The following is a 44,296-nucleotide window of genomic DNA, read 5'->3' as shown; positions in this document are numbered from 1 at the left end:
AAATCATTAATGGTCTTTTCGAGTTCTATTTCATCACACAGTTTGGATAAAAGCTGAGACGGACCCACATGTAAAGTTAAAATTTGATCTGACATGAATATTCCCTCGTTTTCTCCATAGTTTAGATAATCATTCAATTCTACAAAGAAGAGGAAAATTCCTTTAAAAAAATCAAAAATACAAAAAATTTACGTGCGGAATATGCGTTTAAAGTCAACAATATTAGAAATATGAAATTTTGCAGGTTTTTCGAATATGAAAATTCTCTGCTTTTGCGGTAGGAGTTGTTAAAAACGGGGTACATATAGCTGTCTATAAAAAGGAGAGAGAACTTGATCATAAGAACTAGCTGAAAAAGCGGACAACAAATGTATCGTCCGCTATTTTCCGGGTTAACTAAAAAGATCTTCTAAATATTTTCTTGCAGAAGCTTCATCTTGCAATGCCGAGGCTTCTCGTTGTTCATCCTTCTTTAACTTGGCTAAAGCTTTTTCTAAAACTTTCTCGGCATCTGCTTGAGGGATTACAACGACACCATCTGCATCACCGACAATAATGTCACCGGGGGTAATGGATACGCCGCCACAGGAAATCGGAACATTTATTTCCCCAGCGCCATTCTTAAAACTTGCCGCTACAGTTGTCCCTTTAGAAAACACGGGAAAGTTAAGGGAACGGACACCGATTAAATCCCGAATAACACCGTCAACGATAATACCGGCAATGCCAAGTTTTTGCGCCAAACTCACAACAAAATCTCCGGCAACTGCCCGATAAGATTCCCCTTTTGCATCTACAACGAGGACATCTCCGGGTGAAGCTTCCTTGATTGCTTTCAAAACCATTGTGTTGTCCCCGGCCGGAATCTTTACAGTAAATGCCCGGCCAGCAACTTTATATGAATCTTGCAATGGTTTAATGGATGGATCCAAATTATTCATGCCATTTAATGCATCAGAAATACAGGTGGTCGGTAGATCATAAAATTGTTTCATCCATTTTTCCAATTTTGGTAACCTCCTAATTATTTAATCCTATATTACTATTATAAATTTACATGAAAAATAATGAAAATTAAAATAGAAAAAAATTATAAAAGAAGATAAGCAAAAGAAATGGTTTTGAATATGATGTATCCAAAAAATTTTTGCCTTTTAGGTACATACCTAGCCATAAAAAAAACCTTTGCATACCTTGTAATTGAATAGCTTAGGTTGATTCATTATTTTAATAATGAATGGCCTATAAAATAAGAGGAGGATGCGTATATGCATAATGAAATAAATTCCCCTTATATAAATGGGGGAGAAGAAAGAATTTACGGCAGACCATTTGGTTACGGCAGACCATTTTGGTCGGGTAGACCGTTTTGGTATGGCAGACCTTTCGGATATGGCTTTGGCGGTCCGTTTCTTGGCGGTGTTTTAGGTGGCCTTCTGGGTAGTACACTGGTAGCACCATTTACTTTTGGTTCCCCTTATCCCTTTGGATACGGTGGGTATCCATTTTATCCGTATTGGTAATTTCAAAACTCGGATATATAAATGAACGACGGAAATGGCAGAGTGGGCTTGTCCAAAAAGGCATATACATGCATGTTGGCGGCCCTTTTTTATTGAAAAAAAAGCATCATACTTAACCAATCATTTTGCTTTTATCGAAAATATCATTTACTTATCAGCACATTTATATTACAAAACATTAACAAAGTCCTACAAATCTACCAAATTTCTACAATTATATGTATAATGATAATAGGATCTAAAGACTAATGAGAAATGGCCGATATAAAGAAAAAGGGGGGTATCCATTGAGTAATAAAAAAGTAATCATGTCAGTAACAGCAAGTGCAGCAATTGCCTCTGCTCTACTTGGTGCTAATGAAACAGAAGCAGCAACTTATAAAGTCCAACGCGGGGATTCTTTATGGGCAATTGCACAAAAGTATAATGTTAGTGTGACTCAGTTGAAAAGTTTGAATCAATTAACATCTGATGTCATCTATCCAAACCAAGTTTTGGAAACAGGGAGTAGCGAAACTAGTCAAACTACTCCATCAAGTTCTACGAATCAACCGGTTTCAACAGCAGCAAGTACATACACGGTCAAGAGTGGCGACACCTTGAGTAAAATTGCTTTACAACATAACATTTCGTTAAAAGACTTAATGGCATGGAACAATTTAACTTCTTCATTAATTTATCCTGGGAATGTACTTGTCGTGAGCGGTCAGGGACATTCGTCAAGTTCCAGTGATCAGAATCAGAATTCCGCACCGCCATCCAATCAAAATTCAGGTACACAAGGTGGCTCCACAATCACTTATACGATTAAAAGCGGCGATACCTTAAGCGGCATTGCTTTTAAATATAAAGTTTCCGTCCAAGATTTAATGGCATGGAATAATTTAACGACCACCTTAATTTTCCCGGGTAATACTTTAACTGTCAAAAATGCTCAAACATCAACGGATACAAGTTCAAATTCAACTTCTAATTCGAATCAAAATGGCTCGGCTTCTTCGGATTATACCGTTCAAGCAGGGGACTCTTTATGGAAAATTGCAAGTAAATTTGGCGTTAGTGTCGCTAATTTAAAGAGCTGGAATAATTTGAGCTCTGATGTGATTTATGTAGGTCAAAAATTAACCATTCAAGGTTCAGCGGGATCTGGTGTTTCCAATAATTCCGGAAGTAATACATCTACTAATACCAATGGCAGTTATAATGTTAATACGCTAGTCAGCGTAGCAAAAAGTTTACTCGGTATCCCTTATGTATGGGGTGGCACTACGCCAAGCGGTTTTGATTGCAGTGGCTTTATTTATTATGTTTATAAACAAGCCGGTAAAGATATTAAGCGTTATTCGAGTGAAGGATATTTTGATCGTTCGTATTATGTAAACAATCCGGAAGTTGGCGATCTTGTATTCTTTAAAAATACATATAAAGCCGGCATTTCTCACTTGGGCATATATTTGGGGAACAATCAATTTATTAATGCAGGTTCCGACGGCGTGGAAATTGCTAGTCTAGACAATCCTTATTGGAAACGCCACTTTGACAGTTTTAAGAGATTTTATTAATATCTTTCCTTTCAAAATAATAAAATCAGTAAAGAGACCTCATTTCTTTTTAAAATGAGGTCTTTCGCTGTAGCGGGAATTTAAATGAGGGTAGTTAGTCACATCCGTGTTTGAAGGAAAATGAGGTGGAGGCTAAACTTAACTGGAGTGTTTTATGATGTTATCCCCACATTTTCATTAAGTCATTTGTTACTAAAATTTCAATTTCTCCGCTACCTGAATAAATCGATTTCACTTTAGCCAAAATCCGTTTACTCAAGGCGATTTTTGGTCTTAATTCCTCAACAATTTGTTCCGGTAACCAGCCAACGATATTTCCATTACGATTATAGACAGCAATGCCATTAAAACTTTTTTCGCTATCTTCTATTATTTCATCGATAATATAGAGCTGCTCATTTATTTTTAAATTAGTGATTGGATCATCAGCATTATTCGAGGGTTTTAATAATTTGAAGGTCGTATTTATATATGGCTCGGTAAGATTCCAACCGCAATGATTACAAATCTTAATTAAGTTGTTTTTATTAACGTAACTATACTTCTTACAACGTGGACAAGTCATAAACGTAAAATTTTCCTTATTATTCGTTTGATAATGTTTATGCGTGGAAGAATTGGGTTGGCTGGTTGACGGTCCATGTCGACTTTTCTTTTGATCGTACAATAGTATGCTAACAAAAATGATTAACATAGTTATAATAGTAGTAATCCACATCATGGTTCTCACCTCCTTATATGCAATTTATAAAAAATTATTTCCCTAAAAATGTGAACTTGTAGGGGGGAAGCGCTTCCATTTCTATTATTATTATATCATATATTAACGTAAATTTGTATCGGTTAACCTAAAAATAAAGGGGACTTACCAAGCATTTAATTAGGTAAAAATTACATAACACTTATTAATTAAATTCACAAATTATCCAAAAATCAAGATTGCCGCGAAAAACTTTTACTGATATACTAAGAGCAAGAAATGTTTGTGAAATATTTCACAATTAGTGTTTTCTAGAATTACAGCCCAATTTTATGATGAGGTGATGATCATGCAAATTACAATGTCTGAAAAAGTTTTCAATTGGTACAAAGAAGAGTTATCCTTAAATCAGGGAGATTTTGTACGTTTTTATATTCGTTACGGCGGTTTTAATTCTTTTATTAGCGGCTTTTCACTGGGAATGGATAAAGATATACCTGAACGTTCCAATATTCAACTGGAAAAGGACGGTGTTATTTTCTTTATTGAGGATGAGGATATTTGGTATTTTGATGATAAAGATTTAGTTATTGAATTTAACGAAAAATTAGGAGAGCCGGAATTTCGACAAGCAGTGTAAAATATATGGATTAGATCAAACCGGCGCAACATAAGAAAATCTATAAATCCAATCGTATTCCTCTGGATTTTCATTTCTCCAGCTTTTCCTAATGAAAGCATTCCTCCAAAGGTTAGTATATCTGACCAATCCACCTTTCACACAGGTGGTTTTTTTAGCTAATAGGAAAGTAAAAATTTTTCAATTTCTACTTTCCTAACGCATAAGTGCACAAGGAAAGCTTCGCGGGAATACATCGCAGCCGAAAAAATTTTATATTTTTTCGGTGACTAGAGAAGCTTCGGTAGCATTACCTCGCAAGCGAAAAAATTTTTTTTGCTGACTACGAATTTGCCCTCACCTAAAGGATCGGACGCCCAAGTTTTCCTTATACACCTGAAAATAATTATGTACTTACTTCTATTATGTAAATAGTCATAGTATGATAAAACTAATGAATCTAGCCCATAGTTAAACATAAACGCCAATTCTATCGTATAATCTAACGTAATGTGGAAATAAAAGGAGAATTCATTATGCAAGGGGTAACCAAACAGAATATTATTGTCACGTCCTTAACTATTGCTACTTTCTTAACAGCCATTGAAGGGACAATTGTTAGTACTGCTATGCCGAAAATTGTTGAGGATTTAGGCGGGAGCAGCTTATATACTTGGGTCATCTCTGTTTATTTATTGGCCACGGTCATCAGTACACCTATTTTTGGAAAATTAGCCGATCTATATGGTCGGAAAATTATGTTTCAAATTGGCGTTGTCATTTTTTTACTTGGATCTACTTCATCCGGTCTGTCACAAACTATGGAACAACTTGTTATTTTTAGGTTGATCCAAGGAATTGGTGCAGGTGCGCTGGCCACTATTCCAATGACGATTATTGGGGATGTTTTTTCATTTGAACAACGGGCAAAAATTCAAGGATGGATCAGTAGTGTATGGGGCATTTCAGGGGTCATTGGTCCAATTGTCGGCGGTTTTATCGTGGATGCAATTTCTTGGCATTGGATTTTCTTCATGAACTTACCGTTTGGAATCATTTCTTTAATTCTTTTACAACAAGCGCTCCATGAACAATTATCAAAGAAAAAACAAATAATTGATTATGCTGGAATTATTACTTTTACAATCAGTATGACGGCTTTTTTGTTGGCCCTTAACATCGTAAAAGTAGAAAAACAAATGACAACGAATTTATTTTTTTGGTTGCTCATTTCGCTCGTTTTCATGTGTCTATTTCTTTTTATTGAGGCAAAAGGAAAAGAACCGATGCTGCCACTTTCTTTATTTAAAAACAGATTTATCACAGTTTCCAATATTGCCTCATTTTTTATTGGCTTTATTTTAGTAACGGTCACCTTTTATATTCCTTTATGGGTGCAAGGGGTAAGCGGGTTAAACGCCACTTTATCCGGAATCGCTATGTTGCCAATGTCCATCACATGGATGATTGGTGCGATGATAACCGGCAAACTTTTTGAAAAAATAACGGTAGCTTCTATAGCGATTATTGGGAGCACCATGATTATTTTTGCTTGTATCGGTCTTGTATTCTTTCAAGCAAATACAATAATTCCTTGGATGATGGTGACAACAGGAATTTTAGGCATTGGTTTCGGCCTGTCCAGTACGCTTTATACAGTTGTCGTTCAATCAGCAGTAGAGTGGAATTTTCGTGGTGCAGCGATGGGTACCATTAATTTAATGCGGAATCTTGGTCAAACGATTGGAATTGCCGTATCCGGTTTATGGTTAGGTGAAGAATTACATGGTAGTCAATTAGCGGAAAGTTTACATCATGTCTTTTTCTTTTTAGTTATACTCGCAATATTGACATTCTTATTTGCAATGATGTTAATTGGTAGAAAACTAAAACAAACAACACATTAATCACCGACATGCTTAAAACGATTGGAGACTTTTTTACATTTATAGACGAGTGAAGGAGTTAAACATAAACATGCTTGAAGAGATTGATTTTAACATCCGGGACATAAAGGCGAATAAATGAAATTTGTTTGAAGAGATTGCAAAAAATGGCGTTCGGGGAAGGAGTAATTTAACTTTTTACGGCAAGTCAGGAACTCCTGTTTTCGGGCCAGCTAAAAAACACTGCCCCATTCATACCGGATGGGGCAGGTAGAATTAATTATTTCACCCGTTTATAGTTTTTATGATTGACAACCGTTTTAACTGGCTCGCCTGTTTTTGGATTTATTCCAAGCTGGATAATGACAGAGTTCTCTTTAACAATCAGAACTTCTCCTTTTTTTCCTTTATAACGTCCTCTCTTAACTTCAACCATGTCTCCTTCCTTTGCCTTTTTCCGTTTTCCTTCAAGATTCCCCTTTGTTACCGTTTCTTTTTCCATTTTATTCCCTCACTTTTGCAGATTCTAAGGCTAGTGGCTATTTATTAATATGACCAAACATTGGATAGTTCATGATAAGTTCATTGGATTAAAAAAGCACTAACATGAAAATTTTCCATGATAACATGAAATAGGGTGTAAGTATTTCAATGGTTCTGCCGGTGGTAAGGATGTCAAGGCGGAGATGAGTATAGAACGTGGAACTACTATTTCAACTCAAAATAAAAATTTAAGAAAAAGTAAATTAGGTATTGAATTAGAACTAATGTTTGGTATATAATAAGAACAAAGGTTCGTTGTGGGGTGATAGGTTGAAAACTTTACTTTTGAATGCTGCAAAAAGCGGAGAAAGACTTGAAATGATTTACCTTTCCGAAAAAAATATCATAACACATAGAATTATTACAGTTAGAAGAATTGGAGAAGAACATTTCCAAGCTTATTGCTATACAAAAAGACAAATTCGTACTTTTAAAATAAAAAACGTGCTATCAATTGTTCCATTAAGAAGTCGAAAACGGGCAAATTAGTTGGAAATTAAGGACTTAAGATCCAGACGCACAAGCATGTTGGGAAGAACAGGGAATGTTTCGAGAACTCAATCTGCTATATCCAGTGGCTGTCCAATTATGTTAACGGTACAATTAAGTTGTAGCTTTTTTAATAAAATTGGATTAGAAAAAGAGACTTAATAGTTTTGAATGGAAACTGTATTAAATTTTATCAATTTGGTCATCCAAAAGATGTGTTAAGAGTTGAGTCTAAAAAGATTGAACCACCTAGAGAAAAAGAAGTACTTGTTCGAATGTTGGCTCGCCCTATCAATCCTTCTGATCTAATACCAATTAGAGGGGCATATTCACATCGGATTTCTTTACCGAATATTCCCGGTTATGAAGGTGTTGGTATTGTAGAAGAAGTAGGTCCTTTTGTTTCTAAAAGTCTTATTGGAAAACGTGTTTTGCCTTTACGTGGGGAAGGGACTTGGCAAGAGCTTGTTAAGACAACAGCAGAGTTTGCAGTACCCGTACCGGATTCCATTGATGATTTCACGGCAGCACAATTGTATATTAATCCAATTACAGCATGGGTGATTTGTACGGAAGTTTTGAAATTGAGGCCCAATGATGTTTTACTCGTAAATGCTTGTGGATCTTCAATTGGTCATATTTTTGTACAATTATCAAAACTTTTAGGCTTTCAAATAATTGCAGTCACTCGAAATAAAAAATATACAGAAGACTTGCTTCATTTTGGCGCGTCATATGTTATAGACACTTCTGCTTTTCCACTCTATGAAACCGTTATGGAATTAACAAATGGAATGGGTGCGGATGCTGCGATTGATTCCGTGGGAGGTTCATCCGGAGACGAATTGGCATTTAGTGTTCGCCCAAATGGGAACTTTATTACTATTGGTCTTTTATCAGGGAAACAAGTAAACTGGGCGGATATTGTAAATAAAGCAAAAGTGAATGCGAATATTTTTCATTTGCGGAATTGGAATCAAAACGTCTCGGTTGAGAAATGGCAGGAATCTTTTTATCACCTAATAGGCCTCGTCGCTGATAAAAAGTTATCATTGAAATGGGTAGATTCAAAGTATGATCTGTTGAAAGTAAAAAAGCGATTGATGTTGTTGAATCTTCTAAAATAACGAAAGGAAAAGTATTTTTAACTTTTTCCGACAGAAGTCTCCCATCCTCAAGGAATGTGAAGGGTGATAGCCCAATGAGTAGGTGGGAGATGAATGTCGGTTGGCGATAGCCAAAACTTATGGTACAATAAATGAAAAGGGAACTAGTGTTCGTGATTAAAGTTAGGTGATTTGATATGACCAAGCAAAACAAAGCCTTCAAGTTCCGCTTATATCCAAATAAAGAACAGGAAGAGTTATTGTCAAAAACTTTTGGTTGTGTTCGCTTTGTCTATAATAAGATGTTAGCTGAACGCAAAGAAACGTATGAAAAATTCAAAGATGATAAGGAAACTCTTAAAAAGCAAAAGTTTCCGACACCAGCAAAGTACAAAGATGAATTTCCATTCTTAAAAGAAGTGGATTCTTTAGCTTTAGCAAACGCACAGATCCATTTACAAAATGCTTATAAGAACTTTTTTGAAGGTCGTGCGGAGTTCCCTAAATTCAAAAGTAAAAAACACAAGCAATCCTATACAACCAATATGGTCAATGGAAATATTAAGATTGAAGATGGTCATATCAAATTACCAAAGTTCAAAAAGCCGCTGAAAATGAAGCAACATAGAGAAATCCCCGCTGAGTATAAAATCAAATCTTGTACTATTTCTAAAACAAAGACAGGCAAATACTATATTTCAATTTTGACAGAATATGAGAAAGATATCCGTCCAGTAAAAATTCAGAAAGTAGTTGGTTTAGATTTTGCTATGGATGGTCTATATGTCGAAAGCGAGCAGGGTGAGAAAGCCAATTACCCACGTTACTATCGGCAAGCTTTAGTCAAATTAGCAAAAGCACAACAAATTCTTTCTCGAAGAAAGAAAGGTTCTACACGATGGGAAAAGCAACGTCTGAAAGTAGCTAAGCTGCATGAAAAGATAGCTAATCAGCGCAGAAACTTTCTTCATCACAAGTCAAAAGAATTAGCAGCAAACTATGACGCTGTGATTATTGAGGACTTAGACATGAAAGGCATGTCTCAAGCCCTCAACTTTGGAAAAAGCGTTCATGATAATGGCTGGGGTATGTTCACCACTTTCTTGGAATACAAACTAAAAGAACAAGGAAAACAGCTTGTAAAAATAGATAAATGGTTTCCTTCGACAAAAAAATGTTCCCGTTGTGGGAACGAAAAAGAAATGTCATTGTCTGAACGTGTATATAAATGTACTTGTGGCTTAGTATTAGACCGTGATTATAATTCAGCAATCAATATCAAAAAAGAAGGATTACGCTTGTTAGAATTAGCATGAAAATACAAACTCCCGGAACAGGAGGGTTAGCTCGGTCAATTTCCGGTCATGAGACAGGATTACCCGAGAAGCCCCCACTTCAAGAAACCCGCAAGGGTGGTAAGTGGAGGGTAGTTCACTTAATGCAGGTATAGAACCTCTTTCCTCTGATAAAGAAATAATAGCTCTCGAAAATATGGCAACAAATGTTGGCAGTAAAAGAATACCTAATATCGTACCAAATGTTGCTGAGCCAATGATAATCCGGTATTGGGTTCCAACAAATTCTAATGTATTTTCTGTTGGTGCGGTATCAATCAGACTGCCTGTTAAAGGTTGTTGCATCATATTTGCCATGCGGGAAATAATGACCATCGAGTTAAATAAAGATAAACCAGAGGCTAGGAGCTTTACTCTTGCACCTGAAAGTCTGACAGCATATGCAAGGGTTTCTATAGAATGAATTATCAAAATAAACAATGCGATCAGTATTAATTTATCGGTTATAAGTTCCAATGGTCAGTCCCACCCTAAAAATGTAAATAATTTTCAAATGATGATTTGCTAAGTTTCATTATGATTTTCCCCAATATGAAGAATTCAATTACTTTTATATATTTTACAACAAAAGGTCAAAAAAAGGTGTATCATCCGTTTTCATCTTAATAATTTCACCCTAACTTTACAAAAAGGGTATAGAAATGGAGGGAAGAAGATAAAGAAAAAAACAATAAACCCTTATGAATATGCCTTTTAAAGTAGTGATCTCGACTCGGTTCGAACCAGCGACCCCCACCCTGTCAAAGAAAGCTCTTAAGTTGGATGTATTCCAATATATTTTGAAGAACCCTTATTTGTCGGTTATTCTAATCAACTATTTCCGATGTAGAACGGGGTATTTCAGGTTTTCCGAGACATTTTCACCCGCATTTCACCCTAACTTTAGAAAAATGCATAAGAAAGGCGGGAAGGAAGATAAACAAAAAAGACATAAACCCTAATGGAATATGCCTTTTGCTTTAGTGATCCCGACTGGGTTCGAACCAGCGACCCCCACCCTGTCAAGGTGGTGCTCTCCCAGCTGAGCTACGGAATCATAATTTTTCTGTCAATCACATTAAATAATATAATGGAAACAAATAAAAAAGTCAAGGATGTTTTGTTAACTTTTTTTAGTGGAAACATTTTTATCTTGGGGAGAATGGCAGTTTTGAAAGTCTTATTCGTATGAATTTTCCATTTTCCTATATGGTTGGAAAAATGCCTTTGATGAAGAGAAGGGGAGGGACCTTTGATGAAAACAATCTATTCAACAAAAGGAGAAAGTTTGAGAGGCAGGTGTCCGAGTAGTCATTTTATTCGGACACCACCAAGAAAATTATGTTTGAAATGAAAAAATATTATCTTTACCCTTCCTTCATGGTTTTACTCATATTCTTTTCCTTTTTACGATTCTTCAAAAAGGCAATTACCAGCAAAATGACGGGTATTCCTATTTGAAATGGAATGTGTAAGTGAGGAGGAACAAATTTAAGTCCCTCATTAATATGTTCTTGGTAATTACTTGCGATGGTTTGTGACAAAAACAACACGATTAAACCAAATGGATAGACAATTTTTTTATGATCTTTCAAATGAAATAGATCGGTAGTCGCTATAACAGCTACATAAAAAAAAATAACGATCTTAAAAAACGCTCCAATAAAGGCAGCAAAGATGAAAAAGATATCGAGACGCTCGATAAAGTTTCCAATACTAATATATTGAATCGTTGATAAAAGCGGAAATTGAGTGTTTTCAAATAAAGGAACTGAAAGGACAGCTACGTTAATTGCCGCCGTTATACTCAAATTTATACCGCTAAGTAAAATTGCAAAGGAACCTAAAAAGCGACCGTTTTTTGAATAATTCAAATAAGGGAAAAGGTATGTGAAAGCAATCATTTCACCAAATGGAACAAATGCAGTTTCTAAGATGACCACTCTCAATATTGTCCCCCAGTTATTCCTAAGAACAGGTTTTAAATTTTCCAATTCAATTAAACCTGAAACAAGAATTAGGATCAATCCGGTGATTGCAAATAAATACATTAGGGCAAAATTAATTTCCGCAGTTCGAGCAATCACCTCAATCCCTTTTTTTACGGCGAAAACACAAAGGATAATCATAATCGCATTAACGATAAAAAGTGGTGTCTGCGTATAGGCTACTGCAACTAATAGTTCTCCAAAATCACGAGTGACTCTGGCACATATATAAGTAAAATAAATAATGTAAAAATAGCCGAGGATGCTTCCAAGAAATTTACCGACAATTTTTTTGGAATAAGAAGAAGGAAGTTCATTCGGATAATAGGTGTAAATTTTGTAATTCACATGGTAGAAAAGAATACCGATCAATGATCCGAGTAAAATGGAAAACCATGTATTTTGTTTTGCATCACTACCCAATGAGATGACAAGAGACGTCCCCATTTCAAAAAGTAAAATCATAACAAAAAATTGATAGCTGCTCAGTTTTGCGTTTTCCATGTTTAGTCATTCCCTTTATGCTCATATAAAAATGGTTTTGAAATTAAATACGTTCTCCTTATGAAGGCATTGACTTCTACCTTTACCTCTAAATTTGGGAAAATCTCCTCATTCCAGACATCTTCAACTTTTTTCCAATAATCCTCATCAACGTGGCTTATTTTTTCTCCAAATCCGAATACATCGGCTTTATGTTTTTGAGCAAATTGGATAGAGTTTTCTATTTCTTTCTTAATTTCTTTTCTCAATGCATTTTGTACTTTAATCAGTTCTTCGGCTTTTGAAAGGTCTAGAAATGTGTCAGCTTCTGTAATACCTCCTTCCGCATCAATATGGACGGTAATATGAGGTTTGTTGTTCTTCACTTCTGCTAAAACTTTAGTTTTGGTAAGATTAATGGTTACGCCAAAAGCATCCTTTTTATTTTTCCAGTCAACAGCCATAACTGTTGATTGAATATTGTTTAGTATCCAATTAATCCCTCTGGCAGTTTTTCCCTCCGCCCATGTGATTAATTTGTCTCCTTTAAAAATGCCTATTCCATCAGCATTTAGCGGGGCTAATGGTCGGGAAGATTGAATATTTGCATCTTGCTTTCCCTTTTCTTTGTCTCCTTTAAGGACAAATCCGCTAACCACTGCTTGCTTACTTTTTGAATAAATGGTTGGAACAAGTTCGCCAACAGTAAGATGGATATCTTCTCCCCATCGACTTTCAGAAAATTGGAGCGTCTTATCAATTGTATTTGCCGGAATTTGTTGATCAAGTGGTGTCAATGTTTTTAAAATTTGTTCTGCTGTTGAATCTTTGGCTATTACTATAGTAGCTGTAGAACGAAAATCCGGGTTCCTAATGGAAATGTCGAGTATGTCAGTTAAGCCATCTCTTGCAACTTCCTCACCAATCATTAACACATCGGTATGGGCAAAATATAACTGTCTGGAAACATGCTGGGAGGCCGCTCTGGCAGCTTCTAACAAATTATCTCCTTCGCTTTCATAAATCGTAATGGCAGGACCTGATAATCCGCTTGTTTGTTGGTTGCCGGCTATGTTTTTTGGATTGACAAATTGGAACGTCATATTATAGCGTTTATCTTGCCCGTAATCAATTCCGACTGCAGTGATAATTCCGATATCTGTTAACTCACGGTGATTCCAACAGCCGGCCAGCAATATAGTTATGCATATAAAAGCAAATAAGTTTAAACGTTTTGTCATTCTCTCACCTACGATCCATTATCTTCTGGTGGACGGGGTTGTTGGTTATCTCCTTGGCGAATAATATTTTTTTGACTAATTAGTTTTGGACGGGATTTCATTTTCCAAAGCGGGATACGAATGATTGTATCGCCCATATTTTTAATCATAAGAGGTGCTAATGGTTCCATATAAGGGACGCCAAAAGAACGTAAACTACATAAATGCAATGTCATCATCATGAGTCCCGTGATAATCCCGTAAAATCCCATTACCGCTGCTAAAGTCATTAATCCAAAGCGAATAACACGGGCTGATATTGCCATTGAAAATGAAGGTGTTGCAAAATTGGCGATGGCTGTTATGGATACCACAATAACCATCGCAGGAGAAACAATTCCTGCCTGAATTGCCGCCTGACCGATAACGAGAGCGCCGACAATGGAAACAGCTTGACCGACCGCTTTTGGTAATCGTACTCCTGCTTCTCGTAAAATTTCAAAAGTTGTTTCCATTAACAAAGCTTCAACATAGGCTGGGAAGGGAACCGCTTCGCGCTGAGCGGCAATAGTTATAATTAGTAAGGTTGGAATCATTTCCTGATGATATGTTGTAACTGCCACATATGTTGCGGGTCCGACAATGGATATAAAAAAATTTAACACACGTAAAAAGCGGATCGCTGTACTTATATCAAAGCGGGCATAATAATCATCGGCTGCTTGAAAAAATTCAATAAACAATGCCGGTACAGTCAGTACGAATGGTGAACCGTTTACGATAATCGCTATTTTCCCTTCCATTAAATTCGCTGCAACGATATCCGGTCTTTCCGTATGATAGACTGTCGGAAATATTGTATAAGTTTTTTCCTCAATCAGTTGCTCTATAAAGCCGGAATCCGGTACTTGGTCGATATCAATTCGTTTTAGTCGTTTCCTTACCTCTTTCACAATCTTTTCGTTGGCAATGCCTTTCATATACATTACGTTGATATCTGTTTTCGTTACTTTACCAATTTGAAAGGACTCAATCCATAAATTGGGATTTTTAATCCGTGAACGTATCAGTGAAGTATTTGTCCGCATGGATTCCGTAAATGCTTCTTTCGGGCCGCGGATGGATACTTCATTTTGCGACTCAGTAACTGCTCTTTTTTCTCCACCTCTTGTACTGGTTGAAAGTGCTTTTTCTATACCATCAATAAGGATAATGGTTTCTCCTGATAATAATTTTCCAAATAAATCGTTCCAGTCATATACGGAAGTGACATTCGTAATAGGAAGTAATTTTTTTTCAAGATAATCGAAGCTTTTTTCGATAGAAACAGCTTCTTGTAACGAATAATCATTCAGTAACGTATGGATAATCGATTCATTTGCGGTTTTGTCATCAATCAATCCGTCAACCATAACCAAGGCAGCTTTAATAGGTGGTTCATCCGCTAAATCAATTTGCCTAATAATAATATCTGCACTATTTCCGGTTGTATTAAGGATAGTTTGTAAGTTTTTACTTAAATTGTTATTTAAAAAGCGGCTTGAAATATCGCTTGCTTGTCCACTTGTATCTTTTGTGGCCGGTTGATTTTTTTTCTTCTTTTTAATCGGTTTTCGAAATAATTTTGAGACGAGACCCATCACAAGTTACCTCCTAGATGACAGGACGTTTTATGATTGCGTTTATCCAGTAACAGCCCCACCATAGACTGGGTTTACAAAGAAGATGATTGCTCAATTGCTACAACTAACCATCAGTGGGGATGAAGAAATTTGCCACTTCTCGAAGTTTCACTTTATCCCGCACAAACGGTCACTAATCTTCCTGCTAAGCTTAATAAATCAAGGATGTAAAGGAGGAGGATAAGTGTCCGTAAGTGCCCGATTGGTTCAACTAACCAGCAGTGGGGATGAAGAACCCCCACAGCTGGAAGTTTCACTTTATTATTTGTAAAAATTGGATGATTATGCAAAAAATATTTTAATATTGGTGGTTTGTTGCCAGCGGGTGTGGGATAAATTGCGAAAAGAGAGGAATGATAAATCATAAATGCATTCTTAATCGGTTGGTGATGAAATGAAAGAATTAGGTATCGTTTTATTTATTTTTATTTCACTTATTATTTTATCGCTAGGTATAGATTTTTTTTTAACGAAGGGTGATTTGCATGAAATAATCATAACTGCTGTAAATCCTTTTCGCGTTATGGATATTCCCGAAATGGTTATTATGATTTTGTTTATTCTACGATATTTTCTTGAAAAAGCAGTAGAGTTGTGGAAAAAGATTAAAAAATATGGGGTAGACGTCGGTTAAGTGAATCGGGAAGGGAACTAGTTGCCTTCTCGATTTTGGCTTCAAGTACAATGACTTATTTTCATCTCGTTACAGCCACAACCAATAAGTAGTGGGGATAAAGCCAAACTGCTGGAAGTTTCACTTTATCCCGCACAAATGGGCACTAATCTTCCTTTTAAGGCTTAAAAAAAACAAAGATAAAGAGGAAGATAAGTGCCCATAAGTGCCCGATTGGTTCAACTAAATCAGTGGGGATGAAGAAAATCCCCACATCCGGAAGTTTCACTTTATCTTTGTGATTTTCGGTAACCTGCGTTCACAGCTTCTTGTTCCGTACAAAACAATTCCTCGGCTTTTGTTATGTCATAATATTGGCCGCCGGGTACATGATAGATTTTTTCACCTTTTGAGTTAATATTTCCTTTGATTGGATTTTGACAATCTATATTTGTATTAGTTGAAGATTGATTTTCCCCGGTTTCCTCTTGAACAATATACCCATTATCAGTGACATAATCTTCAATCGACCAGATGCCAAGTTTTGCTTCTTGTGCTTTTTTCTGAATCGCATAAAATTCATCAACATAGCGAGTATTTGGCGGAAATACAGCCACTCTTGCCAAGCCTTTTTCTAATAATAATTCATTAAACATTTTACCATCGATATAGACATAGGCTAAAATTCGACCGTACTGATCCCGTTCTTGGACATCCAGTTCCACTTGTACATTTTTTCCTGCTAGCATTTCTTTTGTAAATGCTGAAGCTTCAGGTCCAAATGGTTGGACCGGTTTTGTCGGATGTTTTGTTTCGGGTGTGTCGACAAGAACGAGACGAACCCGTTCTTCCTTTCCGTTTTCAAATTGAATATCCATTGTATCGCCATCGACAACATTCATTACCTTCCCGTTTAATCCATTTACTTGGCTATTATCTACCGAGTCATTTTCAGCACTTTCTGGAGCTTCTTGACTCGGATTTTGTTGATCTTCCTCAATTGCCGTTGTTCTAATATCTGAATTTTGATCAGGTTTTGTAGTCGAGTCTCGGCTGGTGTTCTCCTCTGCACATCCGGCTATTAAGAAGAAGGTGAGGAAGACAAGAATAATTTTTTTCATGTTAAAAAACTCCTTCATATTCTTTCCTTAACATATAATAACATAAAAATCCCCATTGCATTCTTGTGCTTTCAACGGTAATATTTTTTTAGTATGAAAATTTTTGTTACGTGAAGAAAAAGTTTTTAGATAGGAAGGAATTATACAGATGGAAAATTTTATAGATGAAGTGAAATCGCGGCGGACGTTTGCTATTATTTCCCACCCGGACGCCGGAAAAACAACGTTGACGGAAAAACTACTTTTATTCGGTGGTGCCATACGGGCGGCAGGGACAGTAAAAGGAAAGAAGACAGGTAAGTATGCAACAAGTGACTGGATGGAAATTGAAAAACAACGGGGAATTTCCGTTACATCCAGTGTTATGCAATTTGATTATCATGGTTTTCGCGTTAATATTTTGGATACCCCCGGGCATGAAGATTTCAGTGAAGATACGTATCGAACCTTGACCGCTGTCGATAGTGCTGTTATGGTTATCGATTCTGCGAAAGGGATTGAGCCGCAAACCATTAAGCTTTTTAAAGTATGTAAAATGCGGGGAATTCCGATTTTTACTTTTATTAACAAATTAGACAGGGTCGGAAAAATGCCGCTGGAATTGATTGCTGAGCTGGAAGAAGTTCTCGAAATTGATGCATATCCAATGAATTGGCCGATCGGAATGGGAAAAGAATTTCTCGGGATTTATGATCGCTTTTATAACCGGATTGAGCAATTTCGGGTTGAAGAAAATGATCGCTTTTTGCCGTTAAATGAAGATGGTGAATTGGCTGTCGAACATCAATTACAACAATCAGGTTTATACGAACAAGTATTGGAAGAAATTGAGTTGCTGAATGAAGCAGGAAATGAATTTTCAGAGGAAAAAATATTAAATGGAACTTTAACACCGGTATTTTTCGGCAGTGCGCTGACAACTTTTGGTGTACAAACCTTTTTAGAAACTTATTTGAAATTTGCTCCCGAACCGCAGGCAAGACCTTCTGATATCGGCCCTATTGATCCTTTAAAAGAAAGTTTTTCGGGATTTGTTTTTAAAATTCAAGCGAATATGAATCCGGCACACCGCGATCGCATTGCCTTTGTCCGGGTTTGTTCCGGAAAATTTGAACGTGGTATGACCGTAACACTGGCACGAACAGGAAAAACATTGAAATTATCCCAATCTACGCAATTTTTGGCTGATGACCGTAGTACGGTAGATGAAGCGGTAAGCGGCGATATTATCGGTTTGTATGATACAGGGATATTTCAAATTGGCGATACGATTTTGGAAGGAAAACCAATTTTTCATTTCAATCCGTTACCGCAATTTACACCGGAATTATTTGTTCGGGTTACAGCCAAAAATGTCATGAAGCAAAAGCAATTTCATAAAGGGATTCATCAACTAGTTCAAGAGGGAGCCATCCAATTATTTAAAACAAAATATGAAGAATATATTCTTGGCGCAGTAGGGCAATTACAATTTGAAGTGTTCGAACATCGAATGAAAAATGAATACCATGTCGATGTGAACATGGAACATATTGGTTCGAAAGTTGTTCGTTGGATTGAAGGCGATACGGTTGATGAAAGACTGAACAGTTCTCGAAGTATGCTGGTGAAGGATCGTTATGATCGAAATGTGTTTTTATTTGAAAATGATTTCGCTCTTCGCTGGTTCCAAGATAAGAACCCGGACGTGAAGTTATATAACCCGATGGATGATGAAAAATAAGGGTTCGGTAGACGACAAAAAGCAGCAGTTATTTTTCGTTTATAACTATTTACAATATGTTGGACGTAGTATGGTAATAGTGAATTTTTATTTAAATGAAAAAAATTGTTGCTATCTAACAAAAATCAATTTATAATAAAAACATAAATATCCTTATTCACATTGTAATTAAGAGTGAAAAACATATATACTCTTTCTTGTAAAGGGGAGTAGCGTAAAGGGGAAATCCTGAAACAAAGTCGTCATTTCGTAGCGTAAATGCTTCCGGCTTTGTTGGCATATAAAGTGCTACGCAAGACCTTTGCTGACTTTTACTTATAAGTTTAAGTTGGCAAAGGTATTTTTATGTTTCCAAATCTTTTTTTACAAAAAAAAACGATGAAGGTACAAAATATGGATGGAGGGGATTCAATGGATATTTCAATTTTATTAGAATATGGTTGGGTTTTATTGGTATTGATTGGCTTAGAAGGAATTTTGGCAGCAGATAATGCAGTGGTTATGGCTGTTATGGTGAAACATTTACCCGATAAACAACAGAAACGGGCCTTGTTTTACGGTTTGCTGGGTGCTTTTGTTTTTCGCTTTGCCACATTGTTTTTAATCTCTTTTCTCGTTGACGTATGGCAAGTTCAAGCCATCGGTGCGCTTTACCTGCTTTACATTATGATTCATCACTTTATCAAAAAGCGAAAAGAAACCGATAAAGTGAAAGTAACTGCGGGAAGTAAACAAAGCGGATTCTGGGCAACCGTCGCAAAAGTAGAATTGGCAGATATTGCCTTTGCGATCGACTCCATGCTTGCTGCCGTTGCATTGGCGGTAACATTGCGGCCGGTTGGTGACTTTACTATCGGCGGGATCAATGGCGGTCAATTTATGGTTATGTTCATGGGCGGACTGATTGGTCTCATCATTATTCGATTTGCTGCAACATGGTTTGTTAAATTACTCAATCAGTACCCGACTCTTGAGGATGCCGCATTCCTCATCGTTGGTTGGGTAGGTGTGAAATTGGCTGTCCATACATTAGCGCATCCGGGTGTAGCGATAATAGACGAACATTTTCCGGAATCAGGCCTATGGAAAACGATCTTCTGGGTTGTCTTGCTTGGGATAGCTGTCGGCGGTTATTTCATTTCTAAGAAAAAAGGATCTGTGGCACAAGAAGTGGAGAAACGTAAAACAGAAAAACCTCAACCGAAAGCCGAATAATTGCGTACTTTTTTGAAAACAAAAGAATCAGCTTTTGTTACCATGAATAGGTAAACAGTAGTTACTGATAACATATGAACAAATTGAAAGGCCCATCCGTTTATTGAATGGGCCTTTCTTTTTTTCCAAGTTTTATTCATTTTTGTTAGAAAGTTGTGATTGTGCTTGCTGGACGAGACGTTTCGTTATTTCACCGCCAACAGATCCGTTTGCACGTGATACAGTATTTGCGCCAAGTTGAACTCCAAACTCTTCAGCAATTTCATATTTTACCTGGTCGAGAAATTGTTGAACACCAGGTACTAATAATTTATTTGAGGAACGAGCCACGTTTTTCACCACCTTTTGTCCGATTTATTTTTAGTATGGATCGGTTAAGTGGGAACATTTATGGCAAGTTTTGACTACCATTCTTAAATTAGATAAAATAAGGTGATACATACTGTTTTAAACTGTATAGTTTCCATTATGAACAATAGTTTTTACTTGAAAGGGACTTTTAAATGCGGGAAAAATTTCAAACTTTAATGAACAACTTACGACCTGCCCAAATGATTGTCGGCTATTATATCATCGTCGTTATCATTTCCACACTGTTATTGTGTTTACCGGTGGCTATTAAGAACCATGCACACTGGACGTTTATGGATGCCCTTTTTACGGCTGTCAGTGCTGTAAGTGTAACCGGATTGACTACGGTAAATTTTGCCGAGACGTTTACAACCACCGGACTTTTTATCCTTATTTTTATTTTACAAATTGGCGGTGTCGGTATCATGGCTTTAGGCACCTTTTTCTGGATGGTATTAGGGAAAAAAATCGGGCTAAGGGAACGGCGATTAATCATGACCGACCAGAACCAAATGAATCTATCCGGACTCGTCCGCTTGTTGAAGCAACTGCTTGTCGTCTTTATTATGATTGAATTAATGGGTGCACTTATATTAGGAACATACTATTTGAATTATTACCCAACTTGGCAGGAAGCATACTTGCATGGATTATTTTCTTCGGTCACGGCTACAACGAATGCTGGATTTGATATTACCGGATCTTCATTAATTCCTTTTGCCAACGATTATTTTGTTCAATTTATCCATATGGTTTTAATTACTTTAGGTGCCATTGGATTTCCGGTTTTAATCGAAGTTGTGAATTACGTTAAAAAGAGGAAAGAGACCTTTCATTTTACTTTGTATACAAAAATCACAACACTTATGTATTTAATCTTGGTTCTATTCGGGGGTCTCGGCTTTTTATTGTTTGAGTGGAATCATTTTTTACATGATAAAATCTGGCATGAATCATTGTTTTATGCGTTTTTTCAATCGGTATCAACAAGAAGCGGTGGGCTTGTAACACTTGACCTTACGCATTTGTCGGATGCCACTTTAATGTTATTGAGTTGTTTAATGTTTATTGGTGCTTCTCCCAGTTCGGTTGGTGGCGGTATTCGTACAACGACGTTTGCCATCATTATTTTATTTCTTTATCATTATTCCCGAGGAAATCAAGCAATAAAAATATTTAAAAGGGAAATTCATGAAGGGGATGTTGTAAAAGCTTTTGTTGTATCCATTTTTGCTGTAATGGTTTGCTTTGGTTCAGTTGTCTTATTATGCTTTACTGAGGATGTTCCGGTAATCACCCTAATATTTGAAGTTTGTTCGGCTTTTGGAACTTCCGGTATGTCGCTAGGGATTACCGCTGAGTTATCGAACATTGGAAAAATTATCATTATGTTGCTTATGTTTATTGGTCGCGTTGGTATTTTGACATTTTTATTAATGATTGGTGGGAAGGAGAAAAAAGAAAATTTCCATTATCCGAAAGAACGGGTGATTATTGGCTGATTTAATCGTGTGACTGATAAATACCGGTTCCATTAGACCATGAAATTTATGGCTGGATTTAGACGTGTGACCGAGTATATGAAAATAGATAGGCGCTTGGAGGATATCATGCTACTTCTATTATTATTAATTTTACTGTTCGTTTGTCAATTTTTTTTAAGGACAAAAAAAGAAATACTCTTGGGATTTAGTCTTCTCCTCGTAGTCTTTTCGCTTTTTCTAATAAATTTTGTCAAGGATGGAAAATTTGAGTATATTGCTAATGCAATTGGAATCAACAATAGTCAAAATCAAAGAGAAGAGGAAGTATTGAATGAGTTTTCCATTGTAAAAATAAAGGGATCAGTCATTATTGATGCACCTTTGATTAAGCAATACCCGGAACTTCCAAGAGGATGTGAAGTAACAAGTTTGGCTATGTTGCTTCAATTTGCCGGTGAAAATGTTGATAAAATGACGCTGGCGAATGAGGTGAAAAAGGATCCGACCCCTTATTCCGTCTCAGGAGGAAAGGTGTATTTCGGAAATCCGCATGATGGTTTTGTTGGCGATATGTATAACTTACAAAATCCGGGTCTCGGTGTTTTTCATGAGCCGATCCGAGAGTTGGCGGAACAGTATTTACCGGGGAGAATTATCGATATGACCGGTTCCGACTTTGAAAAATTAAAGATTCCGTTATCCGCAGAACAACCGGTTTGGGTCATTATAAATACCGCTTATCAAAAAATTTCCGAGGATCTGTTTCAAACATGGGAAACGCCATCAGGTACGGTAAAGGTGACGAGTAAAGAGCATTCCGTATTAGTCACAGGATATGATGATCAATTTATTTATTTTAATGATCCATTGACAGGGATTAAAAATAAAACAGCACCCATCCAAGATTTCAAAGAGGCATGGGTGCAAATGGGAAGTCAAGCAATAACCATATTACCGTTTGAATAAGTATTTGAAAAAAGAACATGTGAATTAACTTTCCTATGCTTTATCTATCCAAAAAGGCAGTAACAAGATGGATGATTCCTGTTACTGCCTTGTCTTTTTTCTTGGACATTAATTCGCTTTTACCGGACTTTTTTCACGGAAGACTTCCTGTTCAAAGGAATATTTTTTTTCCATATAAATTTGGTGCCAAAGCATAAACATTAAAACGGTCCAGATTTTCCGGCTGTAATCGCCTTTTCCCGCACAATGGGCATCCAGTAAATCGAGCACATACTTTTTGTTAATTAAATGATCTGTATCACTTTCCTTAATTAAATTTTTTGCCCAATCGTTCATTTCATTTTTTAACCAATGGCGGATTGGAACAGGAAAGCCAAGTTTTTTTCGATCTAAGACATGGTCAGGAACAATCCCTTCAACTGCCTTCCGTAAAATATATTTTGTTGTTCCGTTGGCTGTTTTTAAGCTTGATGGGATTCTTGAAGCGACCTCAAAAACAGCTTTATCCATAAATGGGACGCGTAATTCCAATGAATGGGCCATCGTCGTTTTATCCGCTTTTAATAAAATATCGCCGCGAAGCCATGTATGGATATCAATATGTTGCATTCGTTCTACCGGGTCGTTACCTTTATTTTCTTCATATAAAGGGCGTGTAATATCAAGATAATTAATATTTGAATTGTATACATTGAGCAGAGTCCGCTTTTCTTCTTCAGTAAACATTTTTGCATTACCGATATACCGATCTTCCATCGGTGTTACACCGCGTTCAATAAAGCTTTTCCCACGCATCCCCTCAGGCATGATTTGCGCAATTAATTTTAAAAATGATTTTAAAACTCCGGGCATGCGGTTAAACATCCTTAGTGATTGTGGCTCATGGTATATATTATATCCGCCGAACAGTTCATCAGCACCTTCACCTGAAAGGACAACAGTCACATATTTACTTGCTTCCCTGGCGACAAAATAAAGCGGTACACAAGCCGGGTCTGCTAACGGGTCATCCATATGCCACATAATTTTCGGTAACTCTTTCATATATTCTTCCGGTGTAATAACGTAGCTAATATTTTCAACACCGATTTTTTCCGCCGTTTCTTTTGCTACATCGATTTCACTGTACCCTTCCCGTTCAAAGCCAACCGAGAATGTTTGAATGGATGGATGAAATTCCTTTGCAATGGAAGCGATTATTGACGAATCAATCCCGCCGGACAGGAAGGATCCGACCGGAACATCGCTTCTCATGTGTAAACGGACCGAATCATATAATACTTCACGTATTTCTTTGCTCCATTCTTCCTCCGATTTATGTACCGGATGGAATGAAGCACGCCAGTATTGTTTGATATCGATTGGTTCGCCAATTTTTTTTGTAAAATAATGGCCGGGTTCCAGTTTTTTTATCCCGTCATGCATGGAGAGGGGTTCCGGTACGAATTGATAAGTGAAATAATGTTGCAATGCTTCAAAATCTAATACATCATTTTCAAGTGCCATAAGGATACTTTTCTTTTCAGAGCCAAAAAACATCCGGTCACCATCCAAACAATAGAAAAACGGTTTAATTCCAAACGGATCTCTTGCACCAAATAATGTTTTTTCTTGTTTATCCCATATGACAAATGAAAACATGCCGCGAAGTTTTTTTACGGCCTTTTCTTTCTCCAGACTGTATAGAGCAATCACCACTTCAGTATCTGTTTCTGTTTCAAAAGAGAGTCCTTGTTTAATTAAATCATCTCTAATTTCAATATAGTTGTAAACTTCGCCGTTAAAAATAATCCAGTATCGCTCATTTTCATAGGAGAGCGGCTGGTGCCCATTATCGAGATCTATGATACTTAATCGCCGAAACCCGAATTGAACATGTTCATCATAAAAGAAACCTTCATCATTGGGACCGCGATGGGTAATGATATCGTTCATTTTTTTAAACTGATTGATTTGTTCGTTGCTGTAACTCTGTGCCTCTTCATGGACACAGCCAATAAAACCACACATAACAAATTTCACCTGCTTCAAAAAGATTTACATCATTGATTAGATGGATTAACCAAAGTTCACTAAAAAATCCACTCCCTTATACTAGCATAAATCTTTTTTGCTTGCTAGGTATGATTACCACTATTACTCGTGTGTCAAACACTCACTTGAAGATTTTAGTCAATGAGAAAGCAGCATAGAAGAATAAGCTGCATGTATTCCTTATAAATCAACTATGAAAATAATCTTCTGTTAAATTGTTTAAACAAGGAAAACCAATTTGCTAATTTAAATTCAATAATCGGTTGGGTCAGAACACGCACGAATTTACTCGACAACAGTAAAGTCAAACTGAGAGCGAAAACTGCTAAAATCCAAACGGAATGATTTTTAGCAATCCACTTTTCCCAATCTGAACCACGAAAATATTTAATAATAAAACCGTGTAATAAATAGATATACAACGTGTATTTTCCAATTTTTGTGAAGAAATAATGCTGTCTTGGAACGAATGCCCAAAAGCTAAATAAGGTAATTAAACTGACTCCATAAATGAACAGTCTTTGCAACCATGCGAAAGTCATATCTGTCTCAAAATGATTGTATGGCTTAGAACCGAATAACCATTCAAAATCCATTAAAGGAAACAGATAGAAAAGGACAAACACCGAAGTTATAATAATAGTAGCGGAACTTATAGCGACTTTCGATTTTAACCAATAAAAATGTTCCCGTTTTAAGTAATAACCGAGCAGAAAGAACGGGAAGAAGACAAAAGTTCTGGAAAGGCTCAAATACTCATCAATAAAATCAATATATCCAATCAAAATTCCAATGATTATAGAAAGGATAAACCCAAAAGGCTGATTCATTTTTGTAAATAATAGCAATAACAAATGCCAGCAAAATAAACTAACTAAAAACCATAAAGACCATTCAGGATTAAATATATTGATGGATAAGCTTTTCTCACTAAGTAAGAAATAATAGTATACCGAATAGATAATTTGAAAAATCAAGTATGGTACGAGCAGCTTTTTGACTAATTTCGTGAAATATCCTTTTTCAAAATATCCTTTGGCAAAATAGCCGGATACCAATATAAAAGCCGGCATGTGAAAGGAATAGATTGTTTTATACAGGGCATATAAAATTTCATTATCTTCAATAAAGGAACGAATTAAATGGCCAAACACAACAAAGAAAATTAACAGGAACTTTCCATTATCAAAATAATAATCACGCTGTTTACTCAATGGAAAAACCTCCTATTTTTATTTAAATAACTGTTCTTGAGGCGGTTTAAGAAATAACTAATAATATATTATACATTCATTTTCTGCCGATATAAATTATAAGTAGGTTACTATTTCTATAAAATTCAATCCTGCTTGTAAAAGGAATTTAACATTCTATATTGTCTGGAAATATAGTGACACTAAATTAATGGGGATGTAATCTCAATAAATAAGGTGAAAAGGGAATATTTTGTCTATTTTTGCCGATTCTCTTTACATTATGTAATAATTTTGGTTAAATGTCATAGGAACAAAATTTTATTGGATGAGAGGATAAAGTAGGAGGATTACAAAAGTGGGTGAAGAAATGACCAAAAGAGAAATGGAAGAACAAATTAAGAAAAAACGTGAACAAATGATTGAAATAGCTAAACAATATGGCTTTACCAATGAAAAGACGTTAAAGTCTAGCCAAGAACTAGACAATTTACTAAATAAATATCAACGTTTTTTTCGAATTCCTAAGATCAGGGAGTACCCCACCGCTAGTTTTAGTATAAATGCCCACCCTGATCTTTCTTCCCTACCAGCATAGGAAGAACGGAAATTAATTCATAACAACTCCATTCTCTCGACTAGCGGGTGTTTTCATAAATACCCTATATTCTGGGACATTAGCATGATTGACAAAAAAAGGGGATTCTTCATAAAAAAGGTATGGAATCAATAACGATTCCATACCTTTTTTTTACTCAGCATTTATAACGATTTCGCCATTTTCAAGTATTGCCTTCAAATGGTGTACGTCCGGTTCATCGAGAATGAAATCGGCAATTTTATCTTCCAATTGCTCTTGAATGGTCCGACGTAATGGCCGTGCACCGAAAGAAGGATTGTAGCCAAGGTCAACCAGTTTTTCTTTCACTTCCTGACTAACAGTAATTGTTTTATTATCTTCTTTTAATTGATTTACAACTTCAGCTAACATTAAATCGACAATTTGTAACAAATCTTCTTTTGATAATGAATGGAATTGAACAATGGAATCAAACCGATTTAGAAATTCCGGTTTGAAGTAATCACGTAATTGTTCAACTACTGATGATTCATCCGTTTGATCAGATATACCGAAACCGACGCGAATATCCTTTATATGTTGACCTGCATTACTTGTCATAATAATAACCGTGTTTTTAAAGCTTACGGTTCTACCTTGGCTGTCTGTTAAACGCCCGTCATCCAAAATTTGCAGGAACATTTGTAAAACATCCGGATGTGCTTTTTCGATTTCATCCAATAATATTAAGCTATACGGATTTCTCCGGACTTTTTCCGTTAATTGACCTGCTTCTTCATGACCAACATAGCCAGGCGGTGAACCGATTAATTTAGAGACGCTGTGTTTTTCCATATATTCACTCATGTCCAAGCGAATCATTGCGTCTTTTGTACCAAATAATTCTTCGGCAAGGGTTTTGGCCAATTCAGTTTTCCCAACACCGGTAGGACCGATAAAGAGGAACGAACCGATTGGACGGTTTTTTGCTTTTAATCCGGCCCGACTGCGGCGAATGGCTTTAGCTACTTGACGAACCGCATCGGCCTGACCAATTACTTTTGCAGCTAAGTTTTCTTCAATATGTTTTAATTTTTGTTGTTCATCGGCTTGGATTTTGCCAACCGGGATACCGGTTTTTTCCTCAACAATTTGTTGAATCAAATCAACATTGATAATTGGTGTAGCTGCATCTTTTGCTTGGCTGCGCTGATTTTCCAGTGTTTGTTCTTCATCACGTAATTTTGCAGCTAGTTCATAGTTTTCAGCTTGTAGGGCTTGTTGTTTTTCTACGGCAATTTGTTTTAAGCGTTCTTCAATATAAGCCGGTGTTAATGTTTTTGATTCGAGATTCATTTTAGAACCGGCTTCGTCAAGTAAGTCAATCGCTTTGTCCGGTAAGTAGCGGTCTTGAATATAGCGATGAGACAAGTTGACACAAGCACGAACGGCTTCGTCAGAGTATTTTACTTGATGATATTCTTCATACTTCGGTTTCAATCCCATCAATATTGTAATTGTTTCATCGACTGAAGGTTCATGAACTTGAACCGGTTGAAAACGCCGTTCCAAAGCTGCATCTTTTTCAATTTGACGATACTCTTTCAAGGTTGTTGCACCAATTAATTGCAGTTCACCCCTGGAAAGAGCTGGTTTTAAAATATTTCCTGCATCCATGGAACCTTCCGCAGAACCGGCACCGACAATCAAATGAATTTCGTCGATAAACAGAATCACTTCCGGTCGATTTTGTACTTCGGCAATTAATTGTTTCATTCGTTCTTCAAATTGTCCGCGAATACCGGTGTTGGCAACGAGGGATGCGACATCGAGCAGGTAAACTTGTTTTCCCCGAAGTTTCATCGGAACATCGCCTGCAACAATTTTCAAGGCTAAACCTTCTACAACTGCTGTTTTACCAACGCCAGGTTCTCCGATTAACACTGGGTTATTTTTGTTACGACGGTTCAAAATTTCAATTACTTTTTTAATTTCTTCATCCCGACCAATAACCGGGTCAATTTTGCCATTTTCTGCCTCAAGATTTAAGTTTTTTCCATATTGATCAAGGAAGCCACCACGACCGCCGGATGTTTGCCGAGTTAGCGTTTTTACCCCATTTTGACCATCAATTGGGCTGCCAAACGGAACAAAACCTCCAAACATTTGTGAAAACGGGTTTGCATTTCCCATGAAATTTTTCAAAGAAGAATTTGATTTTTCTTGTTCCTCTTGATAGCATTTTTGACATAAAGCATACTCAGTTTGTTTTCCATTTACGTAAAATTGTAAATGAATGTTTGCCTCATTTTTATGACATTTTTGACATAACATCGTACAAACCTCCTTACTAAAAGAATTATCTATTTTTATTTAGCTAATAGGAAAGTATAAATTTTTCAATTTCTACTTTCCTAACTCATAAGTGCACAAGGAAAGCTTCGCGGGAATACATCGCAGCCGAAAAAATTTTATATTTTTTCGGTGACTAGAAAGACTTCGGTAGCATTACCTCGCAAGCGAAAATGTTTTTTCGCTGAACTACGGCTCTGCTCTCACCTAAAGGCTCGGCAGTCGCCAGTTTTCTTTATGAAGTATATAACCTGTCAATTGTTTGACTTTGACTATCCTTGACCTTCTGACTATATTATACTTTGACCATCTTTGACTTTCAAGTATTTTGCTATAAAAATTTTTAATAAACAGTGAAAAATTTGTATCGTTCTTTCTTGTCAGATACAAGTACTTCGATGGATGAAATACCTATTTGTGAAATATTTAGTACCGTTCTTTCCTTGTACTCCTTGGCATAAGATGAAGGGAGGGGGGAGTTTGGTGAGTTGGAAAAAGTCTTTTCAATTGGCCTTTATCTATGTAGGAACGATTGTTGGGGCAGGATTTGCAACCGGTAAAGAAATTGTTGAGTTCTTCTCCCAATATGGTTTTATGGGTTTAATTGGTATCTGTATTTCCGGCCTTTGTTTTATCGGTTTTGGTGTAAAAATCATGATATTGGCGATCGAATTACAGGCGAGGAGTTTTCAACAATTAAATGTACATATTTTTGGACCATATTTCGCACCGGTGATCAATCTTATCATGTTTGTCATGTTAGTAGGGGTAACATCTGTCATGTTAAGCGGGGCGGGAAGTGTGTTTCAGGAACAATTGCATTTACCTAAAATGGCTGGAATCCTTATAACCATCATTTTTACGTTAATTGTACTTTTGATTGGGACAAGGGGGCTGGTTTGGGTTAATACGCTTGTCGTTCCTGTTTTAATATTATTTAGTTTTCTGTTAGCGTATCTTGCTTTCCATTTACCTGACTTTATGGGAAATGTTGCAAAAGGATTTCATTTTACATGGGGGGCAATCATTGATAGTTTTGCTTATACTGCATTTAATATTTCCTTGGCAACAGCTGTACTTGTACCGGCTGCCACCGAAATCGGTGATAAGAAGACTGTGAAAAGGGGGGGAGTGATCGGTGGACTAGCCTTGACATTGATTTTGATCTCAAGTCACGTCACCCTGGTTCAGCTTCCATCTTTAACCGAATTTCAAATACCAATGGCTGTCATGGTGAACACTCTGGCCACATCATTCCATTTCCTATTTATCATTGTCATTTACGGGGAGATATTTACATCGGTTGTCGGCAATTTATATGGTTTAGAGCGGTTTGTGAAAAGGAAAATACCGGGGAATACATTAACAATTGGAATGGCCATTCTTTCCGTTGCATTTGCCATCAGCATGGTGGACTACGGAACTTTGCTGTCTTTTTTATATCCTTTATTTGGTTATATCAGTCTAGTTTTTCTTTTATTATTAATTATACGATAATACAAAAAAGGTGTCCCGGTTAAAGGACAGGGTAACCGGGGCACCTTCTTTATACGATAAGGAAGTATAAATTACTGGCAAGGAAGCAAATTCGACGTAGCGGAAAACTTTAAGTTCTAAGTATAAATGCACAAGGAACGCTACAGGAATACATCAAAGCCGAAAAAATCTTATATTTTTATTATCGTAATGGAAAAAAGACAAATAATAGTAAATCAAAAGTTAAGTGTGAGATGACAATAAGCGGCAGGCTGCGTTTCCAAGCATAAAGAGCTCCCCATACGATTCCTGCTATGAAAGCGGCTAAAAAAAGTACAATTGATCCTGAATATAATTGTGCTAAACCGTAAAGGAAGGAAGATACAATGACAGCCGGCCAAATTTGGTTGTCTTTAAGCAAACGCTTGAGAATAAATCCTCTCCAGAAAAATTCTTCACCGGGTATTAAAATCAGTACTAAAACAATAAAATGCCAAATCACTTTAGGTGAATATAAATGATATAAACTTGTAATTTGATTTTTAAAATAAGTAAAGTTGATTAAGCGGACAATGGTATCGCCAAGCCAAAAAATAGCATAGAGCATAAAGCCGGACAGTATTCCGTAAAGTAAATAGCGTCCGAGTGATAATTGATCATCAATATCTTCATTTAAAATCGAGTAAGCAATTAACAAAAGCATAGCGCCTGTTAAGATATACCAAAAAACTTTTGCTTGATCAAAGGCGAAAAATATTAGTAAATGGGCTATGGCAAGTCCAAACAGGAATCTCCAATCAGTGAATGTCTTTGTCATATTTGCGAGGCTCCTTTCAAAACATAAATATATTTTAGCATAATTTATGAAGGAGAAAAATGAAAAAAGTAGTGAATATAAAGTAGGAGTGAGGAGAAAAAGTACTCTGCATGAACGTTCTCTAAATCTTCCCTCATAAATCAAAGAAGCAAGGGTGGGAAATGCGTACCCATAAATCCCTTATTGGCTCAACTAACAATCAGTGAGGTAGATTCCCCACTGATTGAAGTTTTCACTGTATATTTTACGAGGAGGTCGTTATGGATAGTTGTTTTGAAGCAGTGTGAAAAAGGAAAATTTTTTTCAGTAAAAGTGTACAAATACCGGTGAACGTCCTACATTTTTGTTATTCATCAACAATTATGTAGTTTTTGTGATTAACAACTGTTTTTTCATCCAAATCCATTTCTCGAAAATTTTGCATATAGGTTAAATTCACTATGACAGAGTTTTCATTGACCTTCTCGACAACTCCACGAAGACCATTTTTGAATTCGATTACATTCCCAACTGCAGCTTTTCTCATTTTACTTCTCTCCCTTGGTTAATTATAATTATAAATTAGTTTGCACTAGATCTTTTTAAAAGTAAAGTACATATGACAAATTTAGTTAAAAATCCGAGAAACTTTTAACGGGATAGACAAAATCCCGGCAAAATTTGTCAACGAGGAAGACAGTTGAGAAAAGGGGTTGCCCGCCTACGTCCGATTAGACTGGGGGCGTGATATTGTTCACACAAGCGTTGTCACAAGATGTAGGCTATTTATTGTGTTCTTTGATATTGCGCCTATACTGACTGATGTTTTACATTTCAATATTTCTTCCACTATTCATTATAAAAAGATTCATAGGAGGGATAACATATGGATGAAGAAACAGCACGCGAACTTCTTGATAAACTAGCTTCAGGCAAAATAAATGAATGTTTAATTGAAAAAAGCGATTTTTTGACTTTCCGTAAATATTTGGTTGAGCGCCCGGACTTTAAACATTTCCGCGGTGTTGCCCAGCACAGTGGAAATGTAATTTATTATTATATGGAAGAACCAAGAAGTTGATTATTTTCCTATCCGGTGCACCTCCGTTTGGCAAATAACGGTAAATTAGCCATTCCTCTACTAATGAATTCTACTAGATTCCTTGTTAACCTAGGATATGTACAATTGATAGGAGGTGCTCTTGAAGCATGGGAAAAAGAGTAATAAAAACGATGATCACAATGCTGGCGATGTTTGCGATAATCGGTTTCGGTACAAACCAAACAGAAGCTGCATCAGTTTACACAGTGAAAAGTGGCGATTCACTTTATAAAATTGGACAAACTAATGGAGTTCCTGTTCAAATCCTCCAGTCTATGAATCACTTAAACTCTGATAAGATTTATCCGGGTCAAAAACTTTCATTGCCTGACAGTTTATCAAGCAGTGACAAAGATTTGCTTGCCCGACTTGTTACTGCAGAAGCAAAAGGTGAGCCATATGCAGGGAAAGTTGCAGTTGCAACCGTTGTCTTGAATCGCGTTGACAACCCGAATTTTCCAAACAGTGTCAGAGACGTAATCTATCAAATTGATAACGGGTACTATGCATTCTCACCGGTGGCTAACGGTGAAATTAATAAGCCGGCTGATGCTGAATCGAAAAGAGCAGTACAGGAAGCTTTAGCATTTAGAGGGCAAGGAAATGGCTCATTGTATTTCTATAACCCTAAAACTAGTACAAGCAAATGGATTTTTTCAAAACAAGTTACAGTCAAAATCGGTAACCACGTTTTTGCGAAATAAATGATTAGCATCACACAGGGGTTGTATATTATACAGCCCTTTTTTTAGCTATTTACTTTGTTTTTTTCCAATGTAGATGAAAAACTCTTGATTTATACATATAATAAGAGTGAAGTTGACTAACAAGGCGTAAAGTATATAGTTAACAACGAAAAGTTTCTTTGACTATTTAAATCAACAGAAAGGAATGGGTCGATGTTTCAAAATAAAACGGTTATCGTTACAGGTGGTGCTAATGGGATTGGGAGGAGCATTGTCCAAACTTTTGCAAACGCATCCGCTAATGTTGTTGTAGCGGATGTAGATGTTGATGCGGGAAAAACATTGGAAAAACAATTATTGGCATCTGGAAAGCAAGTTTTCTTTGTTGAAACAGATATGAGAAAAGAAGAAGAAATTCGCAGACTTGTCGAATTCACTATCCAAAAATATGGAGGGATTGATGTATTAATTAATAATGCCGGTATTTCAAAATTCATTCCATTATTTGAAATGTCTGTTGCAGAATGGGATGATATTCTTAATACAAACTTACGAAGTGCATTTATTTGTTCAAAAGAAGCTGCCAGATTTATGAAAGAAACTGGCGGTTCCATTATTAATATTGCTTCTACAAGGGCATTTATGTCAGAACCTAATACAGAAGGGTATGCTGCATCCAAAGGAGGAATCATTGCCCTTACCCATGCTTTAGCTGCAAGTTTGAGTCCCTATCATATTCGCGTAAACTCGGTCAGCCCCGGTTGGATTCATACCGGAGATAAATCGGAATTATCTGAGCGCGACCATAAACAACATTGGTCAGGTCGGGTTGGCGAACCAGCTGATATTGCTCGTGCTTGCTTATTTTTAGCAAATCCGGAAAATGATTTTATCAGTGGAGAAAATATTACCATAGACGGAGGGATGACGAAAAAAATGATTTATGAAGAATAATTATAGGAAATGGGGTTAAATTATCATCGATTCAATAAATTTAATTTATTAAGCTCCAATAGTGAACAATTTATCAAATGATATGATATAATAAATCATGCCAAGTTTTTTACATACTTTAAAATTAATTGAATTGAGGAGTGACTTATATGATTGAAAAAAAATTTAAAGTAATCGCAGAAACAGGTATTCATGCCCGTCCTGCAACATTATTAGTACAAGCAGCAGGTAAATTTGAGTCGGAAATTTCATTACAATATAAAGAAAAAAAAGTTAATTTAAAATCAATCATGGGTGTTATGTCTTTAGGTATCGGAAAAGATGCAGATATTACGATCATCGTTGACGGAAACGATGAAGAATTGGCAATGAATGAATTAACAGAAGTAATAACAAAAGAAGGATTAGCAAAATAATAAATAATATATTGTTAAGGGCGGGCTGTTTATATAGTCCGCCCTTTTAATTATGTAATATGATAAAATGAGATTATAAGCGATTTTAAAAAAATGAGGTGGTAAGGACAATGGATAATAAGCAAAGACCGGTTGTTGGCTTCATTGGATTAGGCGTTATGGGTAAAAGCATGGCCGGTCATATTTTAAATGGTGGTTACCCGTTATATGTTTATACAAGAACAAAAGAAAAAGCAGCTGAATTACTAGACAAAGGTGCGATTTGGGCTGCGACACCGAAAGAAATTGCTCACCAGGCAAAATATGTGTTTACTATAATCGGAACACCTAATGATGTGGAAGAAGTTTATTTAGGGGAAAACGGCTTAATTACAAACGGAAAAGAAAATACATATTTTATCGACATGACAACCTCTTCACCGACGCTTGCTCAAAAATTATATGAGGAAGGCAAGAAAAAAGGAATACATGTTCTTGATGCACCGGTTTCGGGTGGTGATATCGGAGCCAAGGAAGCCAGACTTGCCATTATGGTCGGCGGAGACCAACAAGATTTTGATACTGTTTTACCACTATTTCAATTGATGGGGAAAAATATCGCCTATTTTGGAAAAGCAGGATCGGGGCAACATACAAAAATGGCAAATCAAATTGCCATTGCTCCTACAATGATTGGTGTTTGTGAATCATTAATTTATGCAAAAAAAGCAGGATTAAATGTTCAAAAGGTTGTTGATTTAATTTCGACCGGTGCGGCTGCAAGCTTTTCTCTTTCCAGTTATGCACCGAGAATATTAAAAGAAGATTACAGTCCCGGCTTTTTTATAAAGCATTTTATTAAAGATATGACGATTGCACTAAATGAGGCGGAAAAAATGAATCTTGACTTACCCGGTTTGACTTTGGCAAAACAGATGTACGAAAAGTTGGCGAAAATGGGTGAAGAAAATAGCGGAACCCAGGCATTGTATAAATATTGGCAATGAATTTGAAAACCGAAGCAAACGGTCTTTCATTCGGTGAAAAGAAAAGGGCGCCATAAAAGCTGAAAATAGTCCTTTTATGGATCGCCCATTTTTTTATTTATCAAGTAACCGGTTTAGTCCTTCTTGTAATTTTTCCATCGAACATGCATAAGAGAGTCGGAAATACCCTTCCCCATATTCAGAAAAGGCACTTCCCGGTACGACGGCCACCCCGTTTTCTTTTACCATTTTTAAACAATAATCGAAAGAATTCAATTGAAAATTTGTCGGTATTTTTACAAAAAAGTAAAAAGCACCGTTGGGAAGAACGGTATTGTAGCCCGATTTTATTAGCCGCTCATAAACATAGTCTCTTCTTTTCACATATTCTTCACGCATTAACCTTCCATCATAGAAGCCGGTTGTTAATGCTGCTATTGCGGCTTTTTGTGAAATAGAACTGGCACAAGAAACATTGTACTGATGTACTTTAATCATTTCCTTTGTTAAATAAGCGGGTGCAAAGACAAAACCGATTCGCCACCCTGTCATGGAGTGGGATTTCGATAAACCGTTAATCACAATTGTCTGTTCAGGTATAAACTCTGCAATTGAAACATGTTCTTTCTCGTATACTAATTCACTGTAAATTTCATCGGCAAGGACAAAAATCGGTTTATTTTTTACAACTTCAGCAATTTCTTTTAATTCTTCTCGCGTTAAACTTACTCCGGTAGGGTTGGAAGGGTAGGGGAGAATAAGGCAACGCGTATGGTTATTTATTGCTTTTTCAATCATTTCAGCCGTTACTTTGAAACCTGTATTTCGTGTATCCAGATAGACCGGCTTTGCTCCGGCTAGTTTAATGAGTGGCTCGTATCCGGGGTAAATCGGGCCAGGTAATAAAACTTCGGTTCCTGGAGTTAAGATTGTTCTTAAAGCAATATCGATCCCTTGAGTGGCTCCTACAGTTACAATGATTTCTGACTCAGGATGATAAACGATACGATATTTTCTTTTGACATAGTTACTTGCTGCTTTTCGAAGTTCTAAATAACCCGCATTCGCTGTATATGAAGTGAAATTTTGGTCAATTGCTTGTTTTGCAACATCTTTTATATGGGAAGGCGTGGGAAAATCCGGTTGACCGATTGTAAGTGAAATGACGTTTTGAACACCTTCAACCATATTAAAAAATTTACGGATCCCCGAGATTTGAATATTCTTTACATTTGGGTTGATTAATTGTTCCATCATGATCCCTTTCCTTAAGCAGTCTCAGTAATATCATACCATATATAAGGAAAACTTGCTTTAACTACTTTACACATATTGATTAATTTGTGACTTTCTGGATAATCAATGTAAGTTTCTTTATATTTACCCCACACAACGTACAAAAGATCACGAAATCTTTCCCAATGTAAAGGCAATCAAACATGGAATAGTAGAAGATAAGTGCCCTTAAGTGCCCGATTGGTTCAACTAACCATCAGTGGGGATGCCCCCCCTGATGGAAGTTTCACTTTATCCCGCACAAACGGTCACTAACCTTCCCCCAATGCAATGTATCCCGCTATTGTGGCAGAAATTTATTAAGAAAGTGGATTTATCTATTATTTTTCTTGTTTGTAAAGTAAAATAAAAGAAGGAATAATGATAGAGAAAGGGAAATTAACATGAAAACGAATGAAAATTATCAGAATACGGTAACTTTGCCTGAGGAAATGATGCTGGTTGAATTTTATTTAGGCAAAGAGTTTTTTGGTATACCGGTAAAGAATGTAAATGAAATTATTATGCCCACTCAAGTGACACCTGTTCCGCGATCAAAACCATATATTGAAGGGATTACCGATATTCGCGGAGAAGTTTTACCGGTAATTGATTTAGCCATGTTCCTGTCAATTCCGGTGCAAGAAAATAGCGAACAGGATCGATTTATCGTTACAGAAATTAGCGAACAGCGGGCAATTTTTCATGTCTCAGGTGTAGAACAAATTTTATCAGTAACAAAGATTGAGAAGCCGAACGATTTAAGCAATCGGAATCAGTTTGTTAGCGGAGTTATTAGAAATCAGGAGCAGATTGTCCTCCTGCTTGATTTTGAGAAAATGTTTAACGAAATCATTGCTTTGAATGAACCGGAAATGTAGCAGATAACCTATAGCCGGTAATGATACCTTATTGCTTGCCAAAAGATTATAGAGAATGAACGATGGTCCGTTCTTCAATCGTTGGACCAGTCAGAAATACTCCCTTTCTGACTGGTTGTTTTATGTGTTGAGGTTGTACAAGATATTATTCACCCAATCTTTTGAAGAAGGGTTGTTGGTAACGTGGTCGCTGCCTTTTTTGATTTTCGTTTTTTCTAATACCCGTATATAATTGCAAAATTTTTTTGGCTTCTTTCAAAGGGAGAATTGTTTTCGGATTCCGGAAATGGTCATCCAGTTTTCCTAAATGTGTTAGATTATGGATATCTTCTCTTGTGGGGGGAATATGAAAATAATAATTACCACAGGAAATAAGCACATCAAGCTGTTGTTGACTGAATTTCGGATTACGTGAGAAATGCAGTCCAATTTTCTTTGCCTTTCCTTCTGCCAGCATTTTTTTTATAGTAGCATGTTTTAATTGGTATAAATATTTTGAATCAATAGCCGTTTTTGCATGACGATTTACGATGAATAGTGCTTTAGATAAAATTTCAGTTGGGAAGTTGGTCGCTTGTTCACTAGAAGGTTGCATCATCTACTCTCCTTTTCTTTTATGTTTTCAAAGTGAAGATGGTTATTTCCGGACGGGATAAGAGTCGGTAAGGTAATCTCGTTGTTCCAAGTCCCCGATTGACATAAAGCCTGAGATGTTCAGAAATATCGTAGGAACCCTCAACATATTTTTGTCCATAGGGTGGTGTAATCAATGGTCCGATAAATGGCAACTGAACTTGTCCACCATGGGTATGACCGCTAATTTGAAAATCGACCGGATAATGTTTGGCGTCCTCAATTAAATCGGGTGCATGTGAAATTAATAATGTAAAGTAGCGCTCTTGAATTGAGCTGAATGTTTTTTCAAAATCCGGTTGACCAAGCATGGCATCATCAATACCGGCAATAATGATTTCCCCATCATTTCCGATCTTGATGTTTTGAGATTCATTTCTTAACAGCTTAAAATTAGATGCTTCCATGATCTGTTTGTATTTATCGGTTCCCCAACCACCGTGATCATGGTTGCCGTAAACTGCAAATTTCCCGTAAGGTGCCTGAAGATAATTTAAATAAATAATAATCTCTTCGTATTCGTAAAATGAGAGAAGATTATCAACAAGATCACCTGAAAAAATAATGAGATCGGGTTCTTCTTTTGAAATCGTTTGAATGATTTTCTCAAAATGGTCAAAATCTAATTGAAATCCTAAATGTGTATCACTAAATTGGACAATTTTAAAATCATTGAATATGGGAGGTATAAGTGGATGGTTAATATTTTGACGAGTTACTTCAATCCAATTTGGCTCAATATATTTCATATAAGCTTGTCCCACAATTCCTACTAAAGCAGAACCCGCAATCACTTTTCCCAGTTTTTTTAAAAAAGAACGTCTTGGTATTTGTTTGTGTAAGTCCATCATCATTTTCCTAATCCAAAAGAATATCTAGTTATATATTACCAAAATACAGAAAAATTTGCATCAAAAATCATCATCTAGTTGCAGAAGTGAAAAAGACCGATACTGCCAAAGTTAATTTTATTTTTTCCCGGTATACCGGATAAGTGTGCCGGTTATCCCGAGCGAAAGTCTTTTGAATAGTTTAGTGTCAATAGTGGAAATGTAAGGATATATGAATTAATCATTGCATTGACTTATTTTTTATTACATAATATATCTATTCAACATCGAGATTGGTTAGGGATCTCTTTGATAATTCCGCATCAATTTCATTAATACGAAAGCCGGAGAAAACTTTTTCCCCGATGACGACTGTGGGTGTTGAATACGATTTAAATTTTTTTACTAACTCATTTTTTGCATGTTGATCTTCTTTAACGTTTTTTTCAATATACGGAATTCCTTTTTCCTGTAAGTATTTCTTGGTAATTTCGCATGGTGGACAATCCGGTTGTGAATATAAAATAATCGGTTTCACAGAAGTTCTCCTTTCCAAAAGAAAGTTCTTAATAAATTTATGAAGTTTGGAAAATGGTGCTACTCATATTATACTCGACATAGAATTAGGAGGAAATAATTATGTCTTTATTAGAAGGGATTTTGACCCGATTAAAAACAATGCAAGAAAGTATGGAAGATGCTGAGCGATATTTTGAACAAAATGGGGTCCGAAAATGTAAAGTGAATTATTATGCGAAGACTAAATCCTTTGAACTGAAAATATTTAATGAAGATGGAAAAACGGACGCATTCCAATTTGATAATATTGACATGGTTGCAATTGAAATATTCGATTTGCTGCAAGGCGAGGAATCTTAAGAATCTTACTTTTGTAAAAATTTATGATGAATGGACATGTTTTTATCGTACTAAATTTGCTATTGCAAAATCTTGCATAACATATTCGTAAGTCGTTTGGATATTGATCTTCTTAAATAATCCCATTTTTCTACATAATGACAGATGATGTAAAAATATGTCTAAAAAACCATCTAAGAAAGTCTCCTGTTAAAACGGAAATTTTCTACGCAGTATGATAAAATAGATCTGGTTAGAAAAATCATTTTGAGGAGATTTTGCACATGATGGATCTTCAAACAGGAGAGTTTTTAGGGAAAAATATAGGACATTTTATTATATCTTCCGAACGGGTTGCACATGTACAAATCGGTAATAATCTTGAACATGCTTTATTGGTATTAACAAAAACAGGGTATACAGCCATTCCGGTACTTGATCCTGCATATAAATTTCATGGACTTATATCCAGTCCGTTAATATTGGATGCAATTATGGGCTTGGAAAGAATTGAGTTCGAGAAGTTGGAACATTTAGTTGTGGAAGATGTCATGAACCGGAATGTTCCCACTCTTACCGTGAAGGATCCGTTAGAGAAGGGGTTGAAATTATTAATTAATCACCCGTTCGTTTGTACCGTGGACGAAGAAGGTTATTTTGAAGGGATTTTAACCCGCCGTGTTGTCTTGAAACAGTTAAATGCGCTTGTCCATCAATTGAATGTAAAAGAAACTGATTAGCTCCTGAATTTTGGGAGCTTTTCTTGTATTAAAGTATAGCAAATCCATTCCCATTCCGGGATAATGATGATAGAATAAAGTTACTTCAGATAAAACTAAATAGGTTTGGTGTGAACAGATGAATCTTACGGAATTGGAACTCCTGTCAGTATTGGCCAATGAAATGAATATGAGAAAAGCTGCAGAAAGACTTTTTGTCACTCAACCTGCTTTATCGCAACGTTTACAATCAATTGAAAAGGAATGGGGTACTTCTTTATTTATTCGCTCTCATAAAGGGTTAACATTAACTCCGGCCGGGGAAAAGGTCATTGAGTTTGCTAATAAAGTACTTGCCATGGAAGAAATGGTAAAAGAAGAGATTCAGTCGCTCCAATCCGAAGTCCATGGAACGTTAAAAATTGCTTGTGCATCCATTGTTGGGCAAAACTGGCTTCCCCAAGTTTTAAAATGTTATGTCCAAAAATATCCGCATGCGAAAATATCACTGATTACCGGTTGGAGCAGCGAAATCTTGAAATCAATTTATGAAGATCAAGTTCATATCGGTATTATTAGAGGGACCCCGGAATGGAAGGGAATTAAAAAGCATTTGTTTAAGGACTATCTTTACTTGGTGGACAAAGAAATTAATCATATCGATGATGTATCAAAAACAAATCGACCGTTTATACAGTTTAAAAGTGACTCGAATTATTTTCAAGAAATTCAAAACTGGTGGCACAAACGTTTTGCAACAAATGCGAAAAGAGTCATCATTGTTGACCAGATTGAAACGTGTAAGCAGATGGCTTTAAATGGAATTGGTTATGCCATTTTACCGGGGATTACTTTACACGGAGTTAGTGAGGATCTAAATAAAATCCCACTTTTGAATGAGAATAATGAACGTATAGGTCGGGACACATGGTTATTAGGGTATAGTACAGCCTTTAAATTAAAACAAGTCAATGCATTTGTTGAAGTGCTCAAAGATTTTTTGCATGAAGATTAACTTCATAATCTGTTGAAATTTATTCTTACTTTATTAGGCAGCTTAAAGGAAAATTTGGGAGGAAAAGAGATGAAAACGATGGACGCAAATGAAATTATTTCTTTTATTCAAAATAGTAAAAAAGCTACACCTGTGAAAGTATACATAAAAGGGGATTTGGCTAACATTCATTTTGGTGAAAACATAAAGACTTTCATTAGTGGGGATTCCGGTGTCATTTTTGGTGAATGGTCCGAAATTGAACTTCTCATTCATGAAAATAAAGATAAAATTTTTGATTTCGTTATTGAAAACGATCGAAGAAATTCAGCGATTCCATTATTGAACCTAAAAAATATTAAAGCTCGGATTGAACCCGGGGCAATTATTCGCGACCAGGTCGAAATTGGCGATAATTCGGTCATTATGATGGGAGCGGTTATTAATATCGGGGCGGTTATTGGTGAAGGAACGATGATTGACATGAATGCAGTTTTAGGTGGAAGGGCAACGGTTGGTAAAAACTGCCATATTGGTGCCGGAGCTGTCCTTGCCGGGGTTATTGAGCCACCTTCTGCAAAACCGGTTATTATTGAAGATGATGTCTTGGTTGGTGCCAATGCCGTTATTTTAGAAGGGGTTACTGTTGGTAAAGGTTCCGTCGTTGCTGCCGGTGCCATTGTGACGAAAGATGTTCCGCCATTTTCCGTCGTTGCCGGATCACCTGCAAAAGTAATAAAAGAAATTGATGAAAAAACGAAATCAAAAACGGAAATTATGCAGGAGTTAAGACAATTATAAGGGGATAACTAGTTTCAGGAGCTTTTCCGATACATATGTATAGACTGAATAAATGGCAGTCGAGACATAAGGAAAAGCTCTTTTTATAATCCAGAGCTGTTCCGCCACTTTTCAATCAAATCGCAACAATTTTTTTCGAAAAGGGCAAATGGAAGCCTTGAGAAGACAGGAGGCAAAAAATGATTGATTTTAGAAAAATAAGAAGGGATTTACATCAAATTCCGGAACTTGGCTTTCAAGAATATGAAACGCAAAAATATTTATTAGATTTTATTCGTTCCCTGCCGCAAGATCGCTTGGAGGTTAAGACGTGGAAAACAGGGATTTTTGTAAAAGTTAGTGGTCGGGTAGGGAATCGTTTAATTGCTTATCGAACCGATATCGACGGATTACCGTTAACGGAAGAAACCGGACTTCCTTTTCAATCGAGACATCAAGGACGGATGCATGCGTGTGGACATGATATCCATATGACCGTTGCTTTAGGTGCTTTATCCAAACTGATTGAAGAGCCGATCGATGATGATGCATTATTTATTTTTCAACCTGCAGAGGAAGGACCTGGCGGGGCTCGGCCAATGCTGGGTTCGGATATTATCAAAGAATGGTGGCCGGATGTTATTTTTGCCCTGCATATTGCACCGGAATATCCTGCGGGAACAATTGCGACTAAACCGGGATTATTATTTGCCAACACATCGGAACTTTTTATTGATCTGGTTGGAAAAGGCGGTCATGCAGCCTACCCTCATCGAACGAACGATATGGTCATTGCGGCCACTCAATTGATTTCGGGGCTGCAAACCATTGTTTCAAGAAATATCGACCCGCTGGACAGTGTTGTCGTAACAATAGGGAAACTAACCGCCGGGACTGTCCAAAATGTGATTGCTGAAAGGGCAAGGCTGGAAGGAACGATAAGGACATTATCACCGGAATCGATGATAAAAGTAAAAAAAAGAATTGAGAAGCTTGTAAATGGGATTGAGATTGGATTTGATTGTAAAGCGACCATTGATTATGGGGCAAATTATTATCAAGTATACAATGATGAGAAAATGGTTGCCGAGTTTATCGACATGATTAAAAAGCATACAGATATTCATTTCGTGACATGTCATGAAGCGATGACCGGGGAAGATTTCGGTTATTTTCTTAAAGAAATTCCCGGCTTTATGTTTTGGCTCGGGGCAGGCAGTGAATATGGATTACACAGTACGAAGCTTTCCCCCGACGAAGCTTGTATTGAAACCGGCATAAAAACAGTAAATACGTATTTTCAACAAATAGGGAATGGATGATTTCGTTATTAAAAACAGTTGAGAAATGTTCATTATCCATTTAAAATTATTTTGAAGTGATTGTGATTCTTATGAAAGACCTGGAGGAATTTTTGTGAAAAAGGAATTTGTCGTCATCGGCTTGGGGCGATTTGGCGGAAGTATTTGCCGCGAATTGACGAAACTGGGAATGAGTGTATTGGCCATGGATAAAAATGAGGACTTAGTTAATGAATATTCAAATATTGTCACTCATGCAGTCGTTGGCGATTCGACGGATGAAACTATATTGAAAAGCCTTGGCATCCGCAATTTTGATCATGTTATCGTGGCAATCGGGAATGATATTCAAGCGAGTATTTTGACTACCCTTATTTTAAAAGAATTAGGAGTAAAAATCGTAACATCAAAAGCATTAAATGATTACCATGAAAAAGTTTTGCGTAAAATTGGTGCTGATCAAGTTGTCCATCCTGAACGTGATATGGGAAAAAGAATCGCACATAATTTGGTGTCATCGAATGTACTTGATTATCTGGAATTATCTGATAAATATAGTGTTGTTGAGATCGCCGTCAATGAAGCGATAGCAGGTTATGCGATTGCCCAGTTAGATATCCGGGCAAAATACGGAATTAATATTGTGGCGATTAAAAGGCACCACGACATCATTGTTTCACCACAGGCAACGGAAGTGATCCAAAATGGTGATATTTTAATTGTCATTGGTTCTGATACCGATATTAATCGGTTTGAGATCAAAATGTTACAAGGATAAGGAATATTAATTAGTAAATATGCAAAAACGCCGCCAAAATTTTGGCGGCGGTTTTTTATACGTTAAGAAAGTATAAATTTCCAGCAAAGAAGCGAATTCGACGTAG

At 36.5% G+C, this 44,296-nt stretch carries 42 protein-coding genes, 1 tRNA gene and 2 pseudogenes; 26 read left to right on the top strand and 19 right to left on the bottom strand.

All coding sequences use genetic code 11. The annotated features are described in order from the left end of the window. Positions 1-392: 392 nt before the first annotated feature. A complete protein-coding gene (locus LIZ98_RS06735) occupies positions 393-1,007 on the bottom strand; it encodes an RraA family protein (RefSeq protein ID WP_034769384.1) in 615 nt (204 codons plus the stop codon). A 261-nt stretch (positions 1,008-1,268) separates the two neighbouring features. Here LIZ98_RS06735 and LIZ98_RS06730 point away from each other — a divergent pair, with 261 nt between their 5' ends. Both LIZ98_RS06730 and LIZ98_RS06725 read left to right on the top strand, forming a co-directional pair. Then, positions 1,269-1,523 (top strand): hypothetical protein, encoded by a 255-nt coding sequence (locus LIZ98_RS06730; RefSeq protein ID WP_227140223.1) that lies wholly within the window; start codon positions 1,269-1,271, stop codon positions 1,521-1,523. A 287-nt stretch (positions 1,524-1,810) separates the two neighbouring features. Then, positions 1,811-3,085: a C40 family peptidase gene (locus tag LIZ98_RS06725; protein WP_227140224.1), complete on the top strand. Its 1,275-nt coding sequence runs from the start codon at positions 1,811-1,813 to the stop codon at positions 3,083-3,085. Between the two features lie 160 nt (positions 3,086-3,245). Here the strand turns inward: LIZ98_RS06725 and LIZ98_RS06720 are convergent, their stop codons facing one another. Beyond that, positions 3,246-3,806, bottom strand: a complete 561-nt coding sequence (locus tag LIZ98_RS06720) for a hypothetical protein (protein WP_041848657.1) — start codon at positions 3,804-3,806, stop codon at positions 3,246-3,248. A gap of 328 nt (positions 3,807-4,134) precedes the next feature. On the opposite strand from LIZ98_RS06720, the gene LIZ98_RS06715 reads away from it, so the two are divergent. Together LIZ98_RS06715 and LIZ98_RS06710 are read left to right on the top strand one after the other, a co-directional pair. Continuing rightward, the gene (locus LIZ98_RS06715; RefSeq protein ID WP_034769389.1) at positions 4,135-4,425 is read left to right on the top strand and encodes a HesB/YadR/YfhF family protein; all 291 of its coding nucleotides are present in this window, start codon (positions 4,135-4,137) and stop codon (positions 4,423-4,425) included. A gap of 515 nt (positions 4,426-4,940) precedes the next feature. After that, complete coding sequence (locus LIZ98_RS06710; protein ID WP_227140226.1) at positions 4,941-6,311, top strand: MDR family MFS transporter; 1,371 nt, start codon at positions 4,941-4,943, stop codon at positions 6,309-6,311. Between the two features lie 259 nt (positions 6,312-6,570). Here the strand turns inward: LIZ98_RS06710 and LIZ98_RS06705 are convergent, their stop codons facing one another. Next, entirely contained in the window at positions 6,571-6,792 is a 222-nt protein-coding gene (locus LIZ98_RS06705; protein WP_041846161.1) for a DUF2187 family protein, read from the bottom strand. A 311-nt stretch (positions 6,793-7,103) separates the two neighbouring features. Here LIZ98_RS06705 and LIZ98_RS06700 point away from each other — a divergent pair, with 311 nt between their 5' ends. The 3 genes and pseudogenes from LIZ98_RS06700 (at position 7,104) to LIZ98_RS06690 (ending at position 9,744) form a co-directional block, all read left to right on the top strand. Next, positions 7,104-7,322, top strand: a complete 219-nt coding sequence (locus tag LIZ98_RS06700) for a hypothetical protein (RefSeq protein ID WP_108897853.1) — start codon at positions 7,104-7,106, stop codon at positions 7,320-7,322. A gap of 167 nt (positions 7,323-7,489) precedes the next feature. Continuing rightward, positions 7,490-8,472: pseudogene (locus LIZ98_RS06695) on the top strand (zinc-dependent alcohol dehydrogenase family protein); the annotation flags it as partial. A 153-nt stretch (positions 8,473-8,625) separates the two neighbouring features. Next, positions 8,626-9,744: an RNA-guided endonuclease TnpB family protein gene (locus LIZ98_RS06690; protein ID WP_041848656.1), complete on the top strand. Its 1,119-nt coding sequence runs from the start codon at positions 8,626-8,628 to the stop codon at positions 9,742-9,744. Between the two features lie 120 nt (positions 9,745-9,864). Here the strand turns inward: LIZ98_RS06690 and LIZ98_RS06685 are convergent. The 5 genes and pseudogenes from LIZ98_RS06685 to LIZ98_RS06665 all read right to left on the bottom strand — a co-directional run. Then, a pseudogene (locus LIZ98_RS06685) lies at positions 9,865-10,239 on the bottom strand (lipid II flippase family protein); the annotation flags it as partial. 507 nt (positions 10,240-10,746) lie between these two features. Beyond that, positions 10,747-10,819: transfer RNA gene (locus tag LIZ98_RS06680), tRNA-Val, on the bottom strand. Positions 10,820-11,129: 310 nt separating this feature from the next. Further along, positions 11,130-12,254, bottom strand: coding sequence for a GerAB/ArcD/ProY family transporter (locus LIZ98_RS06675; protein ID WP_041845353.1), 1,125 nt, complete (start codon positions 12,252-12,254; stop codon positions 11,130-11,132). 2 nt (positions 12,255-12,256) lie between these two features. After that, positions 12,257-13,474 carry a Ger(x)C family spore germination protein gene (locus LIZ98_RS06670; protein ID WP_227138819.1) on the bottom strand — a complete coding sequence of 406 codons (1,218 nt, stop codon included), beginning with the start codon at positions 13,472-13,474 and terminating at the stop codon, positions 12,257-12,259. Positions 13,475-13,482: 8 nt separating this feature from the next. Next, positions 13,483-15,093 carry a spore germination protein gene (locus LIZ98_RS06665; protein WP_041845351.1) on the bottom strand — a complete coding sequence of 537 codons (1,611 nt, stop codon included), beginning with the start codon at positions 15,091-15,093 and terminating at the stop codon, positions 13,483-13,485. Positions 15,094-15,529: 436 nt separating this feature from the next. Here LIZ98_RS06665 and LIZ98_RS06660 point away from each other — a divergent pair, with 436 nt between their 5' ends. Beyond that, the gene (locus LIZ98_RS06660; RefSeq protein WP_227138817.1) at positions 15,530-15,769 is read left to right on the top strand and encodes a YczF family membrane protein; all 240 of its coding nucleotides are present in this window, start codon (positions 15,530-15,532) and stop codon (positions 15,767-15,769) included. Between the two features lie 269 nt (positions 15,770-16,038). Here LIZ98_RS06660 and LIZ98_RS06655 read toward each other — a convergent pair whose 3' ends face one another. Next, entirely contained in the window at positions 16,039-16,869 is an 831-nt protein-coding gene (locus LIZ98_RS06655) for a thermonuclease family protein (protein ID WP_227138816.1), read from the bottom strand. Between the two features lie 148 nt (positions 16,870-17,017). Here LIZ98_RS06655 and LIZ98_RS06650 point away from each other — a divergent pair, with 148 nt between their 5' ends. Both LIZ98_RS06650 and LIZ98_RS06645 read left to right on the top strand, forming a co-directional pair. Beyond that, a complete protein-coding gene (locus tag LIZ98_RS06650) occupies positions 17,018-18,592 on the top strand; it encodes a peptide chain release factor 3 (protein ID WP_108897862.1) in 1,575 nt (524 codons plus the stop codon). 411 nt (positions 18,593-19,003) lie between these two features. Then, positions 19,004-19,807, top strand: coding sequence for a TerC family protein (locus LIZ98_RS06645; RefSeq protein WP_227138815.1), 804 nt, complete (start codon positions 19,004-19,006; stop codon positions 19,805-19,807). 132 nt (positions 19,808-19,939) lie between these two features. Here the strand turns inward: LIZ98_RS06645 and LIZ98_RS06640 are convergent, their stop codons facing one another. Beyond that, a complete protein-coding gene (locus tag LIZ98_RS06640) occupies positions 19,940-20,137 on the bottom strand; it encodes an alpha/beta-type small acid-soluble spore protein (RefSeq protein WP_034769427.1) in 198 nt (65 codons plus the stop codon). A 173-nt stretch (positions 20,138-20,310) separates the two neighbouring features. Here LIZ98_RS06640 and LIZ98_RS06635 point away from each other — a divergent pair, with 173 nt between their 5' ends. Then, positions 20,311-21,660: a TrkH family potassium uptake protein gene (locus LIZ98_RS06635; RefSeq protein WP_227138813.1), complete on the top strand. Its 1,350-nt coding sequence runs from the start codon at positions 20,311-20,313 to the stop codon at positions 21,658-21,660. Positions 21,661-21,768: 108 nt separating this feature from the next. After that, positions 21,769-22,608: a C39 family peptidase gene (locus LIZ98_RS06630; protein ID WP_227138812.1), complete on the top strand. Its 840-nt coding sequence runs from the start codon at positions 21,769-21,771 to the stop codon at positions 22,606-22,608. Positions 22,609-22,716: 108 nt separating this feature from the next. On the opposite strand, the gene asnB is transcribed toward LIZ98_RS06630, so the two are convergent. Beyond that, complete coding sequence (asnB, locus tag LIZ98_RS06625; protein ID WP_227138811.1) at positions 22,717-24,618, bottom strand: asparagine synthase (glutamine-hydrolyzing); 1,902 nt, start codon at positions 24,616-24,618, stop codon at positions 22,717-22,719. A 215-nt stretch (positions 24,619-24,833) separates the two neighbouring features. Beyond that, positions 24,834-25,856, bottom strand: coding sequence for an acyltransferase family protein (locus tag LIZ98_RS06620; protein ID WP_227138810.1), 1,023 nt, complete (start codon positions 25,854-25,856; stop codon positions 24,834-24,836). A 337-nt stretch (positions 25,857-26,193) separates the two neighbouring features. Here LIZ98_RS06620 and LIZ98_RS06615 point away from each other — a divergent pair, with 337 nt between their 5' ends. Then, positions 26,194-26,433 (top strand): aspartyl-phosphate phosphatase Spo0E family protein, encoded by a 240-nt coding sequence (locus LIZ98_RS06615; RefSeq protein WP_227138809.1) that lies wholly within the window; start codon positions 26,194-26,196, stop codon positions 26,431-26,433. A gap of 153 nt (positions 26,434-26,586) precedes the next feature. Here the strand turns inward: LIZ98_RS06615 and LIZ98_RS06610 are convergent, their stop codons facing one another. Continuing rightward, a complete protein-coding gene (locus LIZ98_RS06610; protein ID WP_108897866.1) occupies positions 26,587-28,728 on the bottom strand; it encodes an ATP-dependent Clp protease ATP-binding subunit in 2,142 nt (713 codons plus the stop codon). A 501-nt stretch (positions 28,729-29,229) separates the two neighbouring features. Between LIZ98_RS06610 and LIZ98_RS06605 the strand changes: the two genes are divergently transcribed. Next, positions 29,230-30,243 carry a YkvI family membrane protein gene (locus tag LIZ98_RS06605; RefSeq protein ID WP_309240438.1) on the top strand — a complete coding sequence of 338 codons (1,014 nt, stop codon included), beginning with the start codon at positions 29,230-29,232 and terminating at the stop codon, positions 30,241-30,243. 181 nt (positions 30,244-30,424) lie between these two features. Here the strand turns inward: LIZ98_RS06605 and LIZ98_RS06600 are convergent, their stop codons facing one another. Together LIZ98_RS06600 and LIZ98_RS06595 are read right to left on the bottom strand one after the other, a co-directional pair. Further along, complete coding sequence (locus tag LIZ98_RS06600) at positions 30,425-31,039, bottom strand: CPBP family intramembrane glutamic endopeptidase (protein ID WP_227138807.1); 615 nt, start codon at positions 31,037-31,039, stop codon at positions 30,425-30,427. Between the two features lie 346 nt (positions 31,040-31,385). Next, entirely contained in the window at positions 31,386-31,565 is a 180-nt protein-coding gene (locus LIZ98_RS06595) for a YkvS family protein (protein ID WP_041848648.1), read from the bottom strand. A 339-nt stretch (positions 31,566-31,904) separates the two neighbouring features. Here LIZ98_RS06595 and LIZ98_RS06590 point away from each other — a divergent pair, with 339 nt between their 5' ends. The 5 genes from LIZ98_RS06590 (at position 31,905) to LIZ98_RS06570 (ending at position 35,162) form a co-directional block, all read left to right on the top strand. Beyond that, positions 31,905-32,099, top strand: a complete 195-nt coding sequence (locus LIZ98_RS06590) for a hypothetical protein (protein ID WP_041902485.1) — start codon at positions 31,905-31,907, stop codon at positions 32,097-32,099. A 128-nt stretch (positions 32,100-32,227) separates the two neighbouring features. Then, positions 32,228-32,824: a cell wall hydrolase gene (locus tag LIZ98_RS06585; RefSeq protein WP_375293571.1), complete on the top strand. Its 597-nt coding sequence runs from the start codon at positions 32,228-32,230 to the stop codon at positions 32,822-32,824. A gap of 195 nt (positions 32,825-33,019) precedes the next feature. Then, on the top strand, positions 33,020-33,760 hold the full coding sequence (locus LIZ98_RS06580; RefSeq protein WP_227091112.1) for a glucose 1-dehydrogenase: 741 nt from the start codon (positions 33,020-33,022) through the stop codon (positions 33,758-33,760). A 149-nt stretch (positions 33,761-33,909) separates the two neighbouring features. After that, the gene (locus LIZ98_RS06575; protein ID WP_034769450.1) at positions 33,910-34,176 is read left to right on the top strand and encodes a phosphocarrier protein HPr; all 267 of its coding nucleotides are present in this window, start codon (positions 33,910-33,912) and stop codon (positions 34,174-34,176) included. A gap of 110 nt (positions 34,177-34,286) precedes the next feature. After that, positions 34,287-35,162 (top strand): NAD(P)-dependent oxidoreductase, encoded by an 876-nt coding sequence (locus LIZ98_RS06570; protein ID WP_227138806.1) that lies wholly within the window; start codon positions 34,287-34,289, stop codon positions 35,160-35,162. Between the two features lie 93 nt (positions 35,163-35,255). Here LIZ98_RS06570 and LIZ98_RS06565 read toward each other — a convergent pair whose 3' ends face one another. Beyond that, a complete protein-coding gene (locus LIZ98_RS06565; protein WP_227138805.1) occupies positions 35,256-36,395 on the bottom strand; it encodes an aminotransferase A in 1,140 nt (379 codons plus the stop codon). A gap of 425 nt (positions 36,396-36,820) precedes the next feature. On the opposite strand from LIZ98_RS06565, the gene LIZ98_RS06560 reads away from it, so the two are divergent. Beyond that, positions 36,821-37,297 carry a chemotaxis protein CheW gene (locus LIZ98_RS06560; RefSeq protein ID WP_227138804.1) on the top strand — a complete coding sequence of 159 codons (477 nt, stop codon included), beginning with the start codon at positions 36,821-36,823 and terminating at the stop codon, positions 37,295-37,297. A gap of 145 nt (positions 37,298-37,442) precedes the next feature. On the opposite strand, the gene LIZ98_RS06555 is transcribed toward LIZ98_RS06560, so the two are convergent. The 3 genes from LIZ98_RS06555 to LIZ98_RS06545 all read right to left on the bottom strand — a co-directional run bounded on the left by LIZ98_RS06555 (position 37,443) and on the right by LIZ98_RS06545 (position 39,298). Continuing rightward, entirely contained in the window at positions 37,443-37,892 is a 450-nt protein-coding gene (locus tag LIZ98_RS06555) for a YkyB family protein (RefSeq protein WP_095141678.1), read from the bottom strand. A gap of 19 nt (positions 37,893-37,911) precedes the next feature. Next, positions 37,912-38,781, bottom strand: coding sequence for a metallophosphoesterase (locus LIZ98_RS06550; protein ID WP_227138803.1), 870 nt, complete (start codon positions 38,779-38,781; stop codon positions 37,912-37,914). A 256-nt stretch (positions 38,782-39,037) separates the two neighbouring features. Then, positions 39,038-39,298 (bottom strand): glutaredoxin domain-containing protein, encoded by a 261-nt coding sequence (locus LIZ98_RS06545; RefSeq protein ID WP_227138802.1) that lies wholly within the window; start codon positions 39,296-39,298, stop codon positions 39,038-39,040. Positions 39,299-39,399: 101 nt separating this feature from the next. Here LIZ98_RS06545 and LIZ98_RS06540 point away from each other — a divergent pair, with 101 nt between their 5' ends. The 6 genes from LIZ98_RS06540 (at position 39,400) to LIZ98_RS06515 (ending at position 44,190) form a co-directional block, all read left to right on the top strand. Beyond that, complete coding sequence (locus LIZ98_RS06540; RefSeq protein ID WP_034769463.1) at positions 39,400-39,639, top strand: DUF1797 family protein; 240 nt, start codon at positions 39,400-39,402, stop codon at positions 39,637-39,639. A gap of 263 nt (positions 39,640-39,902) precedes the next feature. Continuing rightward, positions 39,903-40,358, top strand: a complete 456-nt coding sequence (gene cbpB / locus LIZ98_RS06535; RefSeq protein WP_034769464.1) for a cyclic-di-AMP-binding protein CbpB — start codon at positions 39,903-39,905, stop codon at positions 40,356-40,358. Positions 40,359-40,476: 118 nt separating this feature from the next. After that, positions 40,477-41,352 (top strand): transcriptional regulator CcpC, encoded by an 876-nt coding sequence (locus tag LIZ98_RS06530; RefSeq protein ID WP_041848643.1) that lies wholly within the window; start codon positions 40,477-40,479, stop codon positions 41,350-41,352. A 69-nt stretch (positions 41,353-41,421) separates the two neighbouring features. Continuing rightward, on the top strand, positions 41,422-42,132 hold the full coding sequence (gene dapD, locus LIZ98_RS06525; protein WP_108897872.1) for a 2,3,4,5-tetrahydropyridine-2,6-dicarboxylate N-acetyltransferase: 711 nt from the start codon (positions 41,422-41,424) through the stop codon (positions 42,130-42,132). 179 nt (positions 42,133-42,311) lie between these two features. After that, the gene (locus LIZ98_RS06520) at positions 42,312-43,433 is read left to right on the top strand and encodes an N-acetyldiaminopimelate deacetylase (RefSeq protein ID WP_108897873.1); all 1,122 of its coding nucleotides are present in this window, start codon (positions 42,312-42,314) and stop codon (positions 43,431-43,433) included. 94 nt (positions 43,434-43,527) lie between these two features. Then, positions 43,528-44,190, top strand: coding sequence for a potassium channel family protein (locus LIZ98_RS06515; RefSeq protein ID WP_227138801.1), 663 nt, complete (start codon positions 43,528-43,530; stop codon positions 44,188-44,190). The last annotated feature ends 106 nt before the right edge of the window (positions 44,191-44,296 follow it).

This window comes from Caldibacillus sp. 210928-DFI.2.18 (assembly GCF_020554505.1).
GTDB lineage: Bacteria > Bacillota > Bacilli > Bacillales > Caldibacillaceae > Caldifermentibacillus > Caldifermentibacillus hisashii.
This window is presented reverse-complemented; position numbering and strand designations above follow the sequence as displayed.

Coding starts and splice junctions, on each gene's coding strand:
- LIZ98_RS06730 (WP_227140223.1), top strand. CDS start 1,269: ATGCATAATGAAATAAATTCCCCTTATATAAATGGGGGAGAAGAAAGA.
- LIZ98_RS06720 (WP_041848657.1), bottom strand. CDS start 3,806: ATGATGTGGATTACTACTATTATAACTATGTTAATCATTTTTGTTAGC.
- LIZ98_RS06715 (WP_034769389.1), top strand. CDS start 4,135: ATGCAAATTACAATGTCTGAAAAAGTTTTCAATTGGTACAAAGAAGAG.
- LIZ98_RS06710 (WP_227140226.1), top strand. CDS start 4,941: ATGCAAGGGGTAACCAAACAGAATATTATTGTCACGTCCTTAACTATT.
- LIZ98_RS06705 (WP_041846161.1), bottom strand. CDS start 6,792: ATGGAAAAAGAAACGGTAACAAAGGGGAATCTTGAAGGAAAACGGAAA.
- LIZ98_RS06690 (WP_041848656.1), top strand. CDS start 8,626: ATGACCAAGCAAAACAAAGCCTTCAAGTTCCGCTTATATCCAAATAAA.
- LIZ98_RS06675 (WP_041845353.1), bottom strand. CDS start 12,254: ATGGAAAACGCAAAACTGAGCAGCTATCAATTTTTTGTTATGATTTTA.
- LIZ98_RS06670 (WP_227138819.1), bottom strand. CDS start 13,474: ATGACAAAACGTTTAAACTTATTTGCTTTTATATGCATAACTATATTG.
- LIZ98_RS06665 (WP_041845351.1), bottom strand. CDS start 15,093: ATGGGTCTCGTCTCAAAATTATTTCGAAAACCGATTAAAAAGAAGAAA.
- LIZ98_RS06660 (WP_227138817.1), top strand. CDS start 15,530: ATGAAAGAATTAGGTATCGTTTTATTTATTTTTATTTCACTTATTATT.
- LIZ98_RS06655 (WP_227138816.1), bottom strand. CDS start 16,869: ATGAAAAAAATTATTCTTGTCTTCCTCACCTTCTTCTTAATAGCCGGA.
- LIZ98_RS06650 (WP_108897862.1), top strand. CDS start 17,018: ATGGAAAATTTTATAGATGAAGTGAAATCGCGGCGGACGTTTGCTATT.
- LIZ98_RS06645 (WP_227138815.1), top strand. CDS start 19,004: ATGGATATTTCAATTTTATTAGAATATGGTTGGGTTTTATTGGTATTG.
- LIZ98_RS06635 (WP_227138813.1), top strand. CDS start 20,311: ATGCGGGAAAAATTTCAAACTTTAATGAACAACTTACGACCTGCCCAA.
- LIZ98_RS06630 (WP_227138812.1), top strand. CDS start 21,769: ATGCTACTTCTATTATTATTAATTTTACTGTTCGTTTGTCAATTTTTT.
- asnB (WP_227138811.1), bottom strand. CDS start 24,618: ATGTGTGGTTTTATTGGCTGTGTCCATGAAGAGGCACAGAGTTACAGC.
- LIZ98_RS06610 (WP_108897866.1), bottom strand. CDS start 28,728: ATGTTATGTCAAAAATGTCATAAAAATGAGGCAAACATTCATTTACAA.
- LIZ98_RS06600 (WP_227138807.1), bottom strand. CDS start 31,039: ATGACAAAGACATTCACTGATTGGAGATTCCTGTTTGGACTTGCCATA.
- LIZ98_RS06595 (WP_041848648.1), bottom strand. CDS start 31,565: ATGAGAAAAGCTGCAGTTGGGAATGTAATCGAATTCAAAAATGGTCTT.
- LIZ98_RS06590 (WP_041902485.1), top strand. CDS start 31,905: ATGGATGAAGAAACAGCACGCGAACTTCTTGATAAACTAGCTTCAGGC.
- LIZ98_RS06585 (WP_375293571.1), top strand. CDS start 32,228: ATGGGAAAAAGAGTAATAAAAACGATGATCACAATGCTGGCGATGTTT.
- LIZ98_RS06580 (WP_227091112.1), top strand. CDS start 33,020: ATGTTTCAAAATAAAACGGTTATCGTTACAGGTGGTGCTAATGGGATT.
- LIZ98_RS06575 (WP_034769450.1), top strand. CDS start 33,910: ATGATTGAAAAAAAATTTAAAGTAATCGCAGAAACAGGTATTCATGCC.
- LIZ98_RS06570 (WP_227138806.1), top strand. CDS start 34,287: ATGGATAATAAGCAAAGACCGGTTGTTGGCTTCATTGGATTAGGCGTT.
- LIZ98_RS06565 (WP_227138805.1), bottom strand. CDS start 36,395: ATGGAACAATTAATCAACCCAAATGTAAAGAATATTCAAATCTCGGGG.
- LIZ98_RS06560 (WP_227138804.1), top strand. CDS start 36,821: ATGAAAACGAATGAAAATTATCAGAATACGGTAACTTTGCCTGAGGAA.
- LIZ98_RS06555 (WP_095141678.1), bottom strand. CDS start 37,892: ATGCAACCTTCTAGTGAACAAGCGACCAACTTCCCAACTGAAATTTTA.
- LIZ98_RS06550 (WP_227138803.1), bottom strand. CDS start 38,781: ATGATGGACTTACACAAACAAATACCAAGACGTTCTTTTTTAAAAAAA.
- LIZ98_RS06540 (WP_034769463.1), top strand. CDS start 39,400: ATGTCTTTATTAGAAGGGATTTTGACCCGATTAAAAACAATGCAAGAA.
- cbpB (WP_034769464.1), top strand. CDS start 39,903: ATGATGGATCTTCAAACAGGAGAGTTTTTAGGGAAAAATATAGGACAT.
- LIZ98_RS06530 (WP_041848643.1), top strand. CDS start 40,477: ATGAATCTTACGGAATTGGAACTCCTGTCAGTATTGGCCAATGAAATG.
- dapD (WP_108897872.1), top strand. CDS start 41,422: ATGAAAACGATGGACGCAAATGAAATTATTTCTTTTATTCAAAATAGT.
- LIZ98_RS06520 (WP_108897873.1), top strand. CDS start 42,312: ATGATTGATTTTAGAAAAATAAGAAGGGATTTACATCAAATTCCGGAA.